This is a genomic window from Teichococcus rhizosphaerae, assembly GCF_002631185.1.
Lineage (GTDB): Bacteria > Pseudomonadota > Alphaproteobacteria > Acetobacterales > Acetobacteraceae > Pseudoroseomonas > Pseudoroseomonas rhizosphaerae.
In genome coordinates, this window is sequence record NZ_PDNU01000034.1 from 1 (window position 1) to 55,839 (window position 55,839).

Annotated in this window: 48 protein-coding genes (1 of these 48 only partly in view); 28 read left to right on the top strand and 20 right to left on the bottom strand. The window is 72.0% G+C overall.

Annotated elements, in window-relative coordinates; genetic code table 11:
• The 7 genes from CR162_RS22640 to CR162_RS15850 all read left to right on the top strand — a co-directional run.
• A partial coding sequence (locus CR162_RS22640) for a hypothetical protein (protein ID WP_218014914.1) occupies nucleotides 1-223 on the top strand: 223 nt, incomplete at its 5' end.
• Nucleotides 224-345: 122 nt separating this feature from the next.
• The gene (locus CR162_RS15825) at nucleotides 346-1,338 is read left to right on the top strand and encodes a tripartite tricarboxylate transporter substrate binding protein (RefSeq protein ID WP_099096506.1); all 993 of its coding nucleotides are present in this window, start codon (nucleotides 346-348) and stop codon (nucleotides 1,336-1,338) included.
• Nucleotides 1,339-1,421: 83 nt separating this feature from the next.
• Entirely contained in the window at nucleotides 1,422-1,898 is a 477-nt protein-coding gene (locus CR162_RS15830) for a tripartite tricarboxylate transporter TctB family protein (RefSeq protein WP_099096507.1), read from the top strand.
• 13 nt (nucleotides 1,899-1,911) lie between these two features.
• Complete coding sequence (locus CR162_RS15835; protein ID WP_099096508.1) at nucleotides 1,912-3,408, top strand: tripartite tricarboxylate transporter permease; 1,497 nt, start codon at nucleotides 1,912-1,914, stop codon at nucleotides 3,406-3,408.
• Nucleotides 3,409-3,615: 207 nt separating this feature from the next.
• A complete protein-coding gene (gene kdsA, locus CR162_RS15840) occupies nucleotides 3,616-4,464 on the top strand; it encodes a 3-deoxy-8-phosphooctulonate synthase (protein WP_456316221.1) in 849 nt (282 codons plus the stop codon).
• Entirely contained in the window at nucleotides 4,461-5,216 is a 756-nt protein-coding gene (locus tag CR162_RS15845) for a 3-deoxy-manno-octulosonate cytidylyltransferase (protein ID WP_099096509.1), read from the top strand. The genes kdsA and CR162_RS15845 overlap by 4 nt, the downstream gene beginning before the upstream one ends.
• On the top strand, nucleotides 5,213-6,235 hold the full coding sequence (locus CR162_RS15850; protein WP_099096510.1) for a KpsF/GutQ family sugar-phosphate isomerase: 1,023 nt from the start codon (nucleotides 5,213-5,215) through the stop codon (nucleotides 6,233-6,235). Before CR162_RS15845 ends, CR162_RS15850 begins: the two co-directional genes overlap by 4 nt.
• Nucleotides 6,236-6,279: 44 nt before the next feature.
• On the opposite strand, the gene CR162_RS15855 is transcribed toward CR162_RS15850, so the two are convergent.
• From CR162_RS15855 to repA, 4 genes are all read right to left on the bottom strand, one after another.
• On the bottom strand, nucleotides 6,280-8,226 hold the full coding sequence (locus tag CR162_RS15855; protein ID WP_099096511.1) for an AI-2E family transporter: 1,947 nt from the start codon (nucleotides 8,224-8,226) through the stop codon (nucleotides 6,280-6,282).
• A 128-nt stretch (nucleotides 8,227-8,354) separates the two neighbouring features.
• Nucleotides 8,355-9,287 carry a replication protein RepA gene (locus tag CR162_RS15860; protein WP_367604137.1) on the bottom strand — a complete coding sequence of 311 codons (933 nt, stop codon included), beginning with the start codon at nucleotides 9,285-9,287 and terminating at the stop codon, nucleotides 8,355-8,357.
• A gap of 364 nt (nucleotides 9,288-9,651) precedes the next feature.
• Entirely contained in the window at nucleotides 9,652-10,641 is a 990-nt protein-coding gene (gene repB / locus CR162_RS15865; RefSeq protein WP_099096513.1) for a plasmid partitioning protein RepB, read from the bottom strand.
• Nucleotides 10,641-11,846, bottom strand: a complete 1,206-nt coding sequence (repA, locus tag CR162_RS15870) for a plasmid partitioning protein RepA (RefSeq protein WP_099096514.1) — start codon at nucleotides 11,844-11,846, stop codon at nucleotides 10,641-10,643. The genes repB and repA overlap by 1 nt, the downstream gene beginning before the upstream one ends.
• A 218-nt stretch (nucleotides 11,847-12,064) precedes the next feature.
• Here repA and CR162_RS15875 point away from each other — a divergent pair, with 218 nt between their 5' ends.
• From CR162_RS15875 to CR162_RS15890, 4 genes are read left to right on the top strand one after another with little or no spacing between them, the layout of a single operon-like run.
• Nucleotides 12,065-13,090 carry an HlyD family efflux transporter periplasmic adaptor subunit gene (locus CR162_RS15875; RefSeq protein WP_099096515.1) on the top strand — a complete coding sequence of 342 codons (1,026 nt, stop codon included), beginning with the start codon at nucleotides 12,065-12,067 and terminating at the stop codon, nucleotides 13,088-13,090.
• Complete coding sequence (devC, locus tag CR162_RS15880; protein WP_245870422.1) at nucleotides 13,087-14,268, top strand: ABC transporter permease DevC; 1,182 nt, start codon at nucleotides 13,087-13,089, stop codon at nucleotides 14,266-14,268. The genes CR162_RS15875 and devC overlap by 4 nt, the downstream gene beginning before the upstream one ends.
• A complete protein-coding gene (locus tag CR162_RS15885) occupies nucleotides 14,268-14,963 on the top strand; it encodes an ATP-binding cassette domain-containing protein (protein ID WP_099096516.1) in 696 nt (231 codons plus the stop codon). Before devC ends, CR162_RS15885 begins: the two co-directional genes overlap by 1 nt.
• 51 nt (nucleotides 14,964-15,014) lie before the next feature.
• Nucleotides 15,015-17,231: a putative bifunctional diguanylate cyclase/phosphodiesterase gene (locus tag CR162_RS15890; RefSeq protein ID WP_099096517.1), complete on the top strand. Its 2,217-nt coding sequence runs from the start codon at nucleotides 15,015-15,017 to the stop codon at nucleotides 17,229-17,231.
• 22 nt (nucleotides 17,232-17,253) lie between these two features.
• On the opposite strand, the gene CR162_RS15895 is transcribed toward CR162_RS15890, so the two are convergent.
• Together CR162_RS15895 and CR162_RS15900 are read right to left on the bottom strand one after the other, a co-directional pair.
• The gene (locus CR162_RS15895; protein ID WP_099096518.1) at nucleotides 17,254-18,021 is read right to left on the bottom strand and encodes an SDR family oxidoreductase; all 768 of its coding nucleotides are present in this window, start codon (nucleotides 18,019-18,021) and stop codon (nucleotides 17,254-17,256) included.
• Nucleotides 18,022-18,054: 33 nt separating this feature from the next.
• Nucleotides 18,055-18,798, bottom strand: coding sequence for a TetR family transcriptional regulator C-terminal domain-containing protein (locus tag CR162_RS15900; RefSeq protein ID WP_099096519.1), 744 nt, complete (start codon nucleotides 18,796-18,798; stop codon nucleotides 18,055-18,057).
• Nucleotides 18,799-18,971: 173 nt separating this feature from the next.
• Between CR162_RS15900 and CR162_RS15905 the strand changes: the two genes are divergently transcribed.
• From CR162_RS15905 to rfbA, 5 genes are all read left to right on the top strand, one after another.
• Complete coding sequence (locus CR162_RS15905) at nucleotides 18,972-20,234, top strand: GTP cyclohydrolase II (protein ID WP_245870423.1); 1,263 nt, start codon at nucleotides 18,972-18,974, stop codon at nucleotides 20,232-20,234.
• Complete coding sequence (locus CR162_RS15910; protein ID WP_099096521.1) at nucleotides 20,231-21,466, top strand: URC4/urg3 family protein; 1,236 nt, start codon at nucleotides 20,231-20,233, stop codon at nucleotides 21,464-21,466. Before CR162_RS15905 ends, CR162_RS15910 begins: the two co-directional genes overlap by 4 nt.
• A gap of 28 nt (nucleotides 21,467-21,494) precedes the next feature.
• Complete coding sequence (gene upp / locus CR162_RS15915) at nucleotides 21,495-22,145, top strand: uracil phosphoribosyltransferase (RefSeq protein WP_099096522.1); 651 nt, start codon at nucleotides 21,495-21,497, stop codon at nucleotides 22,143-22,145.
• Between the two features lie 196 nt (nucleotides 22,146-22,341).
• Complete coding sequence (rfbC, locus tag CR162_RS15920) at nucleotides 22,342-22,929, top strand: dTDP-4-dehydrorhamnose 3,5-epimerase (RefSeq protein WP_218014916.1); 588 nt, start codon at nucleotides 22,342-22,344, stop codon at nucleotides 22,927-22,929.
• A 70-nt stretch (nucleotides 22,930-22,999) separates the two neighbouring features.
• Nucleotides 23,000-23,872, top strand: a complete 873-nt coding sequence (gene rfbA, locus CR162_RS15925) for a glucose-1-phosphate thymidylyltransferase RfbA (protein WP_099096523.1) — start codon at nucleotides 23,000-23,002, stop codon at nucleotides 23,870-23,872.
• 28 nt (nucleotides 23,873-23,900) lie between these two features.
• Here the strand turns inward: rfbA and CR162_RS22440 are convergent, their stop codons facing one another.
• A complete protein-coding gene (locus CR162_RS22440) occupies nucleotides 23,901-24,497 on the bottom strand; it encodes a transglycosylase SLT domain-containing protein (RefSeq protein WP_176559878.1) in 597 nt (198 codons plus the stop codon).
• Between the two features lie 211 nt (nucleotides 24,498-24,708).
• Here CR162_RS22440 and CR162_RS15935 point away from each other — a divergent pair, with 211 nt between their 5' ends.
• Together CR162_RS15935 and CR162_RS15940 are read left to right on the top strand one after the other, a co-directional pair.
• Complete coding sequence (locus CR162_RS15935) at nucleotides 24,709-25,143, top strand: PepSY domain-containing protein (protein ID WP_218014917.1); 435 nt, start codon at nucleotides 24,709-24,711, stop codon at nucleotides 25,141-25,143.
• A gap of 67 nt (nucleotides 25,144-25,210) precedes the next feature.
• Entirely contained in the window at nucleotides 25,211-25,873 is a 663-nt protein-coding gene (locus CR162_RS15940) for a general stress protein (RefSeq protein ID WP_218014918.1), read from the top strand.
• Between the two features lie 54 nt (nucleotides 25,874-25,927).
• On the opposite strand, the gene hemH is transcribed toward CR162_RS15940, so the two are convergent.
• The 3 genes from hemH to CR162_RS15955 form a co-directional block, all read right to left on the bottom strand.
• Nucleotides 25,928-26,971 (bottom strand): ferrochelatase, encoded by a 1,044-nt coding sequence (hemH, locus tag CR162_RS15945; protein WP_099096525.1) that lies wholly within the window; start codon nucleotides 26,969-26,971, stop codon nucleotides 25,928-25,930.
• Complete coding sequence (hemC, locus tag CR162_RS15950) at nucleotides 26,968-27,990, bottom strand: hydroxymethylbilane synthase (protein ID WP_099096526.1); 1,023 nt, start codon at nucleotides 27,988-27,990, stop codon at nucleotides 26,968-26,970. Before hemC ends, hemH begins: the two co-directional genes overlap by 4 nt.
• 156 nt (nucleotides 27,991-28,146) lie before the next feature.
• Entirely contained in the window at nucleotides 28,147-29,640 is a 1,494-nt protein-coding gene (locus CR162_RS15955; protein WP_099096574.1) for a catalase, read from the bottom strand.
• A gap of 122 nt (nucleotides 29,641-29,762) precedes the next feature.
• On the opposite strand from CR162_RS15955, the gene CR162_RS15960 reads away from it, so the two are divergent.
• Nucleotides 29,763-30,689 (top strand): LysR substrate-binding domain-containing protein, encoded by a 927-nt coding sequence (locus CR162_RS15960; RefSeq protein ID WP_099096527.1) that lies wholly within the window; start codon nucleotides 29,763-29,765, stop codon nucleotides 30,687-30,689.
• 7 nt (nucleotides 30,690-30,696) lie between these two features.
• Here CR162_RS15960 and CR162_RS15965 read toward each other — a convergent pair whose 3' ends face one another.
• The 4 genes from CR162_RS15965 to CR162_RS15980 form a co-directional block, all read right to left on the bottom strand.
• Entirely contained in the window at nucleotides 30,697-32,412 is a 1,716-nt protein-coding gene (locus CR162_RS15965; RefSeq protein ID WP_099096528.1) for a gamma-glutamyltransferase family protein, read from the bottom strand.
• Nucleotides 32,409-34,019: an ABC transporter substrate-binding protein gene (locus CR162_RS15970; RefSeq protein WP_099096529.1), complete on the bottom strand. Its 1,611-nt coding sequence runs from the start codon at nucleotides 34,017-34,019 to the stop codon at nucleotides 32,409-32,411. The genes CR162_RS15965 and CR162_RS15970 overlap by 4 nt, the downstream gene beginning before the upstream one ends.
• Nucleotides 34,020-34,121: 102 nt before the next feature.
• A complete protein-coding gene (locus tag CR162_RS15975; protein ID WP_099096530.1) occupies nucleotides 34,122-34,733 on the bottom strand; it encodes a cysteine hydrolase family protein in 612 nt (203 codons plus the stop codon).
• Nucleotides 34,734-34,814: 81 nt separating this feature from the next.
• Complete coding sequence (locus tag CR162_RS15980; protein ID WP_099096531.1) at nucleotides 34,815-36,851, bottom strand: NAD(+) synthase; 2,037 nt, start codon at nucleotides 36,849-36,851, stop codon at nucleotides 34,815-34,817.
• Between the two features lie 252 nt (nucleotides 36,852-37,103).
• On the opposite strand from CR162_RS15980, the gene CR162_RS15985 reads away from it, so the two are divergent.
• The 3 genes from CR162_RS15985 (at nucleotide 37,104) to CR162_RS15995 (ending at nucleotide 40,196) form a co-directional block, all read left to right on the top strand.
• Nucleotides 37,104-37,373, top strand: coding sequence for a MoaD/ThiS family protein (locus CR162_RS15985; RefSeq protein ID WP_099096532.1), 270 nt, complete (start codon nucleotides 37,104-37,106; stop codon nucleotides 37,371-37,373).
• A 4-nt stretch (nucleotides 37,374-37,377) separates the two neighbouring features.
• Nucleotides 37,378-38,577 (top strand): molybdopterin-synthase adenylyltransferase MoeB, encoded by a 1,200-nt coding sequence (gene moeB, locus CR162_RS15990; protein ID WP_245870425.1) that lies wholly within the window; start codon nucleotides 37,378-37,380, stop codon nucleotides 38,575-38,577.
• Nucleotides 38,578-38,651: 74 nt separating this feature from the next.
• Entirely contained in the window at nucleotides 38,652-40,196 is a 1,545-nt protein-coding gene (locus CR162_RS15995; protein ID WP_099096534.1) for a polysaccharide biosynthesis protein, read from the top strand.
• Between the two features lie 104 nt (nucleotides 40,197-40,300).
• On the opposite strand, the gene CR162_RS16000 is transcribed toward CR162_RS15995, so the two are convergent.
• A complete protein-coding gene (locus tag CR162_RS16000; RefSeq protein WP_099096535.1) occupies nucleotides 40,301-41,947 on the bottom strand; it encodes an ABC transporter substrate-binding protein in 1,647 nt (548 codons plus the stop codon).
• Nucleotides 41,948-42,254: 307 nt separating this feature from the next.
• Between CR162_RS16000 and CR162_RS16005 the strand changes: the two genes are divergently transcribed.
• The 6 genes from CR162_RS16005 (at nucleotide 42,255) to CR162_RS16030 (ending at nucleotide 46,762) form a co-directional block, all read left to right on the top strand.
• Nucleotides 42,255-42,626, top strand: a complete 372-nt coding sequence (locus CR162_RS16005; RefSeq protein WP_099096536.1) for a hypothetical protein — start codon at nucleotides 42,255-42,257, stop codon at nucleotides 42,624-42,626.
• A gap of 76 nt (nucleotides 42,627-42,702) precedes the next feature.
• Nucleotides 42,703-43,155, top strand: a complete 453-nt coding sequence (locus CR162_RS16010; protein ID WP_099096537.1) for a DUF2934 domain-containing protein — start codon at nucleotides 42,703-42,705, stop codon at nucleotides 43,153-43,155.
• A 299-nt stretch (nucleotides 43,156-43,454) separates the two neighbouring features.
• Entirely contained in the window at nucleotides 43,455-43,874 is a 420-nt protein-coding gene (locus CR162_RS16015) for a Rap1a/Tai family immunity protein (protein ID WP_141563179.1), read from the top strand.
• 15 nt (nucleotides 43,875-43,889) lie between these two features.
• Entirely contained in the window at nucleotides 43,890-44,156 is a 267-nt protein-coding gene (locus CR162_RS16020) for a glycine zipper domain-containing protein (protein ID WP_099096539.1), read from the top strand.
• Nucleotides 44,157-44,288: 132 nt separating this feature from the next.
• Nucleotides 44,289-45,194, top strand: coding sequence for an agmatinase (gene speB, locus CR162_RS16025; RefSeq protein WP_099096540.1), 906 nt, complete (start codon nucleotides 44,289-44,291; stop codon nucleotides 45,192-45,194).
• Nucleotides 45,195-45,529: 335 nt separating this feature from the next.
• On the top strand, nucleotides 45,530-46,762 hold the full coding sequence (locus tag CR162_RS16030; RefSeq protein WP_099096541.1) for a type III PLP-dependent enzyme: 1,233 nt from the start codon (nucleotides 45,530-45,532) through the stop codon (nucleotides 46,760-46,762).
• Nucleotides 46,763-46,819: 57 nt separating this feature from the next.
• Here the strand turns inward: CR162_RS16030 and CR162_RS16035 are convergent, their stop codons facing one another.
• The 5 genes in view from CR162_RS16035 to CR162_RS16055 are tightly spaced (at most 58 nt apart) and all read right to left on the bottom strand, a layout consistent with a single transcriptional unit that may run on beyond the window.
• Nucleotides 46,820-49,906, bottom strand: coding sequence for an efflux RND transporter permease subunit (locus tag CR162_RS16035; protein WP_099096542.1), 3,087 nt, complete (start codon nucleotides 49,904-49,906; stop codon nucleotides 46,820-46,822).
• A gap of 4 nt (nucleotides 49,907-49,910) precedes the next feature.
• Entirely contained in the window at nucleotides 49,911-53,003 is a 3,093-nt protein-coding gene (locus CR162_RS16040; protein ID WP_099096543.1) for an efflux RND transporter permease subunit, read from the bottom strand.
• Entirely contained in the window at nucleotides 53,000-54,358 is a 1,359-nt protein-coding gene (locus CR162_RS16045) for an efflux RND transporter periplasmic adaptor subunit (protein ID WP_176559879.1), read from the bottom strand. The genes CR162_RS16040 and CR162_RS16045 overlap by 4 nt, the downstream gene beginning before the upstream one ends.
• A gap of 58 nt (nucleotides 54,359-54,416) precedes the next feature.
• Entirely contained in the window at nucleotides 54,417-55,808 is a 1,392-nt protein-coding gene (locus CR162_RS16050; protein WP_099096545.1) for an efflux transporter outer membrane subunit, read from the bottom strand.
• Nucleotide 55,809: 1 nt separating this feature from the next.
• Nucleotides 55,810-55,839 carry the final stretch of a periplasmic heavy metal sensor gene (locus tag CR162_RS16055; protein ID WP_099096546.1) on the bottom strand. Its footprint extends 426 nt past the window's final position, so 30 of the gene's 456 nt are visible here — the last part of the coding sequence; its start codon lies off the right edge, out of view; the stop codon is at nucleotides 55,810-55,812.

Here is a 55,839-nt window from a genome sequence, read left to right on the forward strand (position 1 = left end):
TGTGCCTCAGGCTCGAGAATTTATTGTTGCACTACCTTACGTCATTCCTGTTGAACAGTCCGATGACGGCCCATGCATAAATCCTGAGCCGTTGCAGCAAATAAAACTAACAACTGGCTTATGGCGAAAATGTCGGCCCCTTCCAAGAATCAAGAAAAAATCTGTCTTTTCTATCGTAAAAATGCGAACTATTAAAATTTTCTTCTTAAACCGGCGGATTTGATGGATATTGGGAAATTCCCGCTCCTCCTTCCCGCACCGCGCTTGCCCCGGATGCGCGGCAGCCTCTAGGCTGTCGTCATACAAGGAAAGCGACCCGCTGAAGCGGGCGTTGGGAGAAAGTCCATGACCGATTTTTCTCGCCGCGGCCTGATGGCCGCCGGCGCGGCGGCTGGCGCCGCCTGCCTGCTGGCCCACCCCGCCCTGGCCCAGGGCCGCTATCCCACCCGCCCCATCACACTCCTTTGCCCCTGGGGCGCGGGCGGCGGCACCGATGCCACGGCGCGCATCATCGGCGCGCTGCTGGAGAAGGATCTCGGCCAGCCGATCAACGTGGTGAACCGCACGGGCGGCAACGGCGTTGTCGGCCATTCCGCCATCGCCACGGCACAGCCGGATGGCTACACCATCGGCATCATCACGGTGGAGATCGCCATGCTCCACCATGCCGGGCTCACCAACCTCACCCACAAGGACTACACGCCGCTCGGGCTGATGAACGAGGACCCGCCGGGCGTGCAGGTCAGCGCCTCCGCGCCCTACAAGGACATCAAGGAGCTCGCCGAGGCCATCAAGGCCGCGCCCGCGGGGAAGATGAAGGCCTCCGGCACCGGCCAGGGCGGCATCTGGCACCTGGCACTGATCGGCTGGCTGCAGGCCATGGGCCTGAAGGCCGACCATGTGCGCTGGGTGCCCTCGAACGGCGCCGCGCCCGCCATGCAGGACCTGGCGGCGGGCGGCGTGGACATCGTCACCTGCTCGGTGCCCGAGGCGCGGGCGATGCTCGATGCGGGCCGGGCGCGCAGTCTGGCCATCATGGCGCCGCAGCGCAACCCGCAGTTCGCCGCGGTGCCGACGCTGAACGAGATGCTCGGCATCAACTACTCCACCGGCGCCTGGCGCGGCATCGCCGGGCCGCGCAACCTGCCGCCCGAGATCGCCCGGACCCTCACGGCGGCGCTGGAGCGCGCCTACAAGGCCAAGGAGTTCACCGACTTCATGAATGCCCGCGGCTTCGGCACGATCTGGGCGGACCCGGAGGGCTTCGCCACCTTCATGGGCCGCTCCGACCAGGCCATGGGCGAGGCGATGCGCGCCGCCGGGCTGGCGCGCGGCTGACAGCCGCCTGCAGGGCCCTGCCCTGTGCCACGCCTTTCCTGCCCCGCGCGGCCGGTGGCCGCGCCTTGCGGAGCGCATGCGCGATGCGGGTGAACGATGCCGTGCTCGGACTGGTCCTGCTGCTGCTGGCCAGCACGATGATCTGGCTCACGACCGACTTCCCCGCCTTTCCCGGCCAGGACTATGGGCCGGCCCTGTTTCCCCGCCTGCTCGGCGGCGGGCTGATACTGTGCGGCCTGCTGCTGGTGGCGCGCGGCCTGGCGGCGCGGCGGCGCGGCGGCGCGGCCTGGGTCGAGCTGGCCCCGTGGTGGTTCCAGCCCGGGCCGGCCCTTTCCTTTCTCGGCATGCCCCTGACGGTGCTGATCTACCTGCTTCTCGCCGACAGGCTGGGCTTCATCCCGCTGGCCTTCGCCCTGCTGCTGGCCCTGTTCCTCTGGTTCGGCGAGCGGCTGGCGCGGGCGCTGCCGGTCGCGCTGCTGGCAACGCTGCTGGTGCACTGGTTCTTCAGCGGGATGATGCGCGTGCCCCTGCCGCGCGGCCTGCTGAACGAGTTCCTCTGAGGAAGGCCTGACGATGGACGCGATCCTGACGGCCTTCGGGCTGGTCTTCGACCCCGCGGTGATGCTGGTCATCCTGGGCTCGGCGCTGTTCGGCATGTTCGTCGGCGCCATGCCCGGGCTGACGGCGACCATGGCCACGGCGCTGCTGGTGCCCGTCACCTTCTTCATGGACCCGGTGCCGGCGCTGGGCGCCATCGTCACCGCGACCGCCATGGCGATCTTCGCCGGGGACATCCCGGCGGCCATGCTGCGCATGCCGGGCACTCCGGCTTCCGCGGCCTATGCCGACGAATCCTACCTCATGGCCAAGAAGGGCCAGCTCGACCTCAATCTCGGCGTCAACGTGGTGTTCTCGGCGCTGGGCGGCATCCTGGGCGTGTTCTTCCTGGTGGCCTGCGCCCCTTCCCTCGCCGAGATGGCGCTGAACTTCTCCTCCTTCGAGTATTTCTGGCTGGCCTGTCTCGGCCTCACCTGCGCCGTGTTCATCGGCACCGGCGACCCGCTGAAGGGCTTCGTCTCGCTGCTGCTCGGCCTGTCGGTCGCCTGCGTCGGCATCGACCCGGCGGCGGGGGCGCCGCGCTTCACCTTCGGCAATGTCGACCTGATGTCGGGCATCAACTTCATCGCCGTCATGATCGGCGCCTTCGCCGTCTCGGAGCTGCTGCGTGGCGCGGTGACGCTGCACCGCCAGGGGCATGTGGTCGTGCCGCAGGTGGGCAACGTGTTCCGCGGCGTGGGCGGGGTCATGCGGCGCTACTGGAAGAACTTCATCCGCGGCTCGCTGGCGGGCACGCTGATCGGCGCGCTGCCGGGCGCGGGCGCCGACATCGCCGCCTGGGTCTCCTATGCCATGGCTAAACGCTTCTCGCGCACGCCGGAGAAGTTCGGCACCGGCCATGTGGAGGGCGTGGTGGAGGCGGGCTCGGCCAACAACTCGGCCGTGGCGGGCGCGTGGATCCCGGCGCTCGTCTTCGGCATCCCGGGCGATTCCATCACCGCCATCGTCATCGGCGTGCTCTACATGAAGGGGATGAACCCCGGCCCCACCGTGTTCACGGAGAACCCGCAGCTCATCTACGCGGTGTTCATCACCTTCGTCCTGGCCAACCTCATCATGGTCCCGCTCGGCTGGGCGGCGATCAAGAGCATGAAGCAGGTGCTGCGCATCCCGCGCACCATCCTGCTGCCACTGATCCTGCTGTTCTGCATCGTCGGCGCCTTCGCCATGACCAACAGCCAGTACGGCATCGTGCTGATGCTGGCCTTCGGCCTGCTCGGCTGGTTCATGGAGGAGAACGGCATTCCCGTGGCGCCGATGATCCTGGGCCTCGTGCTCGGCGAGATGCTGGAGCAGAACTTCATGACCTCCATGATCAAGTCCGATGGCGCGTGGCTCGCCTTCTTCGAGCGGCCGATCGCCGGGGGGCTTGGGGCGATGACGCTGCTGATCTGGCTGCTGATGCTGGGCCGCGGCGCCCGCACCGCCCTGCGCCGCGCCGCCCTGGCCTGAGGCGCTCCCTGCCGGCGGGCGGGGAGCTCCGGCGCCGCATGCCCTGGGCGCATAGCTCGGTTGAAGGGGGCCGGGCGCCGGGAATTTCCCGATCCATGCCTTTATAAAGCCCCTCAGGGTTTATAGAGCAGCCCGCAGCATGCCTGCCCTCCCCTTAGCCCCTGACCGGCCTTGCCCCAGCCAGCGGAACCGCGAGCGAATCCGAGGATGTTCATGAAGCCCAGCAGTATCGTCAGCACCGGTTCGGCGCGGTTCGGCAATGACCTGCCGCTTTCCGTCATCGCGGGCCCCTGCCAGCTCGAGAGCCGTGCCCACGCGCTCGAGACCGCCTCTGCCCTGCGCGAGATCGCGACGCGGCTCGGGATCGGCCTCGTCTACAAGACCAGCTTCGACAAGGCCAACCGCACCAGCGCCAGCGCCCAGCGGGGCCTCGGCCTGGAGAAGTCGCTGCCCATCTTCGCCGAGATCCGCGAGAGCCTGGGCCTGCCCGTGCTGACCGACGTGCACGACGCGGCGCAGTGCGCGGCCGTCGCCGAGGCGGTCGATATCCTCCAGATCCCCGCCTTCCTGTGCCGCCAGACGGACCTGCTGCTCGCCGCCGCCGCCACGGGCCGCGCCGTCAACGTCAAGAAGGGCCAGTTCCTGGCGCCGTGGGACATGGTCAACGTGGTCGAGAAGCTGACCGGCGCCGGCAACCCGCAGGTGCTGCTCACCGACCGCGGCACCAGCTTCGGCTACAACACCCTGGTCTCCGACTTCCGCGGGCTGCCGATCATGGCGCGCACCGGGGCGCCGGTGATCTTCGATGCCACCCATTCCGTCCAGCAGCCCGGCGGCCTCGGCGGCTCCTCGGGCGGCCAGCGCGAGTTCGTGCCCGTCCTGGCGCGTGCCGCCGTGGCGGTGGGCGTCGCCGGCCTGTTCATCGAGACCCACCAGGACCCGGACAAGGCACCCTCCGACGGCCCCAACATGGTGCCGCTGCGCGAGTTCGAGGGCCTCCTGCGCGACCTTCAGGCCATTGACCGCCTGGTCAAGGCGCAGCGAGCCGCCGCATGAACCCCGTCATCCTGATCCCGGCGCGCCTCGCCGCCACCCGCCTGCCCGACAAGCCGCTCGCCGACATCCATGGCGAGCCGATGATCGTCCATGTCTGGCGCCGCGCCATGGAGGCCGACCTCGCGCCTATCTGGGTGGCCACCGACACGCCCGCCATCGCCGAGGCGGTGCGGGCCGCCGGCGGCCAGGCGGTGATGACGGCGGCCGATCACCCCTCGGGCTCCGACCGTGTCTGCGAGGCGCTGGCCCGCATCGATCCGGACCGGCGCTTCGACGCGGTCCTCAACGTGCAGGGCGACCTGCCCACCGTGGCGCCCGCCACGCTGCGCGCCGCAACCCTGCCGCTTGCCGACGCGGAGGTGGCGATCGGCACCGCCGTCGCCCCCATCGTGCTCGAGGAGGAGCGGACCGCCCCCAGCGTCGTCAAGCTGGTGGGCTCGCCGCTGGGCGGCGGGCGCTTCCGCGCGCTCTACTTCACCCGCGCCACGGCGCCCTGGGGCGAGGGGCCGCTCTACCACCATATCGGCCTCTATGCCTGGCGCCGCGCCGCGCTGGAGCGCTTCGTCACTCTCCCCCCCTCCCCCCTGGAGCTGCGCGAGAAGCTCGAGCAGCTGCGCGCCCTCGAGGACGGCATGCGCATCGATGCGGTGGAGGTGGCCGAGGTGCCGCTCGGCGTCGACACGCCGCACGACCTGGAGCGCGCCCGCGCGGTGCTGGGCGCTCCCGGGGCCGCGCGGGGAACCGCCCCATGAGCGGCACGGAGAACGACATGACCCTGCCGGAAAGCGCGCTCGAGGCCCCCTCCCCCCTGCAGGCCGCGCGCGAGACGCTGGAGGTGGAGGCGCGCGGCCTCGAGGCGCTTCGCGCCGCCTGCGACGGGCCGCTGGGCGAGGCCTTCACCAGGGCCATCGGCACCATCCAGGACGCGCTTGCCAAGGGCGGCCGCGTCATCGTCACCGGCATGGGCAAGTCCGGCCATGTCGGGCGCAAGATCGCGGCGACCCTGGCCTCCACCGGCACGCCCTCGCACTTCGTCCATCCCGCCGAGGCCAGCCATGGCGATCTCGGCATGATCCAGCAGGAGGACGTCATCCTCGCCCTGTCCTGGTCCGGCGAGGCGCCCGAGCTGTCCGACATCATCGCCTATGGCAAGCGCTTCGGCGTGCCGCTGGTCGCCATCACCTCGCGCGCCGGCAGCGCCCTGGGCAGCGCGGCGGAGGTTCCGCTGGTCCTGCCGGCCATGCCCGAGGCCTGCCCCAACGGCCTGGCGCCGACCACCTCCACCACCATGCAGATGGCCATGGGCGATGCCATCGCCGTCGCCCTGCTCTCGCTGCGGCGCTTCACGGCGCAGGACTTCCGCAAGTTCCACCCCGGCGGCAAGCTCGGCGCCAAGCTGCGCAAGGCGCGCGACCTGATGCATGGCGGCGACGCCGTGCCGCTGGTCCGGGCCGGCGTCCGGCTCTCGCAGGCGATCGTCGAGATGACCTCCAAGCGCTTCGGCGTCACCGGCGTGCTCGACGAGAAGGGCCAGCTCGCCGGCGTCATCACCGATGGCGACCTGCGGCGCGCCTTCACCCAGGGCTTCGTCGACAGCCTCGTCGACGACATCATGACCCGCGCGCCGCGCACCATCCATCCCGACATGCTGGCCTCCGCCCTGTTGGCCGAGCTCAGCAGCAGCGCCATCACCAGCGTGTTCGTGGTCGAGAACAGGCGGCCCGTCGGCATCGTCCACATCCACGACCTGCTTCGCGCCGGCGTGGTCTGAGAGGGCCCCGCCCGGCGGGCCGGCGGCGGGAGCGCCCGCGGTCCTCAGGCGGGGGCCGGCGGCGGGCTCCCGTTTCCGGCATCGGCCATGGCGACCTCGGCGCAGGCCAGGACTGCCTCCCGCAGCGTCCGGACGACGCGGTGCGCCTCCAGGCTTTCCTGCAGCTTCTCCCCCGGCGCCGCCTCCCCCGTCCAGATGCCTGCCACCATGGGCGTTCCGGGCAGGACCTGCCGGAGGCGCCGCATCAGGTAGCGCAGATGCGACGGGGCGCCCGGCATCTGCACCACGCAGACGCAGACCATCAGCGCCCCCGCCGCATCCAGCCGCCCGATCTCCCGCCGCGACACGGCCGCATGCGGCACGACGCGGGCGCCGATGCCATGCTTGCCCAGGATCTGCGCCAGCAGCAGGGCCGAGCTCTCGTCCAGCGGACCACGCCCTGCCACGCACAGCACGGCGCCCGCCGCCCGCCAGGCCGGCGGGATCTCCCCCGGCTCCGGCAGCCTGACCGGCACGGACGCGGGCAGGCGCTGCTCGGCCGGAGACAGGCGCAGGATGCGCGCGCCATCGCCCTCCTCCGAGGCGGGCGGCGGATCGACATCCGCCAGCTCCCCGAGCCCCTCCGCCATCTCCTGCACCGTCTCGCGGATGCGGAGGAGCTGGTCAGGCGTCACCAGCCCGCGGCGCACGTCGCTCGCGGCGAGCGCCAGGCCCTTCAGCGCCACCTCGTCGTAATAGGAGCAGAGCGAGCGCTCGCGCAGCAGCAGCTCGGCCTGCTCCTGCACCTCGTCCGGGTCTCCGGCCAGGGCGCGCTGGTAGAAGTTCTCGACCGGCGTCAGGGCTGGGCGGTCGCCCAGCAGCACGTCGAGGAACTCCAGCCGGTCGACATGCCGCCCCAGCACCACCAGGCACAGCGTGAGCGGCGTCGAGATGATCAGCCCGATCGGCCCCCAGATCCAGCTCCAGAAGATGGCCGCCACCACCACGGAGACGGGCGACATGCCCGTGCTGTGGCCATAGGCCAGCGGCTCCACCACATGGGCGATCAGCGGCTCGATGACGAGGAACAGCAGCGCCGTCCAGAGCGCCATGGACCAGCCGGGATCCACCGCCGCGGCAAGCCCGATCGGCAGCAGCGCGCCCAGGATGGCGCCGACATAGGGCACGAAGCGCAGCAGGGCCGCGAGCAGACCCCAGAGCAGCGGGCTCGGCAGGCCGATCAGCAGCAGCCCGGCCGCGATCACGGCGCCGAAGCCGAGATTGATGGAGAGCTGCGCCAGGAAGAAGCGGCTGAGCCGGTAGGCGGCGTCGTCCATCGCCACGGTGGTGCGGTGCAGGTCGGTCGAGCCGAACAGGCGGATCAGCCGGTCGCGCAGGTCCTCCCGCTGCACCAGGATGAAGACCGTGACCACCAGCACGATGCCGGTCTGCGCCAGGGGACCGGCCAGGGGGGAGAGCAGGTTGGCCGCCATCTGCGCCGGGGTGAGGGCCGGCTCCTGCACCTCGACCCGCAGGGGCGGCAGCTCCGCGCCCCGCTGCGGCATCACCTGCGGCACGGCGGAGGGCACGCGGCCCACCTCGCCAGCGAACCGCTCCAGCACCTCGCCCAGCCGCCCCACCGTCATCTGCCGCAGGGTCTCGACCTTCCGCTGCAGGCTGTGCTGGTAGAGCGGCAGGCTTTGCGCCAGCTCGGCGAGCTGGGCGCCGAGGACGATGCCGGTCGCCACCAGCACCCCGAGCGCCGCCAGCACCGCCAGGATGACCGACCCGACCCGGCCGAGCCTCGCCCGGCGCAGCAGCCGCACCAGCGGCGCCAGCACCAGGCTGAGCAGGATGGCCAGCGTGACCGGGATCAGCACCTCCCGCCCGAGATAGAGGCCGGCCACGACCACCACCGCTCCGGCCAGGGTGGTGAGGCTGCGCGTGTCGGGTGCCTCGACCGGCGCGACCTTCGCCGGCGGTGCCATGCCGGGCGGGCGGGTATCGGGCATGCGGGCAATGCCTCCAGCGCGGTGGAGGAGCGGAGCGCTCCCTCCGCGTTAACGCCGCTGCGGCGTCAAAGGCTGGCGGGAAGGCGGCTTTTCGACAGGGGTGTGGACTTTGCCGACCCGGAACGCCTTCAGCGCGCCAGCTTGCGCACCGGCGGGGGCGAGGGCTGGAGCAGCAGGCCATCGGGCGTCAGCGTCACCCGCGCATCGCGGTAGACGGCCTGGGCGAGCTGCAGGTTCTCGGTGAAGGCGGCCTTGAAGTGCTTGCGCAGCCGGATGCCCGCGCCGAACTGCGTCGCCAGCGCGCCCCAGCTCACCATCTTCTCGTCCTGCAGCGCGTGCAAGCGGTAGGCGAGCCAGCAATAGACGTCGAGCGCCATGGAGGAGTTGCGGATGTGCCGGATCGCCGCCTCGTCCAGCGGCACCGCGTGCTGGCGCAGCTGGTGGAAGAAGCTTTCCGACAGCCGCGCCGTCTCGACGAACAGGTCTCCCTGCCCCGCCACCCCATTGGCCGGATCGTCCACGAACATGGCGATGTCGACGATGTTCTGGTTGACCAGCACCGTCGCGCCGTTGCGGGTGAAGTGGAAGGAAAGGCGGCAGCGGCTGATGCGATCCGCCTGTTCCCGCACAAGCCGGGTGGTCTTGCCGCCGACGGACACGCCGAGCCGGCCCAGGAAGTCCCGCAGCGAGCGGCCGAGCTGGATGTCGCGCGAGCCTGTCCGCAGCGCCTCCGACTGCAGGTAGATCAGGATCAGCCGGGCGATCGCGCCGAAGGGCACGCCGACATGGGAGGGCGTGCCATCCCCCTTCAGCCGCACGCCCGGCTCGACCAGCAGCGTCATGCTGTCCGTCTCGAGCTTCCAGATCGCGCTGTCATCCTGGGGGCGGCGGTGCGGCAGGGCGGTCTGGCACCAGCCCGAGTGGATGTAGCCGGTGCCCATCTCCTCGTCGGACGACCAGGAGGCCGCGGCCTCGACGATGCGGGGCGCGCGCCGGCCCTCCAGCAGGTCGCGGGTCGCCTGCCGCCCATAGGCCTCGATGAGATGATGAACCTTGCCCATGACCATCCGCTGCGACTTGCCGGGCAAACTGGCGCAATCGGCGAGCCCTGTCGATGTGGACTCTGCCGACCCGGACTATTTGGAAATATTTGATTCTTCTATTTGCTCTGCGCCGCCAGAGTCCACGGGACAACCAGGCTAACGCCTTGAATCGCGGTGCCGGCCCGCCGGCAGAGTCCACGGTATGGCCGTCAGAGTCCACGCCCGAGGCTGTGGAGGGCCTTTCGCGACTCCAGCGCCCCGGACCGGCGGCGGAAAGCCCGGCCTTTCCGGCCCAGTGGCGGAGGCGGTCGGCAGAGTCCACAGTCCTGCGGCGGTGGAGCGCGGCTGCGCCGAAGGCCCGGTCGCCAAAGTCCACACCGCTTCAGCGCGGCTTCCGCCCTTCCCTGCTGGCGAGAAAGGCCTGGTAGAGGGGCTCCAGCTGGTCGGCCACATAGGCGCCGAACTCCGGCTCCAGCCGCTCGTTGATGGTCAGGCGCAGGCCCTGCGCGCCCTGCTCGATCCGCACCACGGGATCGCCCTGGGGGTTGCGCCAGTAGCGCCCCGTCTCCGGCGCCGCCCCGCCATGGCGCAGGGCCTCGAAGACGCGCTGGAACCGCGCATCGCTGTTGAGCGCGCGGAAGCCGGGGCTGGTCATGGCGCGCTCCGCCATGGCCGCGGCTTCGGGCTGCGCGAAGAGCCGCTGCAACTCCAGCCAGCGGGGCCGCCCCGTGCGGGGCGCGGGGCCGATCGCCAGGATGACGGGGCGCGGGATGGCGCGCGCCACCTGGAGGTAGCGGGTCATCTCGGCCGACTGCACGGCGAGGGCGGCATGCAGGGTGGGCCGGTCGAAGCCATGGGCCTCCAGATGCGCGGCGAACAGGGCGCGCTCGATGAAGGTCAGGTTGCGCCGCTCGATGTTCTCCTTGCCCTGGGCCACCACCAGCTCCGCATCGCTCAGGGCGCGGATCACCGCCTTCAGCCTTCCGCCCAGCCGCCGCACCGCGATCAGGCGGCGATGGCCATAGGCGATCTGGTAGTGGCCCGCCTTCTCGGGATGCGGGCGCACCAGCACCGGCACCTGCTGGCCGGATTCCGCGATGCTCTGCACCAGCTCGCGCAGCTCCCCCTCATTGTCCGAGGCGAGCCGGTCGCTGACGAAGGAGCCCTCGACCTGCGCCGGGTCGAGCTCCACCACCGTGTCGCCCGCCTCGATGCTGGCTCGCAGCGCCTGCGCCTCATCCCGCAGGTGGCCGAGGCTCAACCCCATCGCCCGCACCGCGCCCGAGGGGACGCGGGCCGTGCCGGGCTGGGCGGGCGGCTCGCCCGCGGCGCCGGTGCTCAGCAGGTCGCGCAGCGTGTTCTTGCGTTTCATCAGCGGCTTCTCCCCCAGGCCTGCAGCATGAGCTGACGGATCTCCCCGTTCACCGCGTCCAGCGCCTCGGCCGCGCGGTTGTAGGTGTCGCGGCTGAAGTTCTGCGGCCCGACCTCGTAGAGGGTCTGCTTGGTCAGCCCGGCATCGGAGATGGCGGTGGACTTCACCATGGGGTTGGTCAGCACCCGGTCCCCGAACAGGCTGCGCAGGAAGCCCACCACCTGGGTCTGCGGCCCGTCCTGCGGCTCGTAGCGGGTGACGAGGTAGCGCAGGAAGTCATAGTCCAGGTTGCCGCCGGCCTGCCGCACCACCGCGAGCAGGTCGGCGGTCATCAGCAGGAACTGGCACATGCTGGCGATGTCCAGCATCTGCGGGTGCACCGTGATCAGCACGCCCGTGGCGGCGCAGAGGGCGGCCAGGGTGAGGAAGCCCAGCTGCGGCGGGCAGTCGATCACCACCACGTCGTAATCCGCCTCGACGCTGGCGAGCGCCTCCGTCAGCCGGGTGAAGAACAGCGTCTCCCGCCCCCGCTCCGACTGGGCGAGCAGCCGGGGCGTGTCGTGCTCGAACTCGTGCAGCTCGAGATTGGCGGGCACGATGTGCAGCCGGTCGATATAGGTGGGCCGGATGACCTCCCGCAGCGGCCGGCGCTGGCGGTCGTAGCGCAGGGCGGCGTAGATCGTCTCGTTCTCGCCGATGTCGAGCTCCGGCTGGTAGCCGAACAGGGCGGAAAGGCTGGCCTGCGGGTCGAGGTCGAGCGCCAGCACGCGGTAGCCCTGGAAGGCCAGGTACTGGGCGAGATGGACGCTGGTGGTCGTCTTGCCGGAGCCACCCTTGAAGTTGGCCACCGCCAGGACCTGGAGATGGTCGCCCTCCTGCCGCCGGGGCAGGGGCGGCCGGCCCTTGCCGCGCAGCATCCCGCGCAACTCGTTGATCTGCTCGAGCGTATAGGCCCGGCGCCCGCCGCTGCCTTTGGCGGGCACAGGGCCTTCTCCGGCCAGGGCCAGTTGCCGCAGATAGGAGTCGCTGATCTGCAGGAGGGCCGCCACCTCGCCGCTCGTGAAGCGCCGCAACGACTTCTGGGCCACGGGCGGGAAGACGCGGTTGCGCAGCAGCGCCAGCTGTGCGCTGAGGGCCTGCGCGTCCTGGCTGATCTGTGTGTCGATCGCCGCCGGTGCCTGGGCGTTGTCTTCGGAAGGATGCATGACCGACGCTTTTCTCCGGCATAGAGCCAATCCAGCGTTACTATATCAACCGAATGACTTCCCGCTGCCAAGCCGGCAATGCGGCTCCGTTGACAGCTGTCAAAGAGCCGGATTGACAGCTGTCAATGGCCCCGCCCGCTCGTCATGGAGCGGACAGGGTCTGTGGAGCCAGTGAAAAGCGGGCGGCCGGGTGACATAAACAGGTGGCGGCAGTCGGAATGAACAGGCGTCTCTGGATCATCCTGGGCGCGGCGGGCGCGTTTGCCGCCGCCGGCATCTTCATGGCCTGGCCTTCCAGCCCGCCCCCTGCGCCTGCCGTGGCCGTCTCGCCGGTCGGCGTGGGCGCGCTGGGGCGGGTGGAGCCGGCTTCGCGGATTCGCCGGCTGGGCGTGCCCGGCGGAATGAGCGTCACGCGCCTGGACCGGCTTCTGGTTTCCGAAGGCGAGAGGGTCACTGAAGGCCAGCTTCTCGCGGAACTCGCCGATGCCGCGCAAAAGGCCGGACAACTCGGCCAGGCTCAAGCCGCCCTGGCTGAGGCGGAGCGGAACCTTGCCCTGGTGCGGGCCGCCGGCCGCCCGGAGGAGATCGCCGCCCAGCAGGCGCGGCTCGAGGCCTTGAGGGCGGTGGAGGCGAATGCAAGGCAGGAAGCGCGCCGAGCGGAGCAGCTGGTGCCCAGCGGTGCCGGTGGCCAGGCCGAGGCCGAGCGCCGCCGCTTCGCCGCCGCCCGCGCCGGCGCGGAAGTGGCCGAGGCGGAAGCGGGCCTGGCTCGGTTGCGCGCGGCACGGCCCGAGGAGGTGGCGGTGGCCGAGGCGCAGCGGCTGGCGGCGGAAGCCCGCCTGCGGGCGGCCGAGGCGGACCTGGCGCTGAGCCGGCTTTATGCGCCGATCGCCGGCACGGTTCTCGCCATCCATGCCTGGCCCGGCGACCGCATCGGCGAGGACGGGCTGCTGGAACTGGCCGACCTCAGCCGCATGGAAGTGGTGGCCGATGTCTACGAGACCGATCTCCCCCGCCTGCGCATCGGCCAGCAGGCCGAGATCATCGTGCCGGGAGAGACCCGGCGCCTTTCCGCCGAGCTCGTGGAGATCGGCTGGCAGGTGCGCCGCACCACCCAGGCGGGGACCGATCCCGTGGCGGCGGTCGATGCCCGCACCGTTTCCGTGCGGCTGCGGCTGGACGAGGCCGGGGCGGAGCTGTTGCGCCGCCGCTCCAACATGCAGGTCCAGGTGGCGATCCGCCCATGATGCGCCGCTTCGAGAGCCTCCTGCTGCCGCTCCGCCTGTCCTGGCGCCAGCTCCGAGCGGAGCGGGCGCGGCTGCTCGCGGCCATGGCGGGCGTGATGTTCGCCTGCGTGCTGGTGTTCATGCAGATCGGCTTCCGGGCGGCGCTGTTCGACTCCGCGACATCCCTGCTCTCCGCCATGCGGGCGGAGCTTTTCCTGCTCAACCCATTGACCACGGCGAGCTTCCGGCCCGAGCCGCTGCCGCGCATCCGCGCCCATCAGGCGCTCGGGATCGACGCGGTGCGGCAGGCCGTTCCCGTCTACATGGCGCAGGTGACATGGCGGAACCCGGAGAACGGCACCCGCCGCACCATCCAGCTCGTGGCCTTCGACATCGAGAGCGATGCCATGGGCTTCAGCGGCCTGCCCGCCCTGGCCGACGCCCTGAAGCAGCCCGATGCCGTGGCCTTCGATCGCCGCTCCCGCCCCGAGTTCGGCGACGTGGCGCGCCTGCTCGAGGCCCGGCAGGGCACGCCCCTGCCGGTGCAGATCGGCGGGCGGCAGATGAACGTGATGGGCCTGGTCGATATCGGGCCCTCCTTCGGCGCGGATGGCAACCTCGTCCTGAGCGAAACCAATTTCCGCCGCCTGCTGCCCAACCGGGACTTCTCCAGCGCCGATCTCGTCGCGCTGCGCCTCCAGCCCGGCGCCGACCCGGCCGACGTTCAGGCCAGGCTGCGGGCGCTTCTGCCGCCCGATGTGGTGGTGCTGACCCAGCCCGACCTCGTGGCCTGGGAGCGCCGCTACTGGGAGGAGGCCACGCCGATCGGCTTCATCTTCACCTTCGGCAGCCTGATGGGGCTGATCGTCGGCATGGTCATCGTCTACCAGATCCTGTTCAGCGACATCGCCAGCCATCTCCGCGAATACGCCACGCTCAAGGCCATGGGATACAGCAACGGATACCTGGCCCGGGTGGTGCTCAGCGCCGCGCTGGTGCTGGCGGTGCTGGGCTTCGTGCCGGGCGCGGTGGCCTCGGCCATCCTTTATGACGTGGTCGGCAGCGCGACCTTCCTGCCGCTCGGCATGAGCTGGGGGCGTGGGGCGCTGGTCTTTTCCCTGATCTTCGGGATGTGCGCCGCGGCGGGGCTGCTGGCCATGCGCAAGCTGCGCGACGCCCAGCCGGCGGACATGTTCTGATGACCGATCCCGTGGTGCTCGAGGGCGTGTCCCATGCCTTTGGCGAGGGCGAGCTGCGGCGGCTGGTGCTGCGCGACGTGGCGCTGCGCATGGCGCCCGGCGAGATCGTGCTGCTCACGGGGCCGTCCGGCTCGGGCAAGACGACGCTGCTGACGCTGGTGGGCGCGTTGCGCGCGCTCCAGGCCGGCAGCGCGCGGGTGCTGGGGGTGGAACTGGCGGAGGCGGGGGAAGGCCAGCGGCTCTCGCTCCGCCGGCAGATCGGCTTCATCTTCCAGAACCACAACCTGCTGGGCTTCCTCGATGCGCGGCAGAACGTGGCGATGACGCTGGAGATGCAGCCCGGCCTCGGCGAGCGCCAGCGCCTGGCGCGGGCGGACGAGGTGCTGGCCGCGGTCGGCCTGGCCGAGCACCGGCACAAGCCGCCCTCCCAGCTTTCCGGCGGGCAGCGGCAGCGCGTCGCCATCGCGCGGGCCCTGGTGGGGGAGCCGGGGCTGATCCTGGCCGACGAGCCCACGGCGGCCCTCGACAAGGCCAGCGGGCACGAGGTGGTGTCCCTTCTGCGGGGCATGGCGCGGCAGCGCGGCGTGTCGATCCTGATGGTGACGCATGATCCACGCATCCTGGACGTCGCGGACCGGGTGGTGGCGATGGAAGACGGGCGTATTGTGTCCGCCCCGCCGGCCGGGCGAGACTGACGCCGCAACCCTCAGCCTTCCTGCCGCAGAAGGCGTGCCCTGGGAGACACCATGGTCTCGCCGAACGCTGCCGAGCGGGAAGGCCCGCGCAAGCCCCGCCTGCGGGATGAAGCCGCCGGGCCGGAACTCGACGCGCTGATCCGCCTTCTCGCCGAGGCGATGGATTGCCCGCTGGCGATGCTCTCCCTGGCCGAGCCGGACCGCCTGGTGCCCTGGGCGAGCATCGGGTTCCGGGGGCCGGAGATGCCAGGGCAGGGTGCCTTCTGTGGCATGGCGCTGCGCGGCGGCGGGCTGCTTGCCGTCGAGGAGGCGCGCGCCCATCCGGATTTCCGGGACCACCCGATGGTGGTGGCGCCGGATGGCATCCGCTTCTACATGGGCATCCCTCTCGTGGTGGATGGCTGGACGCTCGGGGTCCTCTGCGCGCTGGACCGCAGGCCGAGGCCGGCCGGCCTGCGCGAGCGCGAGACGATGGAGCGCTTCGCGCTGGTGGCGCAGTCCCTGCTGCACGCGCAGGCGCAGCAGGCCCGGCTGCGCGAGGTGCTGGCCGCCCTGCGGGAGAACGGCGTTCAGCTGCGCCGGCAGAACCGCCTGTTCCAGCAGGCCGCCGCCATGGCGCGGCTCGGCGCCTGGGAACTCGATCTGCGGAACGGGGAGATCTACTGCTCGGAGGTCGTCCACCGGCTGCATGACCTGCCGTCCGGCACGCCCCTCTCTCTCGCCGGCGCGCTGCAATTCTACCCGGAGCATGAGCGCAGCCGCATCGGCGCCGTGATGGAGCGCACCGTCAAGGGCGGGGCGCCGCTCGACTTCGAGGCGGATTTCGTGAGCGCGCGGGGGCGCCGGCGGCGCGTCCGGACACGGGGCGAGGTGGAAACGGAGCAGGGAAAGCCGGTCCGCGTCCTCGGCATCATGCACGACGTCACGGAAAGCTGGCAGATGATGGAGCGCCTGCGGCAGCTGGCGCACACGGACAGCCTGACGGGCCTCGGCAACCGCGCGGCGCTGTTCGAGCGGCTCGAGGCGCTGCGCGCGGCGCCACCCGGCCATGAGGCCGCGCTGCTCGTGCTCGACCTGGACGGCTTCCAGGACCTGAACGACCGCCATGGCCACCAGGAAGGGGACCGGGTGCTGAACGGCGTCGCGCAGCGGCTGCGCCGGATCGCCGGCGAGGCGGGCTTCGTCGCCCGCACGGGCAGCGACGAGTTCGCCCTGCTGATGCGCGACCCCGGCAGTGTCGCGGCCATCCGCGAGACGGCGCAGCGCCTGGTCGCCGCGCTCCAGGCCCGGCTGCCGGGAGAGGAGGCGTGGCGTCCGCTTTCCGCCAGCATCGGCGTGGCCCGCTGGCCCTCCGATTCCGCGACGCCCCTCGGCCTGCTGCGGCAGGCGGACATGGCGCTCTCCGGCGGGCGGCGGCAGGGCAAGGCGCGCATCACCCTGTTCTCGCCGGCCATCGCCAGCCGCTTCCAGGAACGCCGCGTGGCCATCGACCATGTGCAGCGCGCGCTGTCCGAGGACCGGCTGCGCCCCTTCTACCAGCCCAAGATGCGCCTCGCCGATGGCCGGCTGGCCGGCTTCGAGGCGCTGGTGCGGGTGCTGGAGCCGGATGGCACGGTGAGCGGTCCCGCGCAGTTCTGGCCCGCCCTGCAGGAGCCGGGCACGGCGGAGCTGATCGGGGTGCGGATGCTGGGCGCCATCACCCGCGACCTGGCCCTCTGGCGACAGGAGGGGCTGCCGGCCACGCGGATCGGGCTGAACGTCGCCGAGGCGGACATGCTTTCGGAAGGATTGGCCGAGCGCGTCCTGGAGCGCCTCCACAGCCATGGCCTGCCGCCCGATGCGCTGGAGATCGAGGTGACGGAGACGGTTTTCCTGGGCGCGCATCGGCCCGCCATGACGCATGTCCTGCAACGCCTGTACAAGGCGGGCCTGCGGATCGCGCTGGACGATTTCGGCACCGGCTATGCCTCGCTCGTGCATCTGCGGAACTTCCCCATCCACGCGCTGAAGATCGACAAGTCCTTCATCGACGAGGTCGAGCAGGCGGGCGGCAGCCGGCTGATCGTGGAGATGCTGATCCAGCTGGCGCACGGCCTGGGGCTTGAGGTCGTGGCGGAAGGGGTGGAGACGGGCGGGCAGCACCGCCTGCTGCGGGCGCTGGGCTGCGATGTGGGGCAGGGGCACCATTACGGCATGGCCCTCGGCGCGGAAGCCGCGCGCGCCATGCTGGCCGGGCAGCGGGATGTGCCGCCCCCCGCCCCTGGCTGAGGCGGCGCCGTGGCCGGCGGCCTCACACCGCCGCCGTCAGGCCGCCATCCACATAGAGCATCTGCCCGTTGACGAAGTCCGAGGCGGGAGCCGCCAGGAAGACGCAGGCGCCCACCAGCTCCTCCACCCGCCCCCAGCGGCCGGCCGGCGTGCGGCGGCGGAGCCAGGCGGTGAAATCGGTATCCTCCACGAGCGGCCTCGTCAGCTCCGTGGCGAAGTAGCCCGGGGCGATGGCGTTCACCTGCACACCGCGCGGCGCCCATTCGGCGCAAAGGGCGCGGGTCAGCATCCGCACCCCGCCCTTGCTGGTGGCATAGGGCGCGGTGCCGGGGCGGGCCAGGTCGCTCTGCACCGAGGCGATGTTGATGATCTTGCCGTGGCCGCGCGCGACCATGCGCCGCCCCGCCGCCTGGGCCATGAAGAACACCCCGTCCAGATTGGTGCGCAGGACCTCGTGCCATGTCGTCTCCGGCACCTCCAGCGCCGGCATGCGGCGGGTGATGCCGGCATTGTTCACCAGGATGTCCACCGGCCCCAGGCGCGCCTCGATCCCCTCCAGCGCCGCCTCGGCCGCCGCCGCGTCGCTCACGTCGAAGGGGGCGGTCTCCGCGGCGAGCCCCGTGGCCGCGAGGCCGGCGCGGGCGGCCTCCAGCCGGGCCGGATCGCGGCCGTTCAGCACCACCGCCGCCCCGGCCTCGGCCAATCCGCGCGCCAGCGCCAGCCCGATCCCCTGGCTGGAGCCGGTGACCAGGGCGCGACGCCCCTTCAGGTCGAACAATGCCGCCGCCATCGCCCGCCTCCTCCCGGCCATTTCGTTGCGTGATCAGGATGAATTGCTCCGCTTGCCGGGGCAAGGGGCTTGCCGGAAGGCGGGATGCCGCTCCGGCGGGTCTGCCCGCCAGGGAGGGCCCCCAGGCTCCAGCCCGCAGCCGCGCAGCACCAGTTGCAGGATGGTTTCCGTGCCGCGTGCGAAGCATGGCGCGTCCGGCTCGGGGAGGTCCAGCACGGCGCCGATCTGTGCGCCGAAATCCGCGTAGGTCTGGGTCATCGCCCAGATGCTGAAGAACAGGTGGGGCGGATCGACCGGCGCCATGCGGCCCGCCGCGATCCAGCCTTCCAGCACCGCCGATTTCTCCCGCACCAGCGCGCGCAGCGGCCCCGCCAGCTGGCTGCGCAGATAGGGCGCGCCGTGCAGCACCTCGTTGGCGAAGACCCGCGAGGCCTGCGGCCGTTCCCGCGACCAGCGCATCTTGGCCCGGACATAGGCCGAGAGCGCCTCGGCCGGCTCGGCCTCGGGGTGGATGCCGTCGGTGGCCGAGAGCCAGAGCGCCAGGATGTTGTCCAGCAGCGTGGTGTAGAGCGCTTCCTTGGTGCCGAAATAATAGTGGAGATTGGCCTTGGGCAGCCCGGCGGCGGCGGCGAGCGCGGACATGCTGGCGCCCGCGAAGCCCGCCTCGGCGAAGACGTGCTCCGCCGCCGCCAGGATCTGCGCGATGCGCGCCTGGCGCCGGCGGACGCGCGGCCCGGGAACAGGCGCGGGTGGCCGCGTGTCTTCCGCCCCTGTCATGGGCAAATCCCTGGCTTGGCGGCGCGCATGCGGCGCCATTGCGGAGCAGGGGAAATAATTGACCATTCGGTCAGCATTCTTCTAGCGTCATATCGCCAGCGCACCAAGCCATGCCCTCCGGGCGCGGTCCGATGGTGCCGCAACGAGCGAGGCGAAGCGCGACGATGACCGGCATGAACCGACTGCGCGATGGCAAGGGCACCGTCCCCCGCCCGATCATCCTGACCTCCCATCCGCAGCGCGGCGCGGCCAGGGCGCCCGCCCTCCACTGGGGCGCGCCCGAGCCGTTGCGCCGCGGCCCGGTCATCGCCACGACGCAGGACCCGGCGGCCCGCAACGCCATCGGCACCCATGCCGGCTCCTACGCCCTCTACCGCGCCCTGGCGGTGGCCTCCGGCCAGCTCCGCGCCGACCACCGGCCGGATTTCCGCGACACGCGCCCCGCCCAGCCGATCGGGCCTTTCCCCGCCTGGGGCGAGCCGGCGAAGATCGTCTCGCTCGATCCCTTCGGCCATATGGTGCCGGAGCTGTTCGCGGAGCAGTTGAGGGCGGGCCTGGATATCCGCCCCAGCATCGCCGTCACGCGGGCGCATATCAACATGCCGGAACTGGTGCAGGCAGTGTGCGCCGGCCGGCTCGCGCCGGATGGGGAGGTGCTGCTGCCGAATGGCGATGTGCGCGTCACCAAGATCGCCATCGAGCCGGTCTGGTGGCTGCCGGGCATCGCCGCCCGCTTCGGCATCGGCGAGACGGAGCTGCGCCGCAACCTGTTCGAGCAGACGGGCGGCATGTTCCCCGAGCTGGTGACGCGGCCGGACCTGCGCGTCTTCCTGCCCCCCATCGGCGGCATGTCCGTCTATCTGTTCGGTGACCCGGCGAAGCTGGGCCGGCCGGAGACGCGCATCGCCTGCCGCATCCATGACGAGTGCAACGGCTCCGACGTGTTCGGCTCCGACATCTGCACCTGCCGCCCCTACCTGGCGCATGGCATCGAGAGCTGCATCGGCATGGCGCAGGAGGGCGGCGTCGGCGTCATCGTCTACAACCGCAAGGAAGGGCGGGCGCTGGGCGAGGTGACGAAATTCCTCGTCTACAACGCGCGCAAGCGGCAGGAGGGCGGCGACCGGGCGGAGCAGTATTTCCAGCGCACGGAATGCGTGGCCGGCGTGCAGGACATGCGCTTCCAGGAGCTGATGCCGGATGTGCTGCACTGGCTCGGCATCACCCGCATCGACCGGCTGGTCTCGATGAGCAACATGAAGTTCGCCCCCATCGTCGAGAGCGGCATTGAGGTGGCGGCGCGCATTCCGATCCCTGAGGATCTGATCCCGGCCGATGCGCGGGTGGAGATGGATGCCAAGAAGGCCGCCGGCTACTTCGCCCCCGTGGTGCCGGACGCGGCGGAACTGGCCATCGCCAAGGGCCGCGCCCTGTGAACGAGGCGCCGGGCAGCGAAGTTCTGGCCCTGCTGCGCCGGCCGGAAACCATCCGCGCCCGCTGCCACGCCCTGCTCGCCCTGGCCGAACGGGACGGATTGCCGCACTTCACCTTCCACCCCGCCCGGCTGCCCGCCGCCGCCGACTACGTGGCGGAGACGATCCGGCAGAACTATCCGGACCTGCGCATCCCCTACCATGCCCGCTGGCGGCATTTCGCGGCGGGGGGCGTGGACCGCTGGGGCATGCTGGTCGCGCGGCTGGCGGGGGAGGATGCCGCCAGCGTCGCGCGGCGGCGCTTCGACCTTTGCGTCGTCTCGGTGCTGCTCGATGCCGGGGCGGGGCCGGGCTGGCGCTTCACCGAGCCCGATGGCACGCGCCTCGGCCGCTCCGAGGGGCTGGGCGTGGCCAGCCTCCACGCCTTCGCCGCCGGGCTGTTCTCCAGCGACCCGGCCGACCCGCTGCGGGTGGATGCCGATGCCCTGGCCGCGCTGGACGGCGCGAAGCTGGGCCGCGCCTTCCAGCACGCTCCGGACAACCCGCTGGAAGGGCTGGAAGGGCGCGCGGCGCTGATGCGCAACCTGGGCGCGGCCCTGCGCCGGGCGCCCGCGCTCTTTGGCGGCACGCCGCCGCGGCCGGGCGGACTGTTCGACCATCTGCGCGCCCAGGCGGGGCCTGAGGGGCTGCCCGCCGCCGCCATCCTCGCCGTGCTGCTGGAAGGGCTGGCGCCGGTCTGGCCCGCCCGCCTTTCGCTGGAGGGCGAGAACCTGGGCGATGTCTGGCACCACCCGCTGGCTGCGCCGGAAGGCCCGGCACCGGGGCTGGTGCCTTTCCACAAGCTGTCCCAATGGCTCAGCTACTCGCTGGCCGAGGTGCTGGAGGAGGCGGGGCTGCCCGTCACCGGCCTCGATGCCTTGACCGGCCTGCCGGAATACCGCAATGGCGGCCTGCTTCTCGATCTCGGGGTGCTGGCCTTGCGCGACCCCGCCCTGGCGCGGCAAACCCTGCCGGCCGGCCATCCGGCCATTGTCGAGTGGCGGGCGTTGACCGTGGCGCTGCTCGACCGGCTGGCGGAGCTGGTGCGGGCGCGGCTTGGCCTCGATGCCGCCGCCCTGCCGCTGGCCCGCGTGCTGGAGGGCGGCAGCTGGGCCGCCGGCCGCCGCATCGCCCGCGCGATGCGCGCGGATGGCGCGCCGCCGCTGACGCTCGCCAGCGATGGCACCGTGTTCTGACAGAAAGCCCGACCCGGAAAGCCCGACAATGACCGAAGCGCCGAACGGCCCCCGCGACGTGACCGTGATCCAGCATCCGCTGGTGCAACACAAGCTGACGCTGATGCGGCAGAAGGCGACCTCGACCGGCGAGTTCCGCCGCCTGGCGCGCGAGATCAGCCTGCTCATGGCCTATGAGCTGACGCGCGACCTGCCGCTCGAGATGACGGGCATCGAGACGCCGCTGGAGCCGATGCAGGCCCCCATCCTGTCCGGCAAGAAGCTCTGCATCGTCTCCATCCTGCGCGCGGGCGACGGGCTGATGGAAGGGATGCTGGACCTCGTCCCCTCCGCCCGCGTCGGCCATATCGGCCTCTACCGTGATCCGGAGACGCTGGTGCCGGTGGAATACTACCTGAAGCTGCCGGACGACGTTTCCGAGCGGCTGGTGATCGTGGTGGACCCGATGCTGGCGACCGGCCATTCCGCCGCCGCGGCGCTGGCGCGGCTGAAGCAGGCGGGGGCGGAGCAGCTCCGCTTCGCCTGCCTGCTGGCGGCGCCGCAGGGCGTCGATGTGGTGACCGGCGCGCATCCGGATGTTCCGGTCTTCACCTGCTCCATCGACCGCGAGCTGGACGAGCATGCCTATATCCGCCCCGGACTGGGCGATGCGGGCGACAGGCTCTATGGCACGAAGTGAGGCCGCCATGGCCCTTCTTCCGAGAAAGAAGAACCAAGAAATTGTAGCTGTGTGCTTCAAGCATTCTTCTGCCAGCAAAAATCAGGAATATTGATGTTTGCGCGAGCAGTATCGGAGAGGAATGCAATCGGATTGCGGGCATGGGTTTTTGATCTATAAATTCCACCATCAATTGCCCACCTCGCGACGGAAACACATGATGCCAGCCAACCCGGTCCAGGTCATCCGCCCCAAGCGCTTCGGCGATTCGCGGGGATGGTTCTCCGAGACCTGGAGCAAGGAGCGCTTCGCGGCGCTCGGGCTGGAGCTGGAATTCGTGCAGGACAACCATTCCCTGTCCGGCCAGGTCGGCACATTGCGCGGCCTGCACTTCCAGACCCCGCCCTTCGCGCAGGACAAGCTCGTGCGCTGCCTCCGGGGCAGCATCTTCGACGTGGCCGTGGATATCCGGAAGGGCTCGCCCACCTATGGGCGCTGGGTCGGCCGTACCCTCTCGGCCGAGAATGGCGAGCAGCTCCTGGTGCCCATCGGCTTCGCGCACGGCTTCATGACCCTGGAGCCGGATACCGAGGTGGCCTACAAGACCTCCAATTACTACGCCCGGGACTGCGATGGCGGGCTGATGTGGAACGACCCGGACATCGCCGTCGAATGGCCGGCGGAAGGCGCGGCTCCCGTCCTGTCGGACAAGGACCGGAAGCAGCCCCTCCTGCGCGAGTTCGACAGCCCCTTCGCCTATGACGGCCGTCCCCTGCTTGCGCTGGAGGAGGTTCTGGTCCCCTGAAGGCCGGAACCGGCGCAGCCCGCGCCGGCCGGTCCGGTCCCCTCAGCGTTCAAAGGAATCTCGACAGGCTATGAAAGGTATCGTGCTCGCCGGAGGCTCCGGCACGCGGCTTCACCCGGCCACCCTGGCGGTGAACAAGCAGCTCCTGCCGGTCTACGACAAGCCGATGGTCTACTACCCGATCTCCGTGCTGATGCTGGCCGGGATCCGGGAGATCCTGATCATCTCCTCGCCCGACTTCATCGATATGTACAAGCGCCTGCTGGGCGATGGCAGCCAGTACGGCGTGTCCTTCAGCTATGTGGTGCAGGAGAAGCCGGAGGGGCTGGCGCAGGCCTTTCTGCTGGGCCGCGACTTCATCGGCCAGGATCCCGTCGCGCTGGTCCTTGGCGACAACATCTTCTACGGCGCCAACCTTTCCGCCATGGTGCGGCAGGCCGCGCAGCGGACGGAGGGCGCCACGGTCTTCGCCTATTACGTCGATGACCCGCAGCGCTATGGCGTGGTCGATTTCGACGAGGCGGGCCGCGCCCTTTCCATCGAGGAGAAGCCGGCCCAGCCGAAGTCCAACTGGGCCGTCACCGGCCTTTACTTCTACGACAACGCCGTCATCGACATCGCCGCCTCCATCAAGCCCTCGCCGCGCGGGGAGCTGGAGATCACGGATGTCAACCAGCGCTACCTGGAAGAGGGCAGGCTGCAGGTGGAGCGCATGGGCCGGGGCTATGCCTGGCTCGACACCGGCACCCATGACTCCCTGCTCGATGCCGGCGAATTCGTCCGCGCCATCCAGCAGCGCCAGGGCCTGCCGATCGCCTGCCTCGAGGAAGTGGCCTTCCTGAACGGCTTCATCGGCCTGGAGCAGCTGGAGGCGCGGGGCCAGCTCTTTGCCAAGACGGCCTATGGCCAGCACCTGCTGCGCCTAGCCCGGATGCATCGCTGAGCCAGGGCCGGCACCGCCGCCAGGCGCGTCAGCGCCGCCCTGGGCGGGAGGGCGCCGTGGAGGGGGAGGGGCGCGGAAGGGCGGCGCGGGCGGAGGGAAGCGGCGCCGCCTGCATCGCCAGCACGACGCGCTGCCGGTAGGCCCCGCCGCGCTCGGCCTGGGATGAGTGGTAATGCGCCACGGCCTGCATCCAGCTTCCCCGCCGCGCCTTCAGCTGGCGCAGGAACCGGGCCGCGTAGCGGGCATTGGCCTCGGGGGAGAAGGCTTCCTCGAGCGAGGTGAAGGCCTGCGGATGGTGATGCAGGTTGATCTGCAGGCAGCCCACATCGATCAGCCGCACGCCGTCCGCCTGCAGCCGGCGCACCTGGCGCAGCGCCTCGGCGCGGGTTGCGAAGCCATAGGCCTTGCCGCGCGCGTTGATGGTCCAGGGCCAGGGCTCGGCATCGCCCTGCGCGCCGTGCCGCCCGCTCTCGACGCGGCCCATAGCGGCCAGCAGGCCACGCGGCAGTTTCTCCGCGCGCTCGGCGGAGCGGATGGCGGCCAGGCAGCCCCCCGGCTCAGCCGCGGCCGCAGGAGGGCGCGCGAGCGCCAGCAGGATGGGAAGCAGGACGCGAAAGGCCGGCATGATGTTCATGCGCCGATGAGGCACAGCCCGCCTTAATTTTTCGCATATCGCCTCCATCGGAGCGCAATGCGCCTGCCGCCAAGGGCCGGAGGGCGGGCCCGCTCTGCGGGCCTGGAGATTTTCCCGCTTCTCGCTCAACGAAAGCGGGCTTCGCTCGTTCTTTTCCCAGACGGCAGCACATGCCGTGACAAACAAGAACGGGAGAGATCGCATGTGGTCGAAAAGCACGGCGCTGGCCCTCGCGGTCGCCCTGGTGGCGGCGCCGGTCGCGATGGCGCAGCAGGGCACCGTCGGCTCGCCCGGAAACCCCGGCGGCGGGGGCACCACCATGGGGCAGGGCACCCCGGGCACCAACACCGCGCCTGGCCGCGTCGCGCCGCCCGGTGAGGCGCCCCGCACGGATGGCGCCGCCGCTCCGGGCACCAACAACCCGCCCACCACCACCACCCCCGCCGAAGGGGCCAACAGCTTCACGGAAGGCCAGGCGCGCAGCCGCATCGAGGCGGCGGGCTACACCGACGTGCAGGGCCTGCAGAAGGACGACAGGGGCGTCTGGCGCGGCCGGGCGATGCGCAACGGCCAGCCGGCCGAGGTCGGCCTCGACTTCCAGGGCAATGTGGTGACCGGCGGCGGCACGGCGCGCTGAGCGCGGGCCGCCTCCGGCCCAGCACCGGCACCTGGTGCCAGAACCCAGCACAAGAAGAGGAAACAACATGGCCAGCAGGACCATCACCCGGCTTTTCGACACGCGCGAGCACGCCCTGGCGGCCCTGCGCGACCTCGAGGCGGCCGGCTTCTCGCATGACGACATCGGCATCGTCGCGAACGATGCCGGCCGCGACACCACCCCCGCGACCGACCCCGCGACGGCGCGGCACTCCGAGGAGCACACCAAGTCCGGCGCCGGCATCGGCGCCACGCTTGGCACGGTGGTCGGCGGCGGCGCCGGCCTGGCGGCGGGCCTCGGCGCCCTGGCCATTCCGGGCATCGGCCCGGTGGTCGCGGCGGGTGCGCTGGTGGCGGCGCTGACCGGCGCGGGCGCCGGCGCGGCGGCGGGCGGCCTGCTGGGCAGCCTGACCGGCGCCGGCGTGAGCGAGGCGGAAGCGCCGGTCTATGCGGAAAGCGTCCGCCGGGGCGGCAGCATGGTGACGGTGCGGACCGACGACACGCGCGCCGTGGAGGCCGAGACCATCCTCGACCGCCACAGCCCCGTGGACCTGAAGAAGCGCGAGGCGGATTACCGCGCCGGCGGCTGGACGGGCTATGACCCCGATGCCCCGGTCACCGACATCCCCGGCACGCCGTCCAGCCGGCATGTGGGCGGCACGGCGATGCCGGGCCCTTCCGGCACCGACCCGGCCGACCGCCGCATCTGAGGCGGCCCGCACAACCGGCCCGGCCCGGGGGGAGCACCTTCCTCCGGGCCTTTCCTATGCCGGCAGCCACCCCGACAGTTCCTGCTCCACCAGGGCGCGCAGCAGGTCGATGGCATCCTGGCCGTCGTTCAGGCAGGGGATGAGGGTGAACGCCTCGCCGCCCGCCGCCAGGAACTCCTCCCGCAGCTCGTGGCCGATCTCGTCCAGCGTCTCGATGCAGTCGGCGAGGAAGCCGGGCGTGATGACCGCCACGCGCCGGATGCCGCGCTCCGGCAGGGCGGTCACGCGCTCATCCGTGTAGGGCTCCAGCCAGGGCTCGCGCCCGAAGCGGGACTGGAAGGTGACGGGGAACTCGCGCGCTGAAAGCCCAAGGCGCCGGCGCAGCGCCTGCATGGTCCTGTTGCACTCGGCCGGATAGGGATCGCCCGCCTTGACGTAGCGGCGCGGCAGCCCGTGGAAGGAGGCGACAAGCCTTTGCGGCGGCCGCTCCAGCCCGGCCAGTGTGGCGCGGATGGAGCGCGCCAGACCCTCGATGTAGAGCGGATGGTCGGGGAAGGAGGGCGCGATGCGGATGGCCGGCTGCCGGCGCATGCGCATCAGCGCGCGGAACACGGCGTCGTTCACCGTGGCGGTGGTGGTGGCGCTGTATTGCGGGTAGAGCGGCAGCACCAGGATACGGTCGCAGCCCGCCGCCTGCAGCGCCTCCAGCTTGCTGGCGATGGAGGGGCGGCCATAGCGCATCGCCCAGTCGATGCGCGGCCCGTCCGGCGGCAGGGCCTGGCGCAGCCGGTCGGCCTGGGCGCGGGTGTAGGTGCGCAGCGGCGATTCATCGGCCGCCTCGTTCCAGATGCGCCGGTAGGCGGCGCCGCTGCGGAAGGGCCGCGTGGTCAGGATCACCCCCTGCAGCAGCGGCTGCCACAGCCAGGGGTTCACCTCGATCACGCGCCGGTCGGACAGGAACTCGGAAAGGTAGCGGCGCACATCGCCATAGCGGGTGGAATCCGGCGTGCCGAGATTGACCAGCAGCACGCCGACCTGCCCGGCGGCCTGCGAGCGCCCGGGAAAGGCCGGCCGGACGATGCGGGAATGGTGCGTCATGCGAAGAGATCCGCGGGGCTGTCCGCCCGCAGGGAGGCGCCGAGCGCCGCGCCCAGCCGCACCGCCTCGGCCGGGGCGCCGCGCAGCGCGCGCCGCAGCAGGAAGGAGCCATCCTCGCGCGCCACCAGCGCCTCCAGATGCAGCCTGCCGTCCGGGCCGAGGGTGGCATGGGCGCCGATGGGCGTGCGGCAGGAGCCGTCCAGCGCCGCCAGCACCGCGCGCTCGGCCCGGGCGGCGAGATGGGTGGGCGCGTGGTCGATGCCGGCCAGCCGCGCGCGGGTGGCGCCGTCGCCAGCGCGGGCGGTGACGGCGATGATGCCCTGGCCGGCGGCCGGCAGCATCTCCTCCGTCGAGAGCGGGCAGGCGGCGCGGGCCCCGAGGCCGAGCCGCTCCAGGCCGGCCATGGCCAGCACCGTGGCGGCGTGGTCGCCCTCCTCCAGCCGGCGCAGCCGCGTCTGCACATTGCCGCGCAGCAGGCCGAAGCGAAGGTCGGGGCGCAGGTGCCGCAGCTGCGCCATGCGCCGGGCCGAGGCGGTGCCGATGCGCGCGCCCGCCGGCAGTCCGGGCAGCGGCCCGCGCCGCTCCTCGGGCGGGCAGCCGGGGGCGAGCACCAGCGCATCCCGCGCATCGGCGCGCGGCAGCACGGCGGCGATGACGAGGCCCGGCGGCAGCTCCGTTTCCAGGTCCTTCAGGCTGTGCACGGCGAGGTCGATCCGCCCATCCAGCAGCGCCTCGTGGATCTCCTTGGCGAACAGCCCCTTGCCGCCGAGATCGGCCAGCCGGCGCCGCTGCTCGGCATCGCCGCTGGTCTGCAGCGGCACGGGCTCCGCCTCGCCCGGCTGCGGCCCACCGGGCGCGGCGCGGAGGGCGTCCAGCACGCGCCGCGTCTGCGCCAGGGCGAGCGGCGAGGCGCGGGTGCCGGCGCGCAGCAGGGCGGCGCGGGGCCGCGGGGCGAGCCGCGGAGAGGGGAGGGCGGAGGGGCGCGCCAGCGCCGGAGCGGCCTGAAAGGCAGCGGACATCGGCAGGAATCCAGCAGCAGGGGGAGAAGGGCCGGCCCGCTCCGGGGAGCGGACCGGCCCAGGCCCATGGCGGGTGGCGGGGGATAAGCGCCGCCCGCCATGGGAAGGGCGGGAGGGGCCTTGCGGGATTGGCCCCTGCCGAGTCCGGCGTGCCGCTTACTCGGCGGCCTGGCTGCCCACATCGGCCGCCGTGGTCGGCGCCGAGGCGGGGGCGGTGTGGACCCGCGCGATCGCCGCCGCCACGCCATCGGCATAGGCCGGGTCGGCACGGCGGAAATGCTCGAGCTGCCGCTCGACGATGAAGCGCGGCACGCCCTGCATGGCGCCGGCGATGTTCTCGAAGAGCTGGCGCTGCTGGTCCGGCGTCATCAGCCGGAACAGGTTGCCGGGCTGGGTGTAGTCGTCATTGCCTTCGCGGTGGCTGTAGTGGTCCGCGTCGCCATGGATGCGCAGCGGCGGCTCCTTGGCGGAGGGTGCCTCGGCGGGGCCGCCGAAGGAGTTGGGCTCGTAGTAATGGTCGGTGCCGCGCGGCGCGTCGAAGCGCATGGCGCCGTCGGCGTGGTAGGTGTTCACCTGCGACTTCGGCTTGTTCACCGGCAGCATCTCGTAATGCGTGCCGACGCGGTAGCGGTGCGCGTCGGCATAGGCGAAGAGGCGGCCCTGCAGCATCTTGTCCGGCGAGAAGCCGATGCCGGGGACGATGTTGGAGGGCGAGAAGGAGGCCTGCTCAATCTCCGCGAAGTAGTGCGCGGCGTTGCGGTTCAGCTCCATCACGCCGACCTCGATCAGCGGGTAGTCGGCATGCGGCCAGACCTTGGTGATGTCGAACGGGTTGTAGGGCGTCCGCTCCGCATCGGCCTCGGGCATGATCTGCACGCACATGCGCCAGCGCGGGTGCTCGCCGCGCTCGATGGCCTCATAGAGGTCGCGCTGGGCGCTCTCGCGGTCCTCGGCGATGATCTCGTTGGCCTCGCGGTTGGTCCAGTTGCGGATGCCCTGCATGGACTTGAAGTGGAACTTCACCCAGTAGCGCTCGCCCGCGTCGTTCCACAGCGAGAAGGTGTGGCTGCCATAGCCGTTCATGAAGCGGTAGCCCTGCGGCAGGCCGCGGTCGCTGAACAGGATGGTGATCTGGTGCAGGCTCTCGGGCGAGAGCGACCAGAAGTCCCACATGGCGGTGGGGGAGCGCAGGTTGGTGGCGGGATGGCGCTTCTGGGTGCGGATGAAGTCCGGGAACTTCAGCGGGTCGCGCACGAAGAAGACGGGCGTGTTGTTGCCCACCAGGTCCCAGTTGCCTTCCTCGGTGTAGAACTTGAGGGCGAAGCCGCGCACGTCGCGCTCGGCATCGGCCGCGCCGCGCTCGCCGGCCACGGTGGAGAAGCGCAGCAGCAGCTCGGTCTGGCTGCCGGGGCGGAACACCTTGGCCCTGGTGTACTTCGTGATGTCGCCGGTGATGGTCAGCGTGCCATAGGCGCCCGAGCCCTTGGCGTGCACCACCCGCTCGGGGATGCGCTCGCGGTTCTGGTGCGCCAGCTTCTCGATCAGCTGGTAGTCCTGGAGCAGCAGCGGGCCGCGCGGCCCGGCGGAGATGCTGTTCTGGTTGTCGGCGACGGGGGCGCCGGCGGTGGTGGTCAGAACGGGACGTTGCATCGGCTCGGACATTCCGGAAGCTCCTCTTGGCAGGGCAGGCCATGGTCTAGCTGAAGGGGATTGATCGGTTAAATCGATCTTCTATGTTGGAGGGATAGGCATTTCCTAACGGAGTCTCCGCCATGCCTCCCAGCACCATGGCCGGCCTTTCGCTGCGGGACCTGGAATACGCGGTCACCGTGGCCGAGCTGCGCCATTTCGGCCGCGCGGCCGAACGCTGCCATGTCAGCCAGCCCACCCTCAGCGAGCAGATCCGCAAGCTGGAGGCGCTGCTGGGCGTCGCGGTGTTCGAGCGGCTGCCGCGCCGGGTGGAGGTGACGCCGCAGGGCGCGCCGCTGATCGAGCGGGCGCGGGCCATCCTGCGCGAGGCGCGCGGCCTGCTGGACCTGGCGCAGCAGCAGGCGGAGCCGATGACGGGGCGGCTGCGCATCGGCGTCATCGCCACGCTCGGCCCCTACTACCTGCCGGCCCTGCTGCGGGATGTGCGGGCACGCTTCCCGCAGCTTGTGCTGCGGTTGCAGGAGGGCCGCACCTCCGCCCTGGTGGAGGCGCTGGAGCAGGGAGAGCTGGACGCGGCCCTGATCGCGCTGCCGGCCGCCTCCACGGCGCTGGAAAGCGCGGAGCTGTTCTTCGAGCCCTTCCTGCTGGCCTGCCCGCAGGGCCATCCCCTGCAGGAACAGCGGCAGGTCTCGCTGGGCGCGCTGCAATCGAGCGAGCTTCTGCTGCTGGAGGAAGGGCACTGCCTGCGCGACCAGGCGCTTTCCCTTTGCCCGCTGCCGCGCGGCGAGCGGGAGGAGCGCTTCGCCAGCAGCCTGGAGATGCTGCGGCACATGATCGCGGCCGGCGAGGGCTTCTCGCTGCTCCCGCAGCTTGCGGTGCAGGGCCGCACCGACCTTGGCGGGCTGATCAGCCTGCGCCGGCTGGAGGAGCCGGAGGTGGGGCGGCGGATCGGGCTGGTCTGGCGCGGCACCGACCCGCGCCGGGAGAATTTCTGTGCCCTCGCCGCCTTTCTGCGCCAGATGTCCCCGGTCAACCGGGCGGAGGGCTGAAGGCTCCTTATCCGGCGATGGCGTAGGCCGGCCGGCGCGGATCCGCCCCGGCCAGCCGCAGCCCCGTCGCCGGGTCGATCATCACCAGCTCCACGCTGCCGGCCAGCCAGGTGGTGTCCGGCCAGTCCTTCACCTCATGCCCCCGCCCCGCCAAAGCCTCGCGCACGGGCAGCGGGATGCGCGACTCCACCGCCAGCCGGCGCGGGTAGTACTCGTAGGGCGCGAAGGAGGAGGGGAAGGCATAGGAGGCGATGCGCGGCGCCTCGATCGCCGCCTGCGGCTCCATGCCGAAATGCAGGATGTTGAGCAGCACCTGCAGCATGGCCTGGATCTGCACGTCGCCGCCCGGCGTGCCGAAGGGCATGACGCCGCCCGCCCGCGTCACGGCCATGGCGGGGTTGGGCGTCAGGCGCGGGCGCCGCCCCGGCCCGACGCCGCTCGGATGCGCGGGATCGGGGCGGGACTGCGAGCCGCGGCAGGAGGGCACCAGCCCCAGCCCCGGCACCACCGGCGCGTTCCAGGAGCCGTCGGAGGGCGTGGCGGAGAAGGCGTTGCCCCAGCGGTCCACCACCGCGACATAGGAGGTGTCGGGCTCGATGCCCGGCAGCCCGCCCCGGCCCGCGGCCTGGGCCCCCGTGCCTGGCCCCAGCAGCGGCGGCGGCATGTCCGGATGCGCCGCCTCCTCGCGGAAGGCGCGGGCGCGGGCGGCGATGTGCGCGTCGGACAGCAGGGCGTCCACCGGCACCTCGGCGAAGGCGGGGTCGGCGAAGTGGTATTCGCGATCGGCCATGGCCACCTTCAGCGCCTCGGCCATGCGGTGCAGGTAGTCGGCGCCGTTATGCGCCAGCCCGTCCAGGCCGAGCTTCTCCAGCAGCAGCAGCGCCTCGAGCAGCGCCGGGCCCTGGCACCACGGGCCGCAGGTGATGATCTCGTGCCCGCGCCAGCGGCGGCGCACCACCGGCTCGATGCGCGAGCGGAAGCCCGCCATGTCCTCGCGCGAGAGATAGCCGCCCTCGCGCCGCTGGAAGGCCACGATCTCGCGGGCGATGTCGCCCTTGTAGAAGGCGTCCCGCGCCGCGGCGAGGCCGGCCATCCGGCCTCCTGCGGCCTCCGCCGCGCGCGCTTCCTCCGCCATGTGGGAAAGGGTGCGGGCGAGGTCGGCCTGGACGAAGAGCGACCCCACCGCGGGCGGCGCGCCGCCGGGCAGGTAGATGGCGGCGTTCTGCGGCCAGCGCGCATACTCGTCCCGGTGCGCCGCGATGGTCTGGGCCAGCAGCGGATAGGTCTGGAAGCCCTCGGCGGCGTAGCGGATGGCGAAGGCGGCGATGTCGGGGAAGGACATCGTGCCGTGCCGCTCCAGCGCGGTGATCCAGGCATCGGGCGCCGCCGGCACCACGGTGCGCAGGATGCCCTCGGGCATCCGCCCGCCATGCTCGCGCATGAACAGGTCCGGCGGCAGCGCCATCGGCCAGTGGCCGAGCCCGGCGATGCTTTCCACCGTGCCATCCGCCAGCCGGATCAGGATCGGGGCGACGCCGGCCACGTTCACCAGGTCCGGCTGCAGCACGCCGAGCGCGATGCCGGCGGCGCAGCCGGCGTCGATGGCGTTGCCGCCCGCCTCCAGGATGGCGATGCTCGCCGTGGCCGCCAGGTAGTGCCCGGCCGAGACCGCGTGGCGCGTCCCCGCGACGGTGGGGCGGCCGGTTGTCGGGCTCTCGTTCATCGGGCAGGCTCCACGGGGCGGGCATGGGTGGCGACGAGCTGCTCGTCCATGCGCGGGCTGTAGGCGATGCCGCGCCGCGCGGCGGCGATCGTCACCTGGTTGTAGAGCGGGATGATCGGCAGCGCCTCGATGGCGGCGCGCATCGCCCCGCGCAGCGCCGCCTCGCGGCCGTCATCCATGCGGGTCGTGGCCTCGGCGATGCGCGCGTCCAGCGCCGCGTCGCTGAACTGGCCCCGGTTGCCCTGGCCGAAGCCGCGCCCCGGGTCGCGGCTGTGCACGGCGGTGGAGAGGATGTAGCCGGCATCGCGCGAGGAGGAGAGGGACAGGCCGAACAGCATCAGCGGCAGGTCGTTCCGCCCCACGGCGGTGCGGGGGAAGAACACCGTGCCCGGCTGCGTCTCCACCTTGGCCTGGAAGCCGGCGCGGGTCAGCATCTGCCCCACTGCCTGGCAGACGCGGGCGTCGTTGGTGTAGCGGTTGTTGGAGCAGCCCAGCGTCAGGCCGAAGCCCTGCGGGAAGCCCGCCTCGGCCAGCAGGCGGCGCGCCGCCTCCGGGTCGGCCTTCGGCGTGGGCAGCGTGGCGTCCCAGGCGCCGAAGCCTTCCGGCACCATCTGCAGGGTGGGGATGGCCTGCCCGTCCAGCCCGCGCGCCGCCAGCGCCTCGCGGTCGATGGCCAGGGAAAGGGCCTGGCGCACCCGCGGGTCGGCCAGCGGGTTGGCGGGGAGGGGAGCGCCATCCGGCCCCGCCAGCAGCGGCAGCGCGGCGGCGCCGAGATGCGGGATCAGGTACATGATGCGGTCGGAGTTGCGCTTGAACACGCTGACCCGGGCGTCGCGCTCCAGCCGGGCCACATCCGCGGGCGGCACCTGCTCGATCAGGTCCACGTCGCCGGACAGCAGGGCGGCGAGCCGCGCGGCATCGTTGCCCATCACCTTGACCTCGACGCGGGCGAAGGCGGCGGGCTCGCCCCAATAGGTCTCGTGGCGCGACAGGCTCATCCCCTCGGCGCCGCGGAACCGCTCCAGCCGGAAGGGACCGGTGCCGATGGCGGCGCGCCCGCTGGTGAACTCGGCGGTGGAGGCACCCCAGGGCTCCGTGCCGCCCGCCGCCCTGGCCGAGACGATGAAGACGTTGGTGAGCTGGCCCGGCAGGGTGGGGTTGGGCTGGTCCGTGTGCAGGCGGATGGTGTGCGGGTCCACCACCTCGATGCGGCTGATGGTGCGCAGGTTGGAGGTGTAGGGGCCGGGATTGTTCGGCAGGGCCGGGATGCGCGCCAGGGAGAAGGCCACGTCCTCGGCGGTGAAGGGGCTGCCATCCTGGAAGGTGACGCCGCGCCGGAGGGACAGCTCCCAGCTCCGCGCGTCGAGCGCCCGCCAGGACTCCGCGAGGCCGGGGGTGAAGCGGCTTTCCGTGTCCCGCCCGACGAGGGAGTCGTAGATGTGCCGCGCCGCCGCCATGTTGGGGCCGAGGAACAGGAAATGGGGGTCCACGCCGAAGCTGGCCTCCACCCCCATGGTCAGGGTGCCGCCGCCGGGCTGCGCCCGGGCGGGGGCGGCGCCCGCCAGCAGCGCGATCAGGGCTGCGGCAAGGATGCGGCTGCGGCGCATGGCGCGTCTCTCCCGGTCGTGTCGGCCGGGGAAGGGTCCGGCGCCCGGCCTAAGCTGTCAACGCGCCGGAGCGTCACACTGGTGAATGCGGGAAGGCGGCCCTCAATGCCAGGCGCGCAGGATCTCGTCGGCCGAGGCCGTCTCGATCTGCTGGCCGAAGCGCTCGTTGTAGAGGGTGAGCAGGGCGTCATGCGTCTTGTCGGTGCCGGAGCAGATGGCGTCGGTCGCGACGACGACGCGGTAGCCGCGATCGACCGCGCCCAGCACGGCGGCCAGCACGCAGACATCCGTCTCCGCCCCGCTGATCACCAGCGTGTCAATGCCGCGCGAATAGAGATGGTCGTCCAGCGCCGGGTGCAGCCAGGGGGAATAGACCATCTTGTCGATGACGGTGGCCGGCGGCGCGAAGCGCTGCAGCGGCTCCAGCAGGTCGAGCATGCCGGCGGGCAGCATGTCCTGCGTCACCGAGGACCAGCGCTCGTAGTATTCGCGCCACATGCCGGGCGCGTCCTGCGGGCGCTGGGCGGGGATGAAGCGGGTGAAGACGGTGCGGTCGGGATAGGCGCCGGCGAGCTCCACCACCCGGGGCAGCACGCGCTGCATCCAGGGCGTCTCCCATTCCGAGCCGGGGCCGAACAGGTTCTGCATGTCCACGCAGAGGTGCGCGCAGCGCGCCGTCAGGGGGCCGCGCTGCAACCCGTTCTTCCATGCCATGTGGTCTTCTCCAGCTTTCGTGGCCGTGCTGCTCAGGTAAGCGGCGGGAAGGCCGCGGGTTCCCGGCCCACCGCGCGCGGCTTAGCCTTCCGGCACGTTGCGGCGCAATTCCTCCAGCCAGGCATTGGCATTGCCGTCGGAGGGCGCGCGCCAGTCGCCGCGTGGCGAGAGCGAGCCGCCGGCCGACACCTTGGGCCCGTTCGGCATGGCGCTGCGCTTGAACTGGGCGAAGCCGAAGAAGCGGCCGAGGAACACCTCCAGCCAGCGGCGGATGGTGGGCAGGTCGTAGGCGCCGCGCTTCTCGGCCGGGAAGCCCGGCGGCCAGTTGCCGCGCGCGGCATCCCCCCAGGCCATCAGCGCCAGGAAGGCGATCTTGGAGGGGCGGAAGCCGTAGCGCAGCGTGTAGAAGAGGTGGAAGTCCTGCAGCGCGTAGGGGCCGATCTTGGCCTCGGTGCTCTGCAATTGCTGGTCCTCGCCCGCCGGCACCAGCTCGGGCGAGATCTCGGTGTCCAGCACCGATTGCAGCGTCTCGCCCACCGCCGCGTCGAACTGCCCGGAGCCGATGACCCAGCGGATGAGGTGCTGGATCAGCGTCTTCGGCACGCCGGCATTGACGTTGTAGTGCGACATCTGGTCGCCGACGCCATAGGTGCACCAGCCCAGCGCCAGCTCGGACAGGTCGCCCGTGCCGAGCACCATGCCGCCATGGAAGTTGGCGGCGCGGAACAGGTAGTCGGTGCGCAGCCCCGCCTGGACGTTCTCGAAGGTCACGTCATAGACCGGCTCGCCGCGGCCGAAGGGATGGCCGAGATCGGTCAGCATCTGCTTCGCCGCCGGGCGGATGTCCAGCTCATGCGCCGTGACGCCGAGCGCCGCCATCAGCGCGTGCGCGTTGGTCTTGGTGCCGGCCGAGGTGCCGAAGCCGGGCAGGGTGTAGGCGACGATGTCGGTGCGCGGCTTGCCCATCCGGTCCATCGCCTTGGCGGCGACGATCAGCGCCTGGGTGGAATCGAGCCCACCCGAGACGCCGATGATGATCCGGCCGCCGCGCGTGGCGGAAAGCCGCTGCACCAGGCCGGAAACCTGGATGTTGTAGGCCTCGTAGCAATCCTGGCTCAGCCGCGCCGGGTCGGCCGGCACGAAGGGGAAGCGCTCCAGCGCGCGGTGGAAGCCGATGTCGCCTTCCGGCGGGTCCAGGCGGAAGGATTGCGTGCGGAAGGCGGGGGCGTGGCGGCGCCGGTTGTCGTCGAAGGTGCCCTGCCGCGCCCGCTCCTGCCGCAGCATGTCGAGGTCGATGTCGGCCAGCACGATCTGGTCGGCATCCGGGAAGCGGTCGCTCTCGCGCAGGATGGTGCCGTTCTCGAAGATCGAGACCTGCCCGTCCCAGGCGAGGTCGGTGGTGGACTCTCCCACCCCCGCGGCCGCGTAGAGATAGGCGCCTATGCAGCGCGCCGATTGCGACTGGCAGAGCAGCCGCCGCGTTTCCGCCTTGCCCACGGTGATGTTGCTGGCCGAGAGGTTGGCCAGCACCAGCGCGCCGGCCAGGGCGCCCTGCGCGCTGGGGGGGATGGGCACCCAGAGATCCTCGCACACCTCGGCATGGATGACGAGGCCGGGCACGTCCTCGGCGGCGAAGAGCAGGTCGGGGCCGAAGGGGGCCTCCTGCCCGGCCAGGCGGATGGTGCCGCCCTCGGTGCCATGGCCGGAGGCGAACCAGCGCCGCTCGTAGAACTCGCGGTAGTTGGGCAGATGCTGCTTCGGCACCACGCCGAGCAGCCGGCCGCGCTGGATGGCCACCGCCGTGTTGTAGACCCGCCCCTCATGGCGCAGCGGCGCCCCCACCAGCAGCACCGGCCGCAGCGCGGCGCTCGCCTCCAGCAGCGTGCCGATGGCCTCCTCCACCGCGTCCAGCAGCGTGTCCTGCAGCAGCAGGTCGTCGATCGCGTAGCCGGAAAGGCCCAGCTCCGGGAACACGGCGAGCGCCGCGCCCGCCCCGTCGCAGCGCTGCGCCGCCTCCAGGATGGCGCGTGCATTGGCGGCCGGGTCGGCCAGGGTGCAACGGGTGGTGCAGGCGGCCACCCGGGCGAAGCCGTGGCGGTAGATCGACAGGAAGCTCATGCCGCACAGCCTGCCCCCGGCGGGCGCGCGCGTCCAGCGGATGCGCGATCAGCAATGGGTCAGAGGCGACCCGGTCAGGCGGCCGGCAGCATCGGCCGGCGCGACCAGGACGGCGGCCCCGAAGGATGAACAGGCATCCACAAAAAGTAAAATACCCGCGCCATGCGGGAAAAATCATCGCGCCGAAGCCGGATTTGAGATTAGGCTCGAACGCGGAATAAGATTGGTCTTCGCAACCGCAGGTGGATCTCCATGCCGGTCATCCAGGTTCCTTCCGCGCTGCGCCGCTACACCGGGCAGCAGGCACGCATTCCCGTGGCAGGGGCCACGGTGGCCGACGCGCTGGACAATCTGGTCGAGGCCGCGCCCGAGATGCGCAACCACCTCTTCGCCGCCGGCGCGCTGCGGCCCTTCGTTCTGGTCAGCCGGAACGGGCAGGACATCCGCCTGCTGCAGGGGTTGGGAACGCCTGTCGCGGGAGATGACGAGATCCGCATCCTTGCCAGCATCGCCGGCGGCTGAGCCAGTGCGCGCCCTGCAGGACTGCCCGCCGCTGAGCCAGGAGGAGGCGCGCCGCTTCGGCCGCCACCTCATCCTGCCGGAATTCGGCAGCGAAGGTCAGCGCCGCCTGAAGGCAGGCAGCGTCCTGCTGGTCGGCGTGGGCGGCCTCGGCAGCCCCGCCGCGCTCTACCTGGCGGCCGCGGGGGTGGGCCGCATCGGCCTTGTCGACGCCGACCGTGTCGAGGAAACCAACCTCCAGCGGCAGGTCGCGCATGGCCGGGCATCGCTCGGCCGGCCGAAAACCGAGAGCGCCGCCGCGCGGATGCGCGACCTCAACCCCGGGGTGTCGATCGAGCGGCACGACACCTTCCTCACCGCCGAGAACGCGCTGGACCTGATCGGCCGCTACGACGTGGTGATCGACGGCACCGACAACTTCCCGACGCGCTACCTGGTGAACGATGCCTGCGTGCGCCTCGGCAAGCCGAACGTGTTCGGCGGCGTGCTGCGCTTCGACGGGCAGCTCAGCGTCTTCGACGCGCGCCACGGCCCCTGCTACCGCTGCCTGTTCCCCTCCCCCCCGCCCGTGGAACTGGCGCCGAACTGCGCCGAGGCGGGGGTGCTGGGCGTGCTGCCCGGCGTGATCGGCGCGTTGCAGGCCACCGAGGCGATCAAGCTGCTCACCGGCCTCGGCGCGCCGCTGATCGGCAGCATGCTGGTGTATGACGGGCTGGACCTTTCCTTCGACCGCGTGGCCATCGCCAAGGATCCCGCCTGCCCCTGCTGCAGCCGCCCCCCCGGGGAGATCGTGCTGAAGGCCGAGGCGATGGCCTGCGCGGCGCCCGCGCCCGGCCGCCGCATAGCGCCAGCCGATCTGCGGGCGCGGCTCGCCGGGGGTGACGCCCCGCTGCTGCTGGACGTCCGCAACCCGCCGGAATGGGCCGGCGGCATCATTCCCGGCGCTGCGCTGCTGCCCCGGGCGGAGATCGAAGCGGCGCTGGCGGAACTGCCGGACGGCGCCGCGCCGCTGCCCGGCCATCCGCTGGCCGGCATCCCGCGCGACCGGGAGGTGGTGGTGTACTGCCAGGGCGGCCTGCGCAGCGCGGCCGTCATCCGCGCCCTGGCGGCGGCGGGCCATCCCGCCTCGCGGCTGCTCGACCTGGAGGGCGGCTTCTCCGCCTGGGACGGACCGGTGGCCAGACCCGTGCCGGAAGCCGCCGGATAGGTGCTCCCCCGGCCTCCCGCGCGGCGCCGCCCCGCCTTGCCCGTCTATGCCATTCCATTCCGTGGTTCCCTGCCATGCCGTCTCCGACGATCACCGATCTCATCGACACCCTGGCCACCCTGTCCGCCACGCGGCAGCCGGGCACCGAGGACGCCTTGCGGCAGACGACCATGGCGCTGATCGCCGCGATGCGGCGCGACGGGCAGCTGGCGGAGAACCCCATGACACCCGCCCTGAGCCGCACCGTGGTGCTGCACGAGGCGGAGGTGGCGGCGCGCCTGCGCGGCCGGCGTGTGCTGGTGACGGGCGGCTCGGGCTGCATCGGCACGGCGCTGCGCCGCCTGATCGCGGGCTTCGGGCCGGCGGCGCTGGTCAACCTCGACATCGCGCCCCACCACGGCCCCGGCACCGAGCTGGTGGCCGACATCCGCGACCCGGCGGCGCTGCGCGCGGCTTTCGCCGGGGCGCGGCCGGAGGTGGTGTTCCACCTCGCCAGCGTGCGCGAGCCCGCCCGCGCCGAGGTGGTGGTGCGCGAGGCGGTGGAGACCAATGTCTTCGGCACCGCCAACGTGATCGAGGCATGCCGCGTGCAGGGGGTGGAGCACGCGGTCTATTCCTCCACCGGCAAGTGCTTCGCCTATCTCACCGACCATGTGTACACCGGCAGCAAGAAGCTGGCCGAGGCGCAATGGATGGCCGCCGCGCGGGAGGCGCGCGGCCCCACCCGCTTCGCGATGACGCGCTTCACCCATGTGCTGGAGAACGGCGTCATCGCCCGCGACATCGCCGAGGGCATCGCGGCCGGCATGGTCGGGCTGCACGGGCCGAACCGGCACTTCAACATCCAGAACCTGCGGCAGGCGACGCACCTGCTGCTCAACGCCCTGGCGCTCAGCGGCAGCCAGGCGCCGGCCAGCTTCTGGAGCGCCGTCGATCTCGGCTGGCCCGTCAACACGCTGGAGCTGGCGCTGTTCGAGATCGCCGCGAGGGCCGAGGGCGGGGCTGGCGGGCGGCCGGTGGGCGTGCGGTTCCTCGGCGTGCCGGACGGCTATGACGAGAGCTTCTTCCGCGGCCAGTTCGACTGGAGCGGCGAGCATGACTACCACCCGCTGATCAACGCGCTGGAAGCGACCACCGCCTTCGCCGACAGCACCGGCAGCATGACCGGCGCCGTTGTGGCGGAATGCCCGCCCGCCGCGCTGCGGCAGGCGCTGGAGACGCTCTCGGCCGCCATCGCCGCAGGGCTGCCGGGCAGCGCGCTGAAGCGGGCCCTGCTGGAGGCCGTCGCTCAGGTGACCGAGGCAACCTTCCGCCAGATCTGCCCGCACCGGCTGCTGGACATCCTGTGGTGGGGTGCGGCGCCCTGCTGGGTGGGCAGGCCCGACCAAGCCGCCCGGCACCGGCCGGTGATGGCGCTGCTGGCCAGGCTGCTGCTGCCGGCGCCGGGCCAGCCGGACCGGGCGCCGGACCGGGCGCCGGACCGGGCGCCGGGCTGGTCGCCGGGACCTGCGGACCGCGCCAAGCTGCAGGACATCGCCGAGAGCTTCGGCCGCATCCCTGGTCTGGAGGAGTGGGCGCCGCGCCTGCGGGAGCTGGCCCGGCCACCCCGCGCCGCCTGAGCGGGGCGGGGCAGGGGGGCAACTTATCCCCAGATTCCGTGGAGCGATCTGGGGATAAAACCGGGAGGCCGGTGTGGAAAAACCGGCCAGGCCCTTGGCTTCCCTCAGCGCGCGAGGCGGATATCCAGCGCCTTGTAGAGCGCCACGCCATAGATACCATGCGGCCGCACCCCCTCCACCCGGGGGGTGGAGACCACCCAGAGCGGCTGGCGCAGCAGGGGCAGCCAGACATTCGCCTCGGCGATGCGCTTCTGCAGCGCCGCCATCACGCGCGTCCGTTCCGCCGGATCGGTCGCGGCGCGGGCCTGGCGCAGCGCCTCGTCCGTTTCCGGGTCGTTCCAGTTCATCCGGTTGGGCGTCGGCCGGTTGGTGCTGGGGAAGTAGAGGGAGAAGGCGTCGGTGGCCGACATGTAGGGGTAGGACATGACGAAGGTGTCGTATTCCTGCGTCGCCAGCTTGCCCCAGCCCACCGTCGCGTCCCAGAGCTGCACGCGCAGCTCGATGCCGACACGCCGCAGATCGGCCTGGATGGCCTGCATCACCGTGCTGTTGACCGCCGTCTGCAGCGCGTAGAGCAGCAGCGAGGCGCGCTGCCCGTCCTTCACCCGCACCCCGTCGGGGCCCGGCTTCCAGCCCGCCTCGTCCAGCACCTTGCGGGCCGCGGCGGCGTCGTACTGGGGCACCAGCCTGGCGGCCTCGGCGTCGTAGTCCAGGGTGTCGGGGTTGAGATAGGCGGTGGCCGCCTCGCCCGCGCCGAAGAACACCGCCTTGGCGATGGCCTCCTTGTTCACCGCCAGGTTCACCGCCTCGCGGATGGCGGGGTCGCCGGCCACCGGCTTGTCCACCTTGAAGCCCAGGAAGTGGTCGAAGAAGTGCACCGGCTGCTGCTGCAGCTTCAGGTTCGGCACGCGCCGCAGGCCCTCGAGGGCGAAATAGGGGATCCACTGCGTCACGTCGCCCTGGCCGGACTGCACGGCGGCCAGCCGCGTGGTGGCCTCGGGGATGACGCGCAGGATGATGCGCTCCACCTGCGGCGAGGGGTTCTGGTAGATCGGCGGGCCCCAGTTGTAGCGGGGGTGCTTCGTCAGCACCATCTCCTGCCGCGGCGTCCAGGACTGCCAGCAATAGGGGCCGGTGCCGTTGAAGCCCTGCACGCCGAAATTGTCGCCCAGCCGCTCCACCGTCGCCTGGTCCACCATGCTGCCGAAGTACTGCGTCAGCTGCAGCAGCAGCTCGCTGAAGGGCTCCTTCAGCTCGTAGACCAGCGTGTGGTCGTCCGTGGCGCGGATGTCCTGCACGGGGCCGGCGCGCCAGCGCACCGGGCTGCGCGTGGCCGGGTCCGCCCAGCGCTTCAGCGAATAGGCGGCGTCGCGCGCGGTGAAGGGCTTGCCGTCGCAGAAGGTGACGCCCTGCTTCAGCTTGAAGGTGTAGGTGCGGCCATCCTCGCTGATGGTCCAGCTCTCGGCGATGCCGGGGCGGATGGTGCGCTGGTCCCAGTCCATGGTGACCAGCGTGTCGGACAGCATGAACAGCGCCTCGCCCGCCGCCAGCGCCGATGTGCGGGCCGGGTCGTAGCGGTCGGCGTCGATCTCGCGCAGCACCAGCAGCGCGTCGCGCGGGGCGGATTGCGCGGCGGCGGGCGCGGCGGAGCCGAGCGTGCCCAGGAGGAGCGCGGCGCCGGCGAGCGCGCCTCCGGCAAGCCAGCGTGCCGCCAGCCAATCCGCGATACGGCGGCGCGATGCATCTGTCATGGGCGGACCTCTCCTTTGCGGCCGGTGGCCGGCCTTTGGCGTGGCGCCGTGGCGGGCCCCTGCCCTCGGGGGAGGGCCCGGCCGGCCGGGCGGTCTTCGCTTCCCTGTTCCGCCGGCGGTGCCATGGCCCGCCGGTTCTTGCCCCGAAATGTCAACAGAATGGCCGCGAAACGTCAACGCCGCGCAACGGAGCGCGCCCTGCCGTGCTCGCGGCAGCGTTACCTGACGGCACAACCTTCGCGGGTCACATTTCGGCCGTTCCCGCCCTACAGGTCATGTCCTACGGGAATGCCGCGGAGTTCGACCGATGCCCTCAACCTCTTCCCGCTACGGCCTGGAGACGCGCCGGGCCGGGCGGCACGACTCTCTGGCGCTGCGCGGCCTGGTCGTGGTGGCCAAGGCGCTGGCCAGCTTCGCCGTCACCTTCGCCGAGCTGCTGGCCGAGCTGCTGGCGCCGCTCCTGCTGTTCACCGGAGCGCTGTGGTGGGGAGCGCTGCGCCTGGTCGGCCAGATCTCCGTCGAGCCGGAACTTCAGGCGATGCTGCACGTTCTGCCGACGCATTTGCAGCTGGGCGGCCATGAGCTGACACCGGCCGGGCTGATCCGGCAGGGGCTGCTGCTGCTGGCCGTGGTGGCCGCCTGCCGCACCGTCAACAGGCTGCTGGCGCGGGAGCTGTGAGCCGCCCCGCCATGTTGCACCCGATGTCTGGGCATGCGGGCCGGCGCGACGCCGGGCCCGTGAGAGGAGATTGTGCATGAGCGACACGTCACCGGAGCGGGAAGAGCGCATCCGCGCCCGGGCCTACGAGATGTGGGAGTCCGAGGGGCGGCAGGAAGGGCGGGCCGAGCATTACTGGCACCGCGCGCGGCTGGAGCTGGAGCCGCCTTCCGGCAGCCTCGATGACCAGCTCGCGGAAACCTTTCCCGCCAGCGACACGCCCAGCATCCTCAATCCCAGCTACCCCGAGCACCCGCTGCCGGCCGCGCCGGAGGACGAGCCGCTGCCCGCCCGCTCCGCCACGGTGGAGGAACGGCCCGAGCCGCAACCGCAGCCGGGACCGGGGCCGGCCAGGCCCGCCCGGAAGGCACCGAAGGCCGGGGCGCAGCCTGGCACCAAGCCGGTTTCCCAGCCGACCGTCAGATCCGCCTCCCCTTCCACGGCCCGGCCGGCGGGCAAGAAGGGCTCCGGGCCGCGCGGCAAGGCCTGAGGCGGCGCCACGGAACGGGCCTGCCCGTGCCCGCCAGGACGGGCGGAACCCTGCCCCGGCGCCGGCCCCAAGGGGCCGGCGCCGCGCGGCTGGCGCGCCGCGTGAAGGCGGGCGGGCCGTTGCCCCGACATTCCCTCAAGCCTGCCTTCAAATTGCCAAAAAGAATTCCCCGCAAGGCTTCGAGAAAGCCTTGGCTTGGCATTGGCGATTGGCAGCTTTTACTATCCGCCAAGAAAGAATAAGCTGCGCCCTCGCCACTGTCATAACCGCGAGGATCATCATCGATGCGGAACATTATTGTGGCTGCCGCGCTTGCGGCCATGGCGGGTGCTCCCGCCCTGGCCCAGAACGCCGCGCCAGCCCCTGCCAGCCCGGCCGTGACCCAGGTGCGCACCGTGGCCGACCTGGCCGCCATCTGCGATCCCGCCGCCGGCCCCCTGCGGCTGGAATCGATCGCCTATTGCCAGGGCTACATCACCGCGGCGGGGCAGTATCACGCCGCCCTGTTCCCGGCCGGCGGCGGCCGCCCGCCGCTCTATTGCGTGCCGAGCCCGGCGCCGAGCGTGGCGCAGACCGGCCTCGCCTTCGCCGCCTGGGCGCGCCAGAACACCCAGTACGCCGCCGAGCCGGCGCTGGACGGGCTGCACCGCTGGGCCCAGGCCACCTACCCCTGCCCGGCCGGAAACGCGCCGCGCACCGGCCGCCCGGCCAGCCGATAAAAGGGAGCCGTTGCCATGAGCACCACTTTCCTGCGCCCCGCGCGCCTCGCCCTGCCGCTGCTGGCGGCACTCTCCCTCGGCGCCTGCGCCAACATGAACCCGACCACGCGCAACGTGGTCGGCGGCACGGCGGGCGGCGCCGCGCTGGGCGGCGTCATCGGCTCCTTCACCGGTGATGCCGGCTTCGGCGCGCTGCTGGGCGCCGGCGCCGGGGCCGCCGGCGGCTATCTCTACGACCAGTCGCAGCCCCACCAGAACCGCCGCGGCCCGCGCCGCTACTGAGCGGGGCCCTGCCCGCGTGAAGCCCGCGGGCGGGGGCGGCGTGGGCCGCTCCCGCCCGCACCCGCCCGGGGGCTGTTGGCCCGGCCTGGCGCCCGGCCTAGTCTTCGCCCTCCGCGCGCGAGGCCCCGCTGCATGTCCCTGGTTCCCACCTTCGCCACGCCCCCCGGCTTTCTCGGCGTTACCCGCACCGACCGCGGGGCGGCGTTCACCGTCGCCGGCATTCCGCTCGACCTCGGCACCACCAACCGCGCCGGCGCCCGCTCCGGCCCGCAGGCCATCCGCGCCGCCAGCCGCATGCTGGTCGATGGCGCGCATCCCGCCCACTGGGTGGACCCGGCCGCCCTGTCCCTGGCCGATATCGGCGAGTTCTCCATCGCGCTCGGGGACCTGCCCGGCAGCCTGGCGGCGATCGAGGCGCAGGCCGAGGGCCTTTCCCACCTAATCGCGCTGGGTGGCGAGCACGGCATCACCCTGCCGCTGCTGCGCGCCCTGTCCCGCCGCCTGGGCGGCCCGCTGGCGCTGGCGCATTTCGACGCGCATGTGGACACCTGGCCCGACAGCTTCGGCCAGCCCTTTGGCCATGGCTCGGTGTTCTTCCACGCGCTGCGCGAAGGGCTGGTCGATCCCCGCCGGATGATCCAGGTCGGCATCCGCTCCCCCGTGCAGCGCGCGGTGTGGGACTGGACGGTGGCGCAGGGCGTCACCATCCTCGACGCCCAGGCGGTGCACGAGATGGGGCCGGCTGGCGTGGCGGCGCGCATCCGCGCCGTGCTGGGCGACGCCCCCGCCTATCTCAGCTTCGACATCGACGCTCTGGACCCCGCCTTCGCCCCCGGCACCGGCACGCCGGAGATCGGCGGGCTGGCCTCCTGGCAGGCCCAGGCCATCCTGCGCCGCCTGGGCGGGCTGGACTGGCGCGGCATGGACATCGTCGAGGTGGCGCCGGCCCATGACGTGTCGGAGATCACCGCCCTCGCCGCCGCCACGGTGGCCTGGGAGTACCTCGCCCTCGTGGCCATGCCCAAGCCCATGGGCTGAGGCGCCGAGAACGCACCCCTTCCCGCGCGGCATGGCTTTAAAAGCTGTCCCGCGCTGCCCATCTATGGCGGCCTCCGACGCTATCGCACGTGCCGAGAGCCCCGCGACATGGGGGCACAAGCTACGACGTAAACGCGTCCTTCTCGCTCGTGCCGGCCATTCCGTGGGCCGGCTTCACCTGAAGGAAGTGGCTATGTTCGGTGACCGGACCGCTGCGATGCCCGCCCATCGCGACATCGGCTGACGCATCCGCCAGGGCGCCCCGCGCCCCGGCCCGATGCCGTCGCCTTCGTTTCCTTGTTCCGATCCGCTCTGATGTTGTGGGGGTTCCGTCCATGGGCCTGATCCGCTCGCGTTCCGCCGTGGCGCCGCTGCGCCGCTCCCTGCGTTCCGAGGCGCGCCTGCCCAGCGTGGAGGCGCTGGTCGCCGCCGAGCGCCCGGCCGAGCCGGTGCTCTGCCTGCGCCCGGCCGTCATCGCCGCGGCGGCGCGGGACTTCGTGGCGGGCTTCCCCGGCACAGTGCTCTATGCCGTGAAGTGCAACCCTGAGCCCGCCGTGCTGCGCGCGCTGTGGGAGGGTGGCGTGCGCCATTTCGACTGCGCCTCGGCGGCCGAGGTGTCGCTGGTGCGCAGCCTCTTTCCCGAGGCTGCCATCCACTTCATGCATCCGGTGAAGTCCCGCCCCGCCATCCGCGAGGCATGGGAGCGGCAGGGCGTGCGCGACTTCGTGCTGGACGATGCGAGCGAGCTGGCCAAGATCCTGGCCGAGACGGGCGCCGGCGCCGCCGATGGCCTGGGGCTGGTGGTGCGGATCGCGCCGCCCCCGGGCGGCGGCGCGCTCTACGACCTGTCCGGCAAGTTCGGCGCCGGCCTGGAGGATGCGGTGGCCCTGCTGCGCGCGGCGCGCCCGCATGCGGCGCGGCTCGGCATCTCCTTCCATGTCGGCTCGCAGTGCATGGACCCGCTGGCCTACCGGCGCGCCATCGCGCTCGCGGGCCAGGCCATCCGCATGGCCGGCGTCGCGGTCGAGGTGGTCGATGTGGGCGGCGGCTTCCCCGTGGCCTATCCGGAGATCGAGCCGCTGCCGCTCGGCGCCTATTTCGCCGAGATCGAGGGCGCGTTCGAGGCGCTGGACCTGCCGCGGGCGGAGCTTTGGGCCGAGCCGGGGCGTGCGCTCGCCGCCGCCGGCGGCTCGGTGGTGGTGCAGGTGCAGATGCGGCGCGGCGAGATGCTCTACGTCAATGACGGCGTCTATGGCAGCCTGTCCGATGCCGGCGCGCCGGGCTTCCGCTTCCCCGCGCGGCTGCTGCGCCCGGAGGGCGGCGCCTCGCCCGTGCGGCGCGGCTTCTCGCTGTTCGGCCCGACCTGCGACAGCGCCGACATCATGCGCGGCCCCTTCGAGCTGCCGGAGGACGTCCGCGAGGGCGACTGGATCGAGATCGGTCAGCTCGGGGCCTATGGCGCCTGCCTGCGCACCGGCTTCAACGGCTTCGACCGGGCGCGCCTGGCCGAGGTCGCGGACCGCGCGATGCTGGAGGATGCGCCGGAGGAACTGCGGCGGGCCGCCTGACGCGCAGAAAAAGGAAGAGGGGCACGGGGGAGAATTCGTTCTCCCCCGCTTCTTCGTTCAGGCCCGCCCCGGCACCAGCGCTTTGCCGCGGTGCCGCAGCCTGTCCAGCGCCAGGAAGATCACCGGCGTGGTGTAGAGCGTGAGGAGCTGCGACACGACAAGACCGCCGATGATGGTGATGCCGAGCGGCTGGCGCATCTCCGCGCCCGTGCCGGTGCCCACCGCCAGCGGCACCGCGCCGAGCAGCGCCGCCAGCGTCGTCATCAGGATCGGGCGGAAGCGGTCGCGGCAGGCGGCCAGGATCGCCTCCTCGCCGCCGATGCCCTTCTCCCGCTCATGGTCCAGCGCGAAGTCCACCAGCATGATGGCGTTCTTCTTGACGATGCCCATCAGCAGGATGATGCCGATCAGCGCCATCACCGAGAGCGGGATGCCAGTGATCACCATGGCCAGCAACGCCCCGAGCCCCGCCGTGGGCAGGGTGGAGATGATGGTCAGCGGGTGGATGAAGCTCTCATAGAGCACGCCCAGCACGACATAGATGGCCAGCACCGCGCCCAGGATCAGCAGCGGCTGGGAGCGGCTGAAATCCTGGAAGGCGGCGGCGTTGCCGCCATACTGGGCGCGCAGCGTGCCGGGCAGCATCGCCTCGCGCTCGGCCTGCTGCACCAGCGCCGTGGCGTCGCCCAGCGCCATGCCGGCGCCGAGGTTGAAGCTGATGGTGGTGGCCGGGAACTGGCCGCGATGCGTCACGCGCAGCGGCGCCACGTCCCGCTCCACCCGCGCCACGGCGCCGAGCGGCACCTGCGCGCCGTCCCGGCCGGGGACGAAGATGCGGTCGAGCTGCACGGCGCCCTGCTGCAGGCGCGGGTCGATCTCCAGCACCACCTTGTACTGGTTGCGCGCGCCGTAGAGCGTCGAGATCTGCCGCTGCGAATAGGCGTTGTTGAAGGCGCTGCTGATGGCGGTGATGGAGACGCCGAGCCGCGCCGCCGCGTCGCGGTCGATGATGACGCGGTTGGTCAGCCCCGAGCGCTCCTGGTCGCTGGACACGTCGGCGATGCCGGGCACGGTGCGCAGCTTCTCGACCATGACGTTGGTCCAGTGCCGCAGCTCCTCCAGGTCGGTGCCGAGCAGGATGTAGGAATAGGCGGCGTTGCCGGGCCGGCCGCCGACGAACAGGTCCTGCTGCGCGCGCAGGAAGGCGTTCACGCCGGGGATGCGCCCGAGCGGCGCGCGCAGCCGGTCGATCACCTGCGCGGCCGAGGCGTCGCGCTCGCCGCGCGGCTTCAGGGCGATGTAGAACTGGCTGGAATTGGTGCCGCCGCTGAAGCTGCTGCCGCCGATCTGCGAGCCGACGCTGGCCACCGCCGGGTCGCGCAGGATGATGCGGGCGATCTGCTCCTGGTAGCCCACCATGGTGGCGAAGGAGGTGTCCGGCGCCGCCTGGGCGCTGCCGGCGAGCAGGCCGGTGTCCTGCTCGGGGAACAGGCCCTTGGGCACGATCATGTAGAGCCACACGGTCAGCACCAGGAAGCCCAGGCTGGCCAGCAGCGAAAGCGCGCGGAAGCGCAGCACCACGCCGAGCGAGCGCATGTAGCCGCGCACCACCCGGTCCATCGCGCCCTCGAAGGCGCGGCCGAAGCGGCCGGGCGGGCGCTCCTCGGCGCGGCCGAGATGGGCGGCCAGCATCGGCGTCAGGGTCAGGGCCAGCACCGCCGAGATCAGCACCGCGATCGCCATGGTGGCGGAGAACTCGCGGAACAGCCGGCCGACGATGCCCTCCATCGCCAGCAGCGGGATGAACACCGCCACCAGGGAGAGGGTGATGGAGACGATGGTGAAGCCGATCTGCCGCGCGCCTTCCAGCGCCGCCTCGAAGGGGGGCATGCCGCGCTCGCGCATGCGCGCCATGTTCTCGATCATGACGATGGCGTCGTCCACCACGAAGCCCACCGAGATGATCAGCGCCATCAGCGAGAAGTTGTTGAGCGAGTAGCCCATCATCCAGATGGCGAAGAGCGTGCCGAGCAGGGAGAGCGGCACGGTGACGCTGGCCGCCACCACCGGCCCCGTCCGGCGCAGGAACAGCGCGACCACCCCGATCACCAGCGCCACGGTGATCAGCAGCGTCAGCTCCACCTCCTCGACGCTGGCGCGGATGGTGCCGGAGCGGTCGCTCATGGTCTCGATGCGCACGCCGCCCGGCACCCAGCGCTCGAGCTGCGGCAGGGCGGCGCGCACGCCGTCCACCACCTCCAGCACGTTGGCGTCCGCCTGCTTGAACACCATCATCAGGATGGCGGGGCGCTCGTTGAACCAGGCGGCCTGGCGGCGGGAGCGGGTGGCGTCCGTCACCTGCGCGACCTGCGACAGGCGCAGCACCCCGCCCTCCGAGGTGCGGATGACCAGCGGCGCGTATTGCGCGGCGCGGTCCAGCCGGTCGTTCACCGAGATGCTGGCGGCCTGCTCCGGCCCCTCGATATGCCCGACCGGCTGGGTGACGTTGGCCTCCGCCACGGCGGTGCGGATGTCCTCGAAGGACACGCCGGCGGCGGCGGCGGCGTCCGGGTCCACCGCGATGCGCACGGCGGGCTGGTCGGCGCCGCCCACCTGCACCTGCGCCACGCCCTTCACCTGCGACAGGCGCTGCGCGACGATGCTGTCCGCCACGTCGTAGAGCGCGGCGGGGCGCAGCGTGTCGGCGGTCATGGCCAGGATCAGCACCGGCGCGTCGGCCGGGTTGATCTTGCGGATGCTGGGCGGGTTGGGCAGGCCGGAGGGCAGGTCCTCGCGCGCCGCGTTCACCGCCGCCTGCACGTCCCGCGCCGCGTCCGCCTGGGTGCGGGAAAGGTCGAACTGGATGATGATGTTGCCGGTGCCGCTGCCGGCGAAGGAGGTCATCTCCGTGATGCCCGCCACCTCGCCGATGCGCCGCTCCAGCGGCGCGATCACGGTGGCCGCCAGCGTCTCCGGATTGGCGCCGGGCTGGCTGACGCTGACGAACAGCGTCGGGATGTCGACGCGCGGCATGGCCGAGACGGGCAGCTCGCGCAGCGCCACCAGCCCGGCCAGCGCGAGGCCGACGGCCAGCAGCACCGTGGCCACCGGCCGCCGCAGGAAGGGGGCGGAGATGGAGAACATGGCCTCAGGCCGCCCGCTCTTGCCCGCGGCCGAGGCGGCGGGCCAGCATGGCGCGCAGGTCCTCGAGCCCCAGATACACGGCCGGCGTGGTGAACAGCGTGACGAGCTGGCTCAGCAGCAGCCCGCCCACGATGGAAACGCCGAGCGGCAGGCGCAGCTCCGACCCCACCCCCGATTGCAGCACCAGCGGCAGTGCGCCGAGCAGGGCCGCGGCGGTGGTCATCATGATCGGCCGGAAGCGCAGCAGCGCCGCCTCGCGGATGGCCTCGCGCGGGCTCATGCCATGGTCGCGCTGCGCCTCCAGCGCGAAGTCGATCATCATGATGGCGTTCTTCTTGACGATGCCCATCAGCAGGATGATGCCGATCAGCCCCACCACCGAAAGGTCGAGCCCCCACAGCTCCAGCGCCAGCAGCGCGCCGATGCCAGCCGAGGGCAGGGTGGAGAGGATGGTGACCGGGTGGATGAAGCTCTCATAGAGCACGCCCAGCACGATGTAGATCACCACCACGGCGGCCAGGATCAGCCAGGGCTGGCCCTCCAGCGATGAGGCGAACTCCGCGGCGTCGCCGGCGAAGCGGCCGGTGATGCTGTCGGGCAGGCCGATCTCCCGCCCGGCGGCGGTGATGGCGCCGACCGCCTCGCCCAGCGCCACGCCCGGCGCCAGGTTGAAGCTGATGGTGACGGCCGGGAACTGGTTCTCCCGCGTCACCAGCAACGGGCCGCTGGTGCGCTCGAAGCGGGCGATCTCGGCCAGCGGCACCTGCGCGCCATCGGCGCCCGGCACGCGCAGCTGGCCAATGGCGGTGGGGTCCTGGCGCAGCCGGTCGGACGCCTCCAGCACCACGCGGTACTGGTTGCTCTGGCCGTAGATGGTGGAGATCTGGCGCTGGCCGAAGGCGTTGTAGAGCGCGTTGTCCACCGCCAGCATGGAGACGCCGAGGCGCGCCGCCCGGTCGCGGTCCACCCGGATGGCCAAGCGCAGCCCTTCCTCGCGCTGGTCGGTCGCCACGTCGCGCAGGCCGGGCAGGGCGCGCAGCCGCTCCAGCACGCGCGGCGCCCAGAGGGAGAGGGTGGCGGCGTCGGAATCGGTCAGGGTGTACTGGTACTGGGTGGTGCTGATGCGCGGGCTGATCTGGATGTCCTGCACCGCCTGCGGATAGGCGACGATGCCCGGCACCGCCGCCATCCGGGGCTTGAGGCGGTCGATCACCCCTTGCGCGTCGCTGTCGCGCTCGGCGCGGGGGCGGAGGATGGCGGTGATGCGCCCGGTGTTCTGCGCCGGGTTCAGCGCGCCCGCGCCGGCCACCGCGGTCACGGAGGCCACCGCCGGGTCGGCCCGCACCACCTCGGCCAGCCGCATCTGCGCCTCGGCCGAGCGGGCGAAGGAGGCATCCTGCGGCACCTCGGTGGTGATGCTGATCAGCCCCGTGTCCTGCACCGGCAGGAAGCCCTTGGGCATCACCACGTAGAGCCAGGCGGTGAGCGCCACGGTGAGAGCCGCCACCACCAGGGTCAGCGCCTGGTGGCGCATGGTCACCGCGAGCGCCCGGCCATAGGCGAGGCGCATCCGCTCGAAGCCGTGCTCGAACCAGCGCGTGGTCCAGCCCGGCGCATGGCCGCCGCGCAGCACGAGCGCGCACATCATCGGCGTCAGCGTCAGCGAGACCACCATGGAGACCAGCACGGCGGCGGTCAGCGTCTCGGCGAACTCGCGGAACAGGCGGCCGATCACGCCCTCCATGAACAGCAGCGGGATGAACACCGCCACCAGCGAGAGGGTGAGGGAGACGATGGTGAAGGCGATCTGCTTCGAGCCCTCGAAGGCCGCCTCCAGCGGGCGCATCCCCTTCTCGATCAGCCGGACGATGTTCTCGATCATGACGATGGCGTCGTCCACCACGAAGCCCGTCGCGATGGTGAGCGCCATCAGCGACAGGTTGTCGAGCGAGTAGCCCATCATGGCCATGATGCCGAAGGTGCCGATGATGGAGAGCGGCAGCGAGACGGCGGGCACCAGCGTGGCGCGCCCGCTGCCGAGAAAGAGGTAGATCACCCCCACCACCAGCGCGATGGCCAGCACCAGGGTGAGCTGCACCTCGTGCACCGAGGCGCGGATCGTCTCCGTCCGGTCGGACACCACCTGGAGCCGGGCCCCGGCGGGGATGGCCGCCTGCAGCTCGGGCAGCAGCCGCTGGATGCGCTCCACCGTCTGGACGATGTTGGCGCCCGGCTGGCGCTGCACGTCGATCAGCACGGCGGGGCGGCCGTTGAACCAGGCGCCGTTGCGCTCGTTCTCCAGCGTCTCCACCGCCTCGCCCACGTCGCGCAGCCGCACCGGCGCGTTGCCCTGCCAGGCGATGATGATGTCGGCGAACTCGGCGGCCGAGTTGATCTGGTCGTTGGCCAGGATGGAGGAGGCCTGGCGCGGCCCGTCCAGCGAGCCCTTGGGGCTGTTCTGGTTGGCGGCGGTGACGGCGGTCCGCACCGCCTCCATGCTGAGGCCATAGGCCGAGAGCCGCAGCGGATCGACCCGCAGCCGCACGGCGGGGCGCATGTTGCCCTGCACCGTGACGCGCCCCACGCCGCTGGCCTGGGAAAGCTTCTGCGCGATCAGCGTGTCGGCGAGGTCGGAGAGCCGCATGATGGGCAGCGTCTCCGAGGTCAGGGCCAGGGTGATCACCGGCGGGTCGGCCGGGTTCACCTTGGCGTAGACGGGCGGATAGGGCAGCGAGGAGGGCAGGGTGCCACGCGCCGCGTCCAGCGCCGCCTGCACGTCCTGCGCCGCCTCGTCGATGCTCTTGTCCAGCCGGAACTGGAGCGTGACGCGGCTGACGCCCGGGCCGCTGACCGAGGACATCACCTGCAGCCCGGCGATCTGCGCGAACTGCCGCTCCAGCGGGGCGGTGATCAGCACCGCCGCCGTGTCCGGCGAGGCGCCGGGAAGCTGCGTCGTCACCTCGATGGTGGGGAAGTCCACCTCCGGCAGGGAGGAGACGGGCAGCCGCAGATAGCCGAACAGCCCGGCCAGCAGCACGGCCACCGCCAGCAGCGTGGTGGCGACGGGCCGGGCGATGAAGGGGGCGGCGATGTTCATGGGGTGCCGCCGCTGGAGGTGCCGCCGCTGGCCGCCTGCCGGCGCGGGCGGCGCTCGCCCTGCTCGGCCGTGGGTGGGGCGGGCGGCGCGGTGCCGGCGGGCGCGTCGGCGCTGGCGGGCACGATGCGGCTGCCATTGTTCAGCCGCAGCCCGCCGGAGGTGACCACCTGCTCGCCGGGGCGCAGCCCGTCGCGCACCACCGCCTCGGCCAGGGTCACGGCGCCGAGGACGAGCGGGCGCTGCTCCACCGTGTTGTCGGGCCGGGCCACGAAGGCGTAGGGGCCGTTCGGACCCTGCTGCACCGCCACCAGCGGAATCACCAGGGCGCCCGGCACCGTCTCGATCGCCAGACGCAGGCTGACAAAGGCGCCCGGCCACAGCCGCATGTCGTCATTGGGGAACACGGCCTTCACCCGCACCGTGCCGGTGGTGGCCTCGATCTGGTTGTCGATGGTCAGCACCATGCCGCGCGCCGGCTCCGCCCGGGCGGCCGCGGCGGCGGCGGGGGGCGGGGCCGCGCCGCGCGTGGCGGCCTGGCCGGAGACGGGCTCGGGCAGCGTCTCCACCATGACGGGCCCCGCCGCCATGGCGCGCCGCAGCCGCGCCAGCTCGCCCTGCGGCAGGGTGAAGCTGACGCCGATGGGGCGCATCTGGGTGATGGTGACGATGCCGGTGGCGTCGCCGCTGCCCACCAGGTTGCCGGGGTCCACCTGCCGCAGGCCGACGCGGCCGTCGATCGGGGCGCGGATGGTGGTGTAGTCGAGCTGGGTGCGGGCGGTGTCGATGGCCGCCTGGTCCTGGGCGATCTGCGCCTCGAACATCGCCACCTGGGCGCGCTGCGTGTCCACCTGCTGGCGCGTCACGCCGCTGGCGGAAAGCAGGCCCTGGTAGCGCCGCAGGTCGGCACGCGCGTTCTCCAGCTGCGCCTGGTCATAGGCCTTCTTGGCCTCGGCCTGGGCCAGGGCGGCGGCGTAGGTGCGGTCGTCGATGCGGGCCAGGATCTCGCCGGCCTTCACCTCCTGCCCTTCCTGGAAGCGCACCTCCATGAGCTGCCCGCTCACCTGCGAGCGGACGGTGATGCTGTTCAGCGCCTGCACCGTGCCCAGCGCGTCCAGCGTCAGGACGAGATCCTTCCTCGCGGCGGCCGCGACGGTGACGGGGATGGGGATGCCCGCCCCCCCCGCGGCGCCGCGCCGCCCGCCGGAGGGCGCGCCGGGCGCCGTCCGGGCGGCGCCCTGTGCGGCGCCCTGCCCGGCCGGGGCGGCTGCCTCCTGGCGCTGCGTCCAGAAGTGGTAGCCACCGCCCGCCAGGAGGAGGAGCAGCAGCAGCAGAAGGATGAGGCGGGAGCGGGACATCATGCGTTCCAGAGCTTCACGGCCACGGCGTCACTGACATGGCGTCACTGACATGGCGTCACTGCCAGCCGCCGCCCAGCGCGCGGAACAGCGCGACGGCGGCCTGCAGCCGGGCGAGCCGCGCCTGCACCAGGCCGACGCGGGTGGAGAACAGGGATTGCTGCGTGTTCAGCAGGGTGATCAGGTTGATGGTGCCAGCGCGGAGCTGCGCCTCGGCGATGCCGAAGGCGCGCTCGGCGCGGGCGGCGGCCTCGGCGCGCAGCGCCTCCTGCGCGGTGGTCTCGCGCAGCGCCACCAGCGCGTCCTCCGTGTCCTGGAGCGCCGCGACGATGGCCCGCCGGTACTCGATCAGCAGCTCCTCCGCCTGGGCCTGGCTGAGCGCCACCTGGCCGCGCCGGGCGCCGCCATCGAAGATGGTCTGCGCCAGCCCGGCGACCAGGGAGAAGAACTGCGCCTCCGGCCGCAGCAGCGTGCCGAGCGCCGCCGACTGGAAGCCGCCCTGGGCGGACAGGCTGACGGTGGGCAGCAGCGCCGCGCGCGCGGCCGCGACATTGGCGTTGGCGGCGGCAAGGCCGGCCTCGGCCGCCAGCACGTCGGGGCGGCGGGCGAGAAGCTCGGCCGGCTGGCCGGGCGCGGCGGCGGGAATGCGCAGCCGGTCGAACGCCCCGGGCCCGAGGGCGAGGGATTGCGGCGGCCGCCCCGTCAGCAGGGCCAGGGCGTTGCGGTTCTGCGCCGCGCTCTGCCGCAGGCCGGGGATGTTGGCCTCCACCTGGGCCACCACCGTCTCCTGCTGGGCCAGGTCCAGCCCCGTGGCCACGCCGAAGCTCACCTGCTGGCGGATCACGGCGAGGGTGCGGCGCGCCGCGTCCAGATTGGCCTCCTGGACGCGCAGCTCCTCCTCGGCGGCGAGCAGGTTGAAATAGGTGTTGGCCACCGAGGCCTCGGTGGTCAGCAGCACGGTCGCGGCGTCGAAGCGGCTGGCGCGGGCGCTCTGCGCCGCGGCCTCGGCGGAGGCGCTGTTGCGGCCCCAGAAATCCACCTCGTAGCTGGCCGAGAGGCTGGCGTCGTAGCGGGTGGCGTTGCGGTTGCGGGCCAGGCCGCCGGCGGTGCTGCGCGACTGCGTCACGCCGCTGTCCACCGCCAGCGAGGGCAGCAGGGCGGAGCCGGCGATGCGGAGCTGCGCATCCGCCTGCCGCACCCGCGCGGCGGCGGCGGCGAGGTCGAAATTGCCGGCCATGGCCGCCTGCATCAGCGCGTCCAGCGCCGGCGCGTTGAAGCCGCGCCACCATTCGGGCTCCGGCCAGCGCACGGGTGCCGTGGCGGCGGGGTCCTGGAAGCGGTCGGGGATGGACAGGCCGGACAGCGCCGGCTCCGGCTTCGGCCCGCAGGCGGCGAGACCGGCCAGCAGCGCCAGGGCGCCGGCCGTTCTCCGGAACAGGGTGAGCGTCATGTCAGTCCCGCTTGTCCCGCGCGCGCCGCTC

What these genes read in the sequence shown, in the direction of transcription:
- rfbA (WP_099096523.1), top strand. Translation starts at nt 23,000, where the DNA reads ATGAAAGGTATCGTGCTCGCCGGAGGCTCCGGCACGCGGCTTCACCCG.
- CR162_RS15845 (WP_099096509.1), top strand. Translation starts at nt 4,461, where the DNA reads ATGAACCCCGTCATCCTGATCCCGGCGCGCCTCGCCGCCACCCGCCTG.
- CR162_RS15995 (WP_099096534.1), top strand. Translation starts at nt 38,652, where the DNA reads ATGCCGTCTCCGACGATCACCGATCTCATCGACACCCTGGCCACCCTG.
- CR162_RS15850 (WP_099096510.1), top strand. Translation starts at nt 5,213, where the DNA reads ATGAGCGGCACGGAGAACGACATGACCCTGCCGGAAAGCGCGCTCGAG.
- CR162_RS15965 (WP_099096528.1), bottom strand. Translation starts at nt 32,412, where the DNA reads ATGAACGAGAGCCCGACAACCGGCCGCCCCACCGTCGCGGGGACGCGC.
- devC (WP_245870422.1), top strand. Translation starts at nt 13,087, where the DNA reads ATGATGCGCCGCTTCGAGAGCCTCCTGCTGCCGCTCCGCCTGTCCTGG.
- CR162_RS15860 (WP_367604137.1), bottom strand. Translation starts at nt 9,287, where the DNA reads ATGGGCAAGGTTCATCATCTCATCGAGGCCTATGGGCGGCAGGCGACC.
- CR162_RS22440 (WP_176559878.1), bottom strand. Translation starts at nt 24,497, where the DNA reads ATGCCGGCCTTTCGCGTCCTGCTTCCCATCCTGCTGGCGCTCGCGCGC.
- CR162_RS15975 (WP_099096530.1), bottom strand. Translation starts at nt 34,733, where the DNA reads ATGGCATGGAAGAACGGGTTGCAGCGCGGCCCCCTGACGGCGCGCTGC.
- CR162_RS15905 (WP_245870423.1), top strand. Translation starts at nt 18,972, where the DNA reads ATGAACCGACTGCGCGATGGCAAGGGCACCGTCCCCCGCCCGATCATC.
- CR162_RS15955 (WP_099096574.1), bottom strand. Translation starts at nt 29,640, where the DNA reads ATGCAACGTCCCGTTCTGACCACCACCGCCGGCGCCCCCGTCGCCGAC.
- rfbC (WP_218014916.1), top strand. Translation starts at nt 22,342, where the DNA reads ATGATGCCAGCCAACCCGGTCCAGGTCATCCGCCCCAAGCGCTTCGGC.
- CR162_RS16045 (WP_176559879.1), bottom strand. Translation starts at nt 54,358, where the DNA reads ATGTCCCGCTCCCGCCTCATCCTTCTGCTGCTGCTGCTCCTCCTCCTG.
- CR162_RS15890 (WP_099096517.1), top strand. Translation starts at nt 15,015, where the DNA reads ATGGTCTCGCCGAACGCTGCCGAGCGGGAAGGCCCGCGCAAGCCCCGC.
- CR162_RS15825 (WP_099096506.1), top strand. Translation starts at nt 346, where the DNA reads ATGACCGATTTTTCTCGCCGCGGCCTGATGGCCGCCGGCGCGGCGGCT.
- CR162_RS15935 (WP_218014917.1), top strand. Translation starts at nt 24,709, where the DNA reads ATGTGGTCGAAAAGCACGGCGCTGGCCCTCGCGGTCGCCCTGGTGGCG.
- CR162_RS15970 (WP_099096529.1), bottom strand. Translation starts at nt 34,019, where the DNA reads ATGCGCCGCAGCCGCATCCTTGCCGCAGCCCTGATCGCGCTGCTGGCG.
- CR162_RS16030 (WP_099096541.1), top strand. Translation starts at nt 45,530, where the DNA reads ATGGGCCTGATCCGCTCGCGTTCCGCCGTGGCGCCGCTGCGCCGCTCC.
- CR162_RS15835 (WP_099096508.1), top strand. Translation starts at nt 1,912, where the DNA reads ATGGACGCGATCCTGACGGCCTTCGGGCTGGTCTTCGACCCCGCGGTG.
- CR162_RS16050 (WP_099096545.1), bottom strand. Translation starts at nt 55,808, where the DNA reads ATGACGCTCACCCTGTTCCGGAGAACGGCCGGCGCCCTGGCGCTGCTG.
- upp (WP_099096522.1), top strand. Translation starts at nt 21,495, where the DNA reads ATGACCGAAGCGCCGAACGGCCCCCGCGACGTGACCGTGATCCAGCAT.
- CR162_RS15830 (WP_099096507.1), top strand. Translation starts at nt 1,422, where the DNA reads ATGCGGGTGAACGATGCCGTGCTCGGACTGGTCCTGCTGCTGCTGGCC.
- CR162_RS16005 (WP_099096536.1), top strand. Translation starts at nt 42,255, where the DNA reads ATGCCCTCAACCTCTTCCCGCTACGGCCTGGAGACGCGCCGGGCCGGG.
- CR162_RS15895 (WP_099096518.1), bottom strand. Translation starts at nt 18,021, where the DNA reads ATGGCGGCGGCATTGTTCGACCTGAAGGGGCGTCGCGCCCTGGTCACC.
- kdsA (WP_456316221.1), top strand. Translation starts at nt 3,616, where the DNA reads ATGTTCATGAAGCCCAGCAGTATCGTCAGCACCGGTTCGGCGCGGTTC.
- CR162_RS16035 (WP_099096542.1), bottom strand. Translation starts at nt 49,906, where the DNA reads ATGTTCTCCATCTCCGCCCCCTTCCTGCGGCGGCCGGTGGCCACGGTG.
- speB (WP_099096540.1), top strand. Translation starts at nt 44,289, where the DNA reads ATGTCCCTGGTTCCCACCTTCGCCACGCCCCCCGGCTTTCTCGGCGTT.
- CR162_RS16040 (WP_099096543.1), bottom strand. Translation starts at nt 53,003, where the DNA reads ATGAACATCGCCGCCCCCTTCATCGCCCGGCCCGTCGCCACCACGCTG.
- CR162_RS15885 (WP_099096516.1), top strand. Translation starts at nt 14,268, where the DNA reads ATGACCGATCCCGTGGTGCTCGAGGGCGTGTCCCATGCCTTTGGCGAG.
- CR162_RS16010 (WP_099096537.1), top strand. Translation starts at nt 42,703, where the DNA reads ATGAGCGACACGTCACCGGAGCGGGAAGAGCGCATCCGCGCCCGGGCC.
- CR162_RS15875 (WP_099096515.1), top strand. Translation starts at nt 12,065, where the DNA reads ATGAACAGGCGTCTCTGGATCATCCTGGGCGCGGCGGGCGCGTTTGCC.
- CR162_RS15980 (WP_099096531.1), bottom strand. Translation starts at nt 36,851, where the DNA reads ATGAGCTTCCTGTCGATCTACCGCCACGGCTTCGCCCGGGTGGCCGCC.
- CR162_RS15960 (WP_099096527.1), top strand. Translation starts at nt 29,763, where the DNA reads ATGCCTCCCAGCACCATGGCCGGCCTTTCGCTGCGGGACCTGGAATAC.
- CR162_RS15900 (WP_099096519.1), bottom strand. Translation starts at nt 18,798, where the DNA reads ATGACAGGGGCGGAAGACACGCGGCCACCCGCGCCTGTTCCCGGGCCG.
- CR162_RS15985 (WP_099096532.1), top strand. Translation starts at nt 37,104, where the DNA reads ATGCCGGTCATCCAGGTTCCTTCCGCGCTGCGCCGCTACACCGGGCAG.
- CR162_RS16000 (WP_099096535.1), bottom strand. Translation starts at nt 41,947, where the DNA reads ATGACAGATGCATCGCGCCGCCGTATCGCGGATTGGCTGGCGGCACGC.
- CR162_RS16020 (WP_099096539.1), top strand. Translation starts at nt 43,890, where the DNA reads ATGAGCACCACTTTCCTGCGCCCCGCGCGCCTCGCCCTGCCGCTGCTG.
- hemC (WP_099096526.1), bottom strand. Translation starts at nt 27,990, where the DNA reads ATGTCCGCTGCCTTTCAGGCCGCTCCGGCGCTGGCGCGCCCCTCCGCC.
- repA (WP_099096514.1), bottom strand. Translation starts at nt 11,846, where the DNA reads ATGCATCCTTCCGAAGACAACGCCCAGGCACCGGCGGCGATCGACACA.
- hemH (WP_099096525.1), bottom strand. Translation starts at nt 26,971, where the DNA reads ATGACGCACCATTCCCGCATCGTCCGGCCGGCCTTTCCCGGGCGCTCG.
- CR162_RS15940 (WP_218014918.1), top strand. Translation starts at nt 25,211, where the DNA reads ATGGCCAGCAGGACCATCACCCGGCTTTTCGACACGCGCGAGCACGCC.
- CR162_RS15855 (WP_099096511.1), bottom strand. Translation starts at nt 8,226, where the DNA reads ATGCCCGATACCCGCCCGCCCGGCATGGCACCGCCGGCGAAGGTCGCG.
- repB (WP_099096513.1), bottom strand. Translation starts at nt 10,641, where the DNA reads ATGAAACGCAAGAACACGCTGCGCGACCTGCTGAGCACCGGCGCCGCG.